Origin of the sequence: Roseibium aggregatum, from assembly GCF_017309185.1 — a bacterium.
GTDB lineage: Bacteria > Pseudomonadota > Alphaproteobacteria > Rhizobiales > Stappiaceae > Roseibium > Roseibium aggregatum_B.
Map to the genome: position 1 here is coordinate 287721 of NZ_JAEKJZ010000004.1, position 56907 is coordinate 344627.

The following is a 56907-nucleotide window of genomic DNA, read 5'->3' on the forward strand; positions in this document are numbered from 1 at the left end:
CTTCCCGAAAGAGTGGAAATAGCCGTCATCGGTGGCGGCATCGTCGGCATCTGCACAGCGCTTTATCTTGCCGAGGCGGGACACTCCGTGGTGGTTTGCGAAAAGGGTGTCGTCGGCGGCGAACAATCCTCGCGCAACTGGGGCTGGATCCGGAAGGCGGGGCGCGACAATCGCGAACTCCAGCTTATGATCGAAAGCGCGCGGCTGTGGCAGGAGATCGTCGATGAGCTCGATGAGGACATAGGTTACGGCAAGCGCGGAACCACATATCTGGCGGTCAATGACGCGGAGCTTCACGAGCACGAGACCTGGCTTGAGAAAAATCGCGATTTCGATCATGGCTCGGTGCTCTTGAATGCCCAGCAGACGGACGACTTTCTACATCGCAACGACCGGAAATTTGTCGGCGCACTGCATACGCCGTCGGATGCCACCGCCGAGCCGAAGCTCGCGGTTCCGGCGATCAGCCGGCTGGCGCAAAAGCGCGGAGCGGTCATTCTGGAGAATTGCGCGGTGCGAAGCATCGAGCGCGAGGCCGGACGTGTCAGCGCCATCGTGACCGAGCATGGCGAGATCCGTTGTCAGAAGGTTGTTCTGGCGGGCGGTGCCTGGTCCCGGACTTTCCTTGAGAACATGGGCATCGCCTTTCCGCAGCTTGCGGTCAAATCCTCCGTCATGCGCACGACGCCCGGACCGGAAGTGGTGGCTGGGGCCGTAGGGGCGACCGATGCGTCCCTGCGCCGGCGCGCGGACGGCGGCTACACCATTGCCAAGAGCGGCGCGGCGGAATTCGAGATCGTGCCCGCTGCGTTCCGCTATTTCGTTGATTTCCTGCCCGTTATCGCCGAACGCTGGCGGATCATGACGCTGAAAGTCGGACCCGGTTTCTTCGGTCCAATGGGCCGCCACCGGTGGTCGGCAAGCGACGTCACCCCGTTCGAGCAGATGCGTGTGATGTCGCCTCAGCCGAACCTGAAGCTTCTCAACAAGGTCCTGGCCAACGCAAAGCGGTTGCACCCGCGTCTCGAAGACGTGCAGATCGCGGAAACCTGGGGCGGTCTCATCGACGTCATGCCGGATGAGATTCCGGTGATCGACGAACCGGCGGGCTGGGACGGGCTCCTGATTGCAAGCGGACTTTCCGGGCACGGCTTCGGCATCGGCCCGGGGGTTGCCCGCCTTGCGGTGCAGACCCTGAAGAACGAGAGACCGCTGGTCGATCCGGTTCCTTTCCGGCTTGGCCGCTTCGGCGGGAGGCGGGCCGCCTGATGGTGAACTCTTCCCCAGCTTCGGATGTCGTCGTTATCGGTGCCGGAATAACCGGCGCCTCGGCGGCTCTGGAGCTGGCGGAACGCGGGGCCAGGGTGACGCTTGTCGACGGGTTCGGTCCCGCCGCCATGGCGTCGGGCTGGACGCTGGCGGGGGTGCGCCAGTCGGGCCGGCATCCTTCGGAACTGCCGCTTGCGCTGCGTGCGGTCGAGCTGTGGCCGGATCTTGCCGAAAAGCTGGGTCACGAGACCGGATACAGGCAAAAGGGCAATCTCCGGCTTGCCAGAACATCCGACGAGGTCCCGGTGATCCGGGAGCTGGTTGCCGATCAGTCCGCGGCGGGGTTGCCGATCACGTTTCTTTCCGACCTTCAGGCCGTCCGGGAGATCGCGCCTGCGCTCTCGGACCGGGTGCTGGCGGCCTCTTTCTGTGCAACCGACGGGCACGCGGATCCGGATCTGACGGTAAAGGCCTATGTGAAAAAGGCCGAAAGCCTCGGCGTTGAGACCCTGTTCGGCGAAAAGGTGACGGGCCTTGAGGTCTCCGGCGGCAGGGTTGTTGCCGTGGCGACCTCGTCCCGGCGGATCGGCTGCGGTGCCGTTCTCCTTGCAACGGGCATTCTCGCCAATGAGCTGCTTTCGCCGCTCGAAGCGGAAATTCCCCTTCGCCGTCCGATCGTGACGGTGCTGCGCAGCGTGGTCTGCGCGCCGATGCTCGAACCGGTCCTGGGTGTCGCCAATGCCGACATGGCCGCCCGGCAGGAGCTTGGCGGCCGGATGCGGGTCACCAGCGGGGCGCAGTTCGGCGACTGGAGCCTGGCGAACCGTCATGGCTGGCCGGTGATCCGGCCGGGCATGAACGCAATTCAGGAAACAATTGAAACGGTGCGGACGGTCCTGCCGGCGTTCGGCTCTCTGGAGCTTGAAAGCGTCTGGGCGGGGGCGCTCGATCTGACACCCGATGCGCTGCCGGTGATCGACCGCGTTCCCGCAGTGGACAATCTGACGGTTGCGGCCGGGTTCTCCGGCCATGGTTTCGGCATCGGCCCGGTAACCGGGCCTCTGGCGGCAAGCATTGCTCTCGGCGCGGAGGTGGAGATGGATGTCTCCGCTTTCCGTTTCAGCCGGTTTTCCGACATCCCCCAGGCGGAGGCTTCGCTTACGCTGCACGGCTAGAAGGAGGTACCAAGTGCTTAGCCCGGACGGACGCGTCATCATGATTTCAGGAGCCAGTCGAGGGATCGGTCTGGCCATTGCCAGAACGCTTCTGGGCAAGGGGTACTGCGTCAGCGCGGGTGCACGGGACGTTGAGAAGCTGAGCGTGGCCCTGTCCGGTCCGTGGCAGGACAGGCTTTTGTGCTGCCGCTACGACGCCGCGGACAGAAGCAGCCATCAGGCGTGGGTCGATCGGACGAACGAGCGTTTTGGCCGCCTGGACGGGCTCGTCAACAACGCGGGCACTTCCAACACCTTCACCATCGAGGAAGGCGAGGAAGAAGAGCTCGACGCACTCTGGGCGACCAACGTCAAGGGACCGCTGTTTCTGACACGCCTCTGCCTACCGTATCTCAAGGAATGCGGTTCCGGGCGGGTGATCAATGTTTCGTCCCTTTCGGGAAAGCGCGTGCGCAACGAGAACATCGCCTACAATATGACGAAGCATGCCGTGATGGCATTGACCCATGGCACGCGCCGGATCGGCTGGGACCATGGCATTCGCGCGACCGCGATCTGTCCGAGCTTCGTCGCAACGGATCTGACGTCCGGCGTCACCAAGGTGAGCCGCGAGGAGATGATCGATCCGGATGATTTTGCAGAAATAACCGCCCTGGCGTTGGCCCTGCCGAATACGGCAGCCATGGCGGAAATGCTGGTGAATTGCCGGCTTGAGGACACGCTTTAGGGAACGGCGTGAACCTCCGGGTCATTCACAACAACCGACCAGAGGAAGTGAAGATGAAATTGAAAATTGGGGTCGCGGTGGCGGCCATGCTGGCGGCGGGCAATGCCCTTGCGGCCGGAACGACGTTGAATGTGGGCATGGGAAGTGCCGACGCCGGCAAGCTCGACCCGCATGTGGCGACGACGACGCCGGACAAGGGTTTGCTTTACTGGATGTTCAACGGTCTGGTGCGCATCAAGCCGGGTGAGGCGAGCCCGGCTTTCATCGAGCCCGACATTGCCAAGAGCTGGACATCGTCGGAGGACGGTCTGACCTGGACGTTCGAGCTGCGCGATGACGTGGAGTGCCACGGCGACTACGGCAAGCTCGACGCCGAGGACGTGGTCTATTCGCTGAAGCGCTCCGCCAACCCGGATATTTCCGCCTTCGCAAAGGACTATTCGGCGATCGAGAGCATCGAGGCTACGGGGCCTTCTCAGGTGACGATCAAGCTTTCGGAAAACGTGCCGAGTCTTCTCGGGCTTCTCGTGCCCTATCACGGTGGCAACATCGTCTGCAAAGATGCCGTAGAGGCATTGGGGGAGGAATATCAGCGCGAACCGATCGGAACGGGTCCGTTCATGTTCGCCGAGTACCAGCCCCAGCAGTATGTCAAGCTGGTCGCCAATCCGGAGTATTTCCGCGGCGAGCCGAAGATCAAGGAAATCTACTACCGCTACATTCCCTCCGACGCATCCCGCGATCTGGCTTTCCAGGCCGGCGAGATCGACATGATCTACGGCAAGCAGGAGCAGAGCTGGGTGGAGCGCATCTCCGAAGTGCCGGGCACCAAGGTGGTCGTGATGAAACCGGGTGAAATGTCTGTCATTCATCTCAACATGACCATGCCGCCGCTCGACAACGTCCTGGTGCGCAAGGCGGTTGCCCATGCGATCAGCCGTGATGCCATGGTCCAGTTCAAGGGCCCGGACGTAACGCTGGCGGCGATCTCGCCGGTCCCCGAGGGACATCTCGGCTATACGGCCGACGTGCCGACCTACGACTATGACGTGGCGAAGGCCAAGGAACTTCTGGCGGAGGCCGGATATCCGGACGGGGTGACGATCAAGGCGATCCACACCACGCTGCCGGGGATGCTGACCACCATGGAAGCGATCCAGGCCCTGCTGCGCGAAGCGGGGATCAACATGGAAATCGAGACGGTCGAGCATGCGACCTTCCACGAGCAGATCCGCAAGGACATGAGCCAGGTGGTTCACTACGCCGCGGCCCGCTTCCCGGTGGCCGATGTTTATCTGACCCAGTTCTTCCACTCCGATTCCATCGTCGGCACGGATACGGCGATCACGAACTTCTCGCACTGCGCCGTCGCCGACGATGAGATCGCGAAGGCAAGGACGGAGACGGACGAGACCAAGCAGCTTGAGCTGTGGGCAACCGCCCAGCAGAAAATCATGGAAGAGGTTTGCGCCGTTCCGGTCGTTCAGAGCATGCAGCTCTGGGCCTGGAAAGATACGCTGGATCTCGGTGTCGAGGTGAACGGTTCCCTGAACCTGAGCCCCCCGGTTACCGAAGCGGCGTCCTTCAGCGAATAAGCCCGTTCCTTGCTGTGACGGTGCGTGCCGGATGGCGGTCATTGTGTCCGCATCCGGTACGCTCTGTTATAATCGAAGGCGCGGCCCCTTTTCCATGAGAGGCTCATGACAGCATTTATCCTGAAGCGGCTGGGGTTTGCCGCAATAACGCTCTTTGCGGTTCTGACCATCGTGTTCTTCATCGTCCGGATCCTGCCCGGCGATCCGGCGATGGCGATCCTGGGAGATCAGGCAAGCGAAGCGGCGCTCAAGGCGCTGCGGGTCCGGCTCGGGCTCGACGTGCCGCTCTACCAGCAATATGTCGAATTCCTCGGCGGTGTTCTTGTCGGCGACTGGGGCGTGTCCATGGTCTCCGGGCGGCCGGTGATCACGGAGATCCTGAAGGTTCTTCCGGCAACTCTGGAGCTGACGGTCGCCTCGCTCATTCTCGGGGCTGTCGTGGGCATTCCGATCGGCGTCTGGTCCGCGGTCAGGCGCAACAAGCTGCCGGACTACGTTGCCCGCATCGGCTCCCTTCTGGGGCTTTCGTTTCCCGCCTTCGTGTCGGCGGTGCTACTGCTCATGTTCTTTTCCATCCAGCTCCGCTGGTTTCCGGTCATCAGTTCAAGCCAGGGCGGCGGACTGGGCGAACATCTGCGCAACCTGGCGCTTCCCGCGATCAATCTCGGGCTGATCATGGCCGCCTACATCACCCGCGTCGCCCGCTCGGCCATGCTGGAAGTGCTCAATCAGGACTATGTGCGCACGGCCAAGGCCAAGGGACTGGCCTTCGCCGTCATCGTCTGGCGGCATTGCCTGCGCAACGCGATGATCCCGGTGGTGACCGTCGTCGGGCTTTACCTTGGTATCCTGATCGGCAACTCGGTGCTGACGGAGATCGTCTTCAACCGACCCGGTCTCGGCAAGCTGATCGTCGGCGCGCTCAACCAGCGCGACTATACGATGCTTCAGGGGATGATGGTGATCTACACGCTGATCGTCGTGCTGGTGAACCTGATCACCGATCTCACCTACGGACTGATCGACCCGAGGATCAAATACTCATGAGCGCCGATATCCAGACAGCGCGGCCGTCGCGCGGGGCCTATTTCCGTATCGCGGCCGTCAACAGCTTCAAAGGCGTCATCAAGGCCTTCAATTCCAACAAGACCTCCTGGGTCGGGCTCGGGGTGTTCGCCGCGGTGTGTCTGTTGGCCATTCTGGCGCCGGTGGTTGCCCCCTACGATCCCATCGACCAGAACATCCTGTTCCGCCTGAAACCGCCGAGCGAGGCACATTGGTTCGGCACCGACTACTACGGACGCGATACCCTGTCGCGAATTCTTTGGGGCGCGCGGATATCGTTGACGATCGGGCTGCTCGCAATCGGATCGGCCATGCTGATCGGCACGCTGATCGGTCTCGTCGCGGGGTATTTCGGCGGCCGCACGGATATCATCATCATGCAGGTGATGGATGTGCTGCTGGCTTTCCCCTCGCTGATCCTCGGTCTGATCGTGGTGGCCATGCTCGGACCGTCGGTGATGAACCTTGTAATCGCAATTTCGCTGACCGCCATCCCCCCCTTCGCGCGCATCGCGCGGGCGCCGACCATTGCCGTGAAGAACCGCGAGTTCATCGAGGCGGGACACGCGCTCGGCTATTCGCATTCGCGGCTGATGTTCGGTCACATCCTGCCGAACATCGCGCCTGAGGTCCTGGTGATGGGCTCCCTCTGGCTTGCGACCGCCATCCGCGTGGAAGCGTCGCTCGCCTTCATCGGACTTGGCGTCAATCCGCCGACACCGACCTGGGGCGGCATGATCCGGGAAGGCTTTGAAAACATTCTCGACAGCTTCTGGCTGGCGTTGTTCCCCTCGCTTGCCATCCTGATTGTCGTCTTTTCCCTGAACCTTCTTGGAGACGGTCTGCGCGATGCCATCGATCCCCGGCTGAAAGGCGAACAATGACACAGCCAGTGCTTAACATAGAGAAGCTGACGACCTCCTTCCGGGTCGACGGAGCCTGGGTACCCGTGGTGCGCGACCTGAGCTTTTCCATCGGCGCGGGAGAAACCGTGGCGGTCGTAGGGGAATCCGGTTCGGGTAAATCCGTGACCGCGCTTTCGGTCATGCGCCTGCTTCAAGAGAGCCAGTCCCGGATCGAGGGCAGGATCGAGCTTGAGGGCAGGGACCTTCTGGCGCTTGAAGAAAAGGCCATGCAGGAGGTGCGCGGCGGCGATATCGGCATGATCTTTCAGGAGCCGATGACCAGCCTCAACCCGGTGCTGAGAATCGGTTTCCAGGTGAGCGAGGCCCTGCGCCGGCACAGGAACATGAGCCCGTCGGAAGCGGAGGCGGAGACGCTGCGTCTCTTCGATCTTGTGCGTATTCCGGATGCCAAGCGCCGCATCGAGGAATATCCGCACAGTTTCTCCGGGGGCATGCGCCAGCGGGCGATGATCGCCATGGCGCTCGCCTGCAAGCCGAAACTCCTGATCGCGGACGAACCGACGACCGCGCTCGACGTCACCATCCAGGCGCAGATCCTGCAGCTCATTGCCGAGTTGCAGAAAGAGATCGGAATGGCGGTCATGTTCATCACCCACGACATGGGGGTGGTCGCCGAGATTTCCGACCGGGTCGTCGTCATGTTGCGCGGAGACAAGGTAGAGGAGGCGCCGGTGGGTGACCTCTTCGCGGCGCCGGAGCATAATTACACGAAGATGCTTCTCGGAGCCGTTCCGAAGCTTGGAGCGCTTCACGAAACCTCCACGCCGCGCCGGTTTCCGACGCTCGACGAGAACGGTGCGGGCCCCGAACCGGACAATGAACCGGACGGCAGGGGCGACACCATCCTGGAAGTGCGCGATCTGACCACGCGCTTCACCGTTCACGGCGGTCTGCTCGGCCGTCCGGTCGGCCAGGTTCATGCCGTCGAAGGGGTTTCTTTCGATATCGCCAAAGGCGAGACACTGGCGCTTGTGGGGGAGTCCGGCTGCGGCAAGTCCACGACCGGCAGATCGATCCTGCAGCTTGTCCAGCCGGCGGGCGGTCAGGTCGTCTTCGAGGGGCAGGATCTGATCAAGGCGACGGGCGGGCAGGTGCGCGCCGCGCGCCGCCGGCTGCAGATGATCTTCCAGGATCCGTACGGGTCTCTCAATCCGCGCAAGACCGTCGGCGCCGCGATCGCCGAGCCGATGAAGGTGCATGGTCTGAAAAGCGGATTCGACGCGGATCTCAGAGTTGGGGAACTTCTGCAACTGGTGGGGCTGAGGCCGGAGCACGCGTTGCGCTTTCCGCACGAGTTTTCCGGCGGCCAGCGCCAGCGTATCTGCATCGCCCGAAGCCTTGCGCTGGAACCGAGCCTGATCGTGGCGGATGAATCCGTCTCCGCGCTCGATGCCTCCATCAAGGCACAGGTGATCAATCTTATGCTGGACCTCCAGAAGGAACTGGATCTCGCCTATCTCTTCATCAGCCATGACATTGCGGTGGTCGAACGGGTCAGCCACCGGATTGCCGTCATGCTGCTCGGTGAGATCGTCGAGATCGGGCCTCGGGACGAGATCCTGCGCAATCCGCAGCATCCCTACACGAAAAAGCTGATCGATGCCGTGCCCATTCCCGAACCTGAAAACCGGCGGGAGCGGTCGGGTCTGGTCGCCGATGAACTGAAGAGCCCGGTGCGGGCGCTGGACTGGGTCCGTCCGGAGCGAAAGCTGCACGAGGTCGGCAGCGGGCACTTTGTGCTGGAATACTGACAGGCCCGTTTTTCAGACGCGTTTTTCGCTCCGGCCGCGGCGGCAGAACAGAACCTGGCTGCCGCGGTCTGCCGTTCGACCGGAATCGGTTGGCGGCCGGGATCAACTGGCGGCCGGTATCCCCCGGATCACGGCGACCTCGTGGAAAAGAGGCGTTTCCGGGTCTTCGTCGATCAGCTTCTGCGCTTCGCAGGCCGAAATCGGCTGTTTGCCTTCCGCATCCTTGAAGAATTTGCAGACGAAGTCCTTTTCCAGACCCGTTCCCGTCAGTGCTTTTTCCAGCATGACGAAGAAGGAGATATCCGTTCCGGCATCCTGACGGACAATCTGGGAATGGAGTTTTTCCGGCCGGAAGCCGTTGGCCTCGAAGAGCTCGAAAATGATCCCGGTTCCGACCCGGCAACCGAAATTCATGATGACTTCCGCTTTCGGGGCATGTTCGCGCAGACGCTGAAGCAGGGCCTCGTTGAGGCCAAGGCCCACGGAGTTGAACGGATAGCTGTCGAAGGCCTCCCACGGATAATAGTGGGCGATATGGTCGTCGGCCTGTTCGTCCGCGCCGTCGGCCAATTCGACCGCTTGGGCTTCCCGAAAAGCGGAAAGGCGTTTGTCGCCCGGATCGCCCACCTGCGGCAGGCAGCCGATCACGACGTCGGTCTGTGCGATCTGAGCCCGGGCTGCGTCGGTGTCTATCAGGCTGACCGCACCCTTGATCGGATGGAACTGGTCAATCTTGTCCGGCGCAAGGCTGCGGACATTGCGTTCGGCAAGTTCGATCAGCCGGGGGTCGAGGTCGCTGCCGGACACCAGCGCGGCATCGCAGAGCTGCAGCAGGAAGGCGGCGTTCGTGCCTGTGCCGATGCCGACTTCGTAGATCCGTTTGCCGGACAGGTTCGCGGCTTCGAGGCCTCTTTGGAATGTTTCGGTCCAGGGGTCCGTCGGGTCGAAAGCGAAGCTGGGGGCTTCCGGGGTCAAGACATAGGGTTCCCCGGAAGAAGAGGCTTCGGGTTCGAAAACAGAAAACATTCTTTGTCCTTTTGCCTTGGCCAATACGCGCGGGGCATGAGGAAGTTAAACCCGCTGCGTTGTGAGACGCGCCTTGCCGAAGGCTCAACCGAGCCCGTTCAAGGCATGCCGTTTCGTCTCTGTTATGGCCTTGTTCAGCAGCCCAGACGACATTGTGCCGGCCTGAAAGGCGCTGACTGGGTAAATGTTTCAAAGGGAGGCAGGGTTACGACGCAGCGCCACCCGTTTACCGGTTTCGCCTGCGTGCGCTGCGGTCGCGGTTTACGCGGGCCGCGCAACCAGGCGAACGCGGTCGGCCAGCTTGCCGAGAGACCGTGCGAGACTGGATGTGTCGCAAGCGGGATCCAGAAGAATGTCCAGGGGATGGGCGTCGCGGGCCCGTCCGGTCAGGGCCTGCTTGATCCGCAGCACAGTCGGCGCCGGTGACAATCCGTTGCAATCGATGGTGTTGGCATTGGAACGTTTCATTTTGAACTCCTCAGCTTTGGACACATTTCGTCTGTTCAACGGAAGCTTGCGACAAGCGCCCGCGCGATCTGGTCACCAGGAACGGACGCCCGCATAAAGGGCCCGAACACACTTTGTCTCCAGCCTGACGTGTGCCGTCGGCTTTTTTGCGCCGGACGATGACGGACCCTGGGCCCACGTCCTTCACCGGCGAGAAACGCGTTGTTTTCAAAACCGATCGCGAGTTGGCGCAACCGGCCGGCCGGGGCGGCAGTCGAGATCTGCCGCAAGCCGCCGCAAACGATGAACGCGGCAGACCCTGCCTTCTTCGGCGAGCAGGCGGATGCTGGATGCATCCGGATTAACCGGACCTGATTTAACGAAAGTGCGGGGACCGCACCTGCTTGCCTGTTGTCCGGTAATTTCAAACTTTCAAAAAAGCTAGGCAGCTCACGCCGCCAAGTCAAGAATGGAAGGGCCTATTTATTGGGCAAGCGTAACAATTCGCCAAAAGCATCGCTTTTTTGCTGTGCAAAATCGCATGCGTGGTCGTACTGTTTCGAAATTCCGAGGAATTTTGTGCGTTTTTCTGGTTTCTCGTGGAAAAATTTTGCGCTGCAAAAGGCTTGGAGAGGACTGGTTTCCAGAGAAATCTAGTCCCGGAAACCCGGATCGAGCCGGTCCGCGATCCGCATCTGGGCGTCCCATTCGAGCACAAGATCGCCGTCGTCGACCGCCATCTTGTCGTATTGCTCGGTGACGTGCCTGGCAAGCTTCTCCTCGACCTCCAGAACCGGCCGGCCCATGGCCAGGGTGGATTCCTGGATCTCGCAGGCCCGGTTCAGATAGAACATGTTGGAGAACATCTGCCCGGCACTTTCGCCGACGGTCAGAAGCCCGTGGTTCCTCAGGATCAGCGCGGGATTGGCGCCGAGGCTTGTTACGATCCGCTCCCGTTCGTCCAGATCCAGCGCAATGCCCTCATAGTCGTGATAACCGGTCCGGCCATAGAACTGCAGGGCGATCTGGTTCAGCGGCAACAAGCCGTCCGCAAGGCTGGCGACCGCGACGCCGGCCCTTGTGTGCGTGTGCATGACCCAGGCCGCATCATGGCGCGTCATGTGGACGGCGCTGTGAATGGTGAAGCCGGCCGGATTCACCCGGTTGGGGCTGTCGTCCACCTTGTTGCCGTCGACGTCGATCTTCACCAGCGAGGACGCGGTGATCTCCTCCCACAGGTAACCGTAAGGGTTGATGAGAAAGCGCCCCGGTTCGCCCGGCACACGTGCCGTGATGTGGGTGTAGATGACATCGGTCATCTTGTAATGAGCGGCGAGGCGGTAACAGGCGGCGAGCTCGACCCGCGTTTCGTATTCGGCCTTGCTCATCGGGGCGGCTGATTTTTTGTCCAGCATGTTCGGTCCTCTCTGGCAGGCGTCCATCCGCCCGGTGGCTTGCGAGCGCCGTTGACCTCGTGTCCCAGACGGTTTCAGGCTCGGTCGGCGGCTTTACTCTCTGATATACGTTTGTATAACTAGGTTGAGCGCGCAAATGCAAACTCAATCCGGGCCATAGGGTTTTCCCTTATGGCGGCGGCAGGTCGCTGTCAGCTGTTTGTGTACCGCCCGAGATGTTTGAACCGGTGACAGTCAGGAGGCCGAAAATGGAACGGACAGGAATAATCAGCGGTGTTCTCTTGAGCAGCACCATGGACCTGAAGTCGTTCTACGGTCTCGACTTCGCAGAACGCGGTGAAAAGGTTCGCCTGCTCAATCCCGATGAGGTGACGGATCATGAAGAGATCCGCTTCGCCGTGTGCTGGCTGCCCGACGGGGACGCTTTTGCGCCCTATCCCAACCTTCAGATGGCGATGTCCATCGGAGCTGGGGTCGATGCGCTTCTCAATCATGAAGGCCTGCATGATGAGGCCATGATCTGCCGGGTGCGCGATCCGCATCAGGCCGATTTGATGGCGGGATACGCCGTTCACGAAACGCTTCACTTCCTGCGCGGCTTCGATCGGATGAAGGCGAGCCAGGAGGCGCGCCAATGGGCGCCTTTGCCCATGCAGCCGCCGAAACACACGCGTATCGCGGTGCTTGGCAACGGAACAATGGGGGCGGCGGTGACACGTGCCCTTGCCGCCGTCGGGTTTTCGCTGGCGGTCGCCTGCCGGAATGAGCCTCGGGAGCCTTTGCCTGGCGTCACGTATTTTGCCGGGGAGAATGCCCCCTTGAGAGCGGCGGAAGGGGCCGCTGTACTGATCAACGTTCTGCCGTTGACCCCGGAGACCGAGAATATTCTCAACGCCGATCTGTTCGATCGTCTTGCCGAAGGCGCCTGGCTCATCCAGATCGGCCGGGGCGAGCATCTGCACGAGGCGGACTTCGTCGAGGCGCTGGAGAGCGGCCGGCTTTCCGGCGCGAGCCTCGATGTCTTCCGCCAGGAGCCTCTACCCGAGGATCACCCGTTCTGGGGCGACGGGCGCCTGCGGATCACACCTCACATCGCCAGCGATTCAACGCCCAGCGTTGTGGCGGACCAGGTTCTGCAGTCTGCCAGGGAGCTTCTGTCTGGAGAACGGCCCAGCCTCGCCATCGACCGGGGCCGAGGCTACTAGGCGAAATATCGCGAGTCTTGCGTTTTTCGAGAAATTATTCAAGTGTATAACAAGGTGGTCTGAAACGAACCGATCGAATGGGTTGAATGAGCAGAAAAACCTTTCAGCGCCTGTCGCTTGACGCGCGCCGCAAAAGCCTGATGGAAGCGACGCTGCGCTGCGTTGCCCGTTACGGTCTGAGCGGTGCGACGGTCCGGCGGATCACGGAAGAAGCCGGGGTGACGGCGGGGCTGGTGCGCCACTATTTCGGCAGCAAGGACGAGCTGATCGGCAACGCCTATGCCTATCTGGCCGGCCAGCTGACGGCGGAGGCCGGCAGCCGTGCCAAACAATCGGAAGGCGATCCGGTGGATCAGCTCAGGCAGTTTCTGCTCGCCAATATGACCACGCCGAACCTGTCGGAAGAAAAGGTCTCCTTGTGGGCGACCTTCATCGGCAGGGTCCGGTATGAAGCGGCTTTCGCCGACATTCACCGGGAAGGCTACCGGGAGTTTCTCGCTCTTCTCGAAGCGCTCATAGAGCCGGTGCTGGCCTTGCACGGTTTGCCTCATGGAGCGAGCGCCTGCCGGCGCCATGCGATTGCGCTGAACGGGCTGATTGACGGGCTCTGGATGGAAGGTTCGCTCAACTCGGGCCTCTACGGTCGCGCCCTGTTGCCGGAACTCATCCTGGAGGCGGGCGAGCGCCTGCTCGGCCTGCCCGCCGGTTCTCTTCAGGATCAAAAGAAAACGCAAGACAGTTAAGGATACCCAATGCGCTATGCCGGAATAACGGACCGACTTGCCAGTCTGGGCGGCGAGAAATGGGCCGTTCACAATGCGGCCCGGAAAAAGGCGGCAGCGGGTGAGGAAATCATCGAGCTGACCATCGGTGAACCGGACATACCGGTCGATCCCGCCCTGATCGACGTAACGACCGAGTCGATGAAGCGTGGCCGCACGCATTATTCCAACGGCCGCGGCGAGGAGGGGTTGCTTGACGCTCTCGTGGAGAAATACCGGCCGCGTCATCCGGAAATCACCACGCGGAATATCCTGTGCTTTCCCGGCACGCAGACGGCGCTTTACGCGGTGATCATGGCGCTTGTCGACGAGGGCGAGGGGGTTCTGGTCGGCGACCCCTATTACGCGACCTATGCAGGCGTCATCCGCTCTCCCGGCGCGGTCCTTCAACCGGTTCCGCTCAGTATCGAAAACGGCTTCGTCATGCGGCCGGAGGATCTTGAGGCGGCGGTCACGCCGGAAAGCCGGGTTCTTATGCTCAACACGCCGCACAATCCGACCGGTTCCCTTCTGGATCTGCAAACCATCGCCGAACTTGGCGAGGTCGCGGTCCGGCACGACCTCTGGATTGTCTGCGATGAGGTCTATGAGGATCTGATTTTCGACGAAGCGCTGACCTTCGCCTCACCGCTCGAAATAGAGCATCTGCGCGAGCGCACGATCGTTACCTCCTCGATTTCTAAAACCTTCGCGGCAACCGGGTTCCGAAGTGGCTGGGCGGTCGGACCGGAGGAATTCTGCAGCAAGCTTTTGCCGATTTCCGAGACGATCCTCTTCGGCAACCAGCCCTTCATCGCCGACATGAGCGAAGCGGCCCTGCGCGGCAGCTTCGATACGGCCGAGCGGATGCGCAAGAGCTACGCTTCGCGGGTAAGGATGATCGAAAGCGAACTTGAAACCTGTCCGGCGCTGGTGCCGGGCAAGGTTTCGGGCGGCATGTTCATCATGATCGACGTTTCCGGAACGGGGCTGAGCGGCGAGGGTTTCGCCTGGAAGCTCCTGGAAGACCAGGGGGTTGCCGTCATGCCCGGCAGCTCCTTCGGCGAAAACGCTCCCGATCTGATCCGGGTGGCGCTGACGGTTCCGGACGAGGAGCTGCGCGAAGCGATGCGGCGGGTCCATGTGTTTGCGGACGGTTTGGTGGTGTCAACGAGTGAGAAGTCGCTCGTTGGCTAGCGACCTCAGGCGTAGTCCAATGATGCCGGGGACCAATTTTGTCCGGCCCAGAGGAGACATTTGCCGACCGCTTCTGTTGAGCGAGGGGTGGCTTTCAAAGGCCCAGCGGCAGCATTGCGCCGCTTGCACGATGCGGCGCATCGCGCTTCGCGACGCGCCTTGCCGAGTGAGCCGTTCAAAGCCACCAAATGGCTCAAGGTGACCGGAAAGGTCTCTGGCTTGCGGATCGATGCGCCTCGAGAATGTCCGAGAGGAATGTGCGCAGGGTTTCCGTCTTGCGATACCCCTTGCGCAGGATCAGGCTGAAGGTGCAGGTATAGGCAATCTGCTCCGGCAGTACGGCTTTCAGCTCACCCGCCTCCACCCAGGGCTTCGTCAGGTGCTCGGGTAAAAAACCCAGGTAGCGGCCCGAGCGGACCAGCATCAATTGGGGTTCGATCTGGTGGACGGTGGATTCAACCGGCCCCAGCAGCAGGCGTTTCTCGTCCGCCGCGCGCCAGTAGCCGCGCCGGGTAAACGCATGGGACTTGAGCTTTTCAAGCGTGATGCCCTCACCTGACGCGAACAGGGGATGGGTTGAGGCGGCATAGAGAAAATGCTGTTCCTCGTAGAGCGGGATGGCTTCCAGACCGGAAATGATGTGCGGAAAGCTGCCGATGCCGCAGTGGTAGTCGCCGTCATAGACCTTTTGCTGCAATTCCTGAGGCCGGTTCTGCATCAGCGTCAGTGAGACCGAGCCGTCCCTTTCGCCAAAGGCGGCGATGGCCTGGGAAATGCGGGATTGCGGGTCCGTGACGATGCTGTCGACCAGACCGATGCGCAATTCGCCTGTCAGCGTGCCCCGGAGCGCGCCGATTTCCGCGTCGAAATCGCTGATCGAGGTGAACAGGCGCCGGGCGGCGTCGAGCACGACTTCGCCCTTTTCCGTCAGGCGAAACCCCATGCGGCCGCGCTGGCAAAGTTTGATGCCGAAGCGCTCCTCCAGGGCTGTCATGTGGTTTGAAATGGTGGAGGCGCTGATATTGAGTTCCGCCTCCGCCGCCGTGAAGCCGCCGTGGCGGGCCACCGCGTCAAACACCTGGAGAAGGCGCAGGTCACTGCCGGAAAGTCGCATCTGTCACTTTGAGTTTTCTAAAACTGAATATTTATAATCGCCCATTTTTTCCAAGTTATCCAGCCGCTATGCTGCACACTCAATTGGCGTGATTAATTAGCAGTCAAGTTGAGGGTGGAATGGCGTTCAATCAGCCGCTCGGCGGCAATGACATGCCGCGTTTCGCGGGACCGGGAACCATGATGCGCCTGCCGGCGCAGGACACGGCGGAAGGACTCGATGCCTGTTTTGTCGGGATTCCGCTCGACATCGGCACCTCCAACCGGTCGGGAACACGGCAGGGACCACGGCACATCCGGATGGAGTCCTGCATGCTCCGGCCCTACAACCTGGGCACCGGCGCCGCGCCTTTCGACAGTCTCCAGATCGCGGATATCGGCGACATAGCCCTGAACACCTTCGATCTGAAGAAATCGGTTGGCCTGATCGAGGTGGCCTACGATGCGATCCTGGCGCATGACTGCATACCGCTCGGACTGGGCGGGGATCACACACTGACCTATCCGATCCTGAAGGCCATGGCGAAGAAGCACGGTCCGGTGGCTTTGATCCACGTCGATGCCCATGCGGACATCAATGACGAGATGTTCGGAGAAAAGATTGCCCATGGCACGCCTTTCCGGCGCGCGCTGGAGGACGGCTGCCTGGCCGCGGACAAGGTGTTTCAGATCGGACTGCGCGGGTCCGGTTACTCCCCGGAGGACTTCAACTGGTCGCGCAAACAGGGTTTCACCGTCATCCCGGCGGAAGAGTGCTGGTACAAGTCGCTCGCACCGCTGATGGACGAGGTTCGGCGGAAGATCGGCGATCATCCGGTCTACCTCTCCTACGATATCGACAGTCTCGACCCGGCCTTCGCGCCCGGCACCGGTACTGTGGAAATCGGCGGTCTGACCATCTGGCAGGCGCTTGAAATCATCCGCGGCTGCCGCGGGCTGAATCTCGTTGGAGGCGATCTGGTCGAAGTGTCGCCCCCCTACGACCCGTCCGGCAATACCGCGCTGGTCGGGGCCAACCTTCTTTATGAAATGCTCTGCGTTCTGCCCGGGGTGAAATACCAGGCAGGCTGACGGGGCCAACAACAAGAACGATCACCGACCAGGCAGAGATGGAGCAGACATGACAGACAGAATTCGGACTTTGAAACTCACGAGCGCGCTGGTGCTTGGAACTTTGGCCATGTCGCAGCAGGCGCTGGCCACCGAAGAGCTGAACGCACTTGTGTGGTGCGATCACACCGATCCGGCCCTGATCGAGCCGTTCGAGAAGAAATTCGACGTCAAGGTCAACCTCAAGGAATACGAAGGCACGGGCGCGGCCCTGGCGATTGTGGAGCAGTCCCAGCCGGGCGACTGGGATGTCTTCGTCATAGACGGCGTCGACGTGCCGCGCGCGATCGAGGCGGACCTTCTGGCGCCGCTGCCGGCGGACGAATTGCCGACCGACGATCTCTTTCCGGCTCTGGTCATGCCGGAAAACCACACCAAGGACGGCGAGGTCTACGCGATCTCCGAGAAATTCGGCTACAACACCATTTCCTTCAACAAGGCCAAGGTCGATCCGGCCGACTTGAACGACATGTCGGTGCTCTGGTCCTCCGACAAATACAAGGGCAAGATCGCCATCTACGACTACTACCTGCCGGTAATGGGCATGGTCGCGGTCGGCCTGGGCAAGGAGACGTCCGGCCTGACATCGGACGATCTTCCGGCCATCAAGGAGACGCTGTTCAAGGTCAAGGACAACGCCAAACTCGTCGGTGAGGTGGTTTCCAGCCAGACGGCGCTCGCGACCGGCGAAGTCGATATTCTCGTCGGTGGCGGCGAGTGGGTAACGGCGGGCCTGAGCGCCGACAATCCGGATCTGGACTGGGTCCTGCCGAAGCAGGGCGGCATGCGCTGGTCGCAGTCCATCGGTGTCTTCAAGGACAGCGGCAAGAAGGAACTGGCGACGGAGTTCGTCAAATACATCCTTTCGCCGGAAGGCCAGGCGAAGCTGGCGACCTCATCGTGCTACTGGGCAATGCCGGCGAACGCGAAGGCCGGAAGCGTCTTGAGCGATCAGCAGAAGACCGCCCTGCGTTGGGACGACCAGGAGGCTTACATCGCCAATTCGCAGCTTTATCCGGCGCCGGACGCGGAGCTGGATGCTGAGATGCAGGATGCCTGGACGGAAATGCTCCAGCACTGATCCTGAAAGCTGACGGGAAGGGGACGGATGAAAATGGCAGGCGGCGCGCAGAGCAGACGGATCGACCTTGGCCCCTGGGCCTTTGTCGCGCCGGCGCTGCTTTGGACCCTGGCCTTTTTCGTCGTTCCCTTCCTCGTCATGGTGGTGGTCAGCCTGTGGGAGCGGGTCGGCACGAAACTTGTCGCCAGCTGGACCTTCGCCAATTACCTGAAATTTTTCGAACGCGGCCATTTCTTCGAGGCGATGATCAATTCGCTGGAAGTCACCGCCATCGTCACGCTGCTCTCGATCCTGCTCGCCTATCCGTTCGCCTGGATCATCGCCGAAAAGGTGCCGCAGCGCTGGCAGAGGATCGCGCTGGTTCTGGCGATCCTGCCGTTCTGGACCTCCTATGTGGTCCGGTCCTATTCCTGGCTTCTGGTGCTGGCCAACAACGGTGTCGTCAACCAGGCGCTGCTCGGGATCGGGCTTGTCGATGAACCGCTCGACCTGGCCAACAGCCGGACGGCGACCGTGATCGGCTTCGTCCATTTCTTCGTCATGCTGCTGACGCTGACGATCTATGCCAACCTCGTGCAGCTCTCGCCGAATTACCGCAAGGCGGCGGCGGATCTCGGGGCCGGGCCGTTCCGCATCTTCTGGCACGTGATCCTGCCGCTCACCCTGCCGGGGATCATGGTCGGCGCGTTTCTCACTTTCGTGCTGTGTATCGGCGATTACATCACGCCACAGGTCCTTGGCGGCAACAACGAGCTGCTGATGCCGCAAGTCATCATGCTGCAGATCGGCCGGCGCGCCGACTTCCCGACGGCCTCGGCCCTGGCCATTCTCCTGATGATCGTGGTGACCGTCGCCTATCTCGGCTTCGCCCGGTGGATCCGGCTGGAAAGGGCCTGAACGGGATGCGTAAAACCTGGCCGATGGTGCTCTCCATCCTCTATGCGTCGGCGATCTACTGTTTCATCTTCCTGCCGGTCGCCGTTCTGGTGCTGTTTTCCTTCCAGGACGGCCGGTTTCCGATCCCGCCGCTGAAAGGCCTGAGCCTCAGGTGGTACGAAGCGGTCTGGAATGACAGCCGTCTTGTTGAGGCTCTCGTCAATTCGGTCACCGTTGCCGTTGGTTCGTCATTGGTGGCAGTGCTGCTCGGCTTTCTCTCGGCCTATGGACTGGCGCGTTTCGCGCTGCCCGCGAAGGGGCTGCAGCGGGCACTGCTCACGGCGCCACTGACCGTCAGCTACCTGATCATCGGCATGGGGTTGCTGATCACCTTCAATACGCTCGGCGTTCCCAAGTCGCTGCTGGCGGCGGGGATCGGCCATGTGGTGATCAACCTGCCGCTCTGTTTCGCCATTATCTACAGCCAGATGAGCGACCATCAGGCCAATATCGAGCGTGCCGCCCGCGACCTCGGAGCGGCGGAATGGCAGGTGGTTACGCTGATCACCGCGCCGATGCTCTGGCCGGCCCTGTTCGCCAGCTTCTTTCTGTCAATGACCTTTTCCTGGGACGAGTTCATCATCTCGTTCCTTCTGACCCGCTTCGACGTGACCCTGCCGGTGGAAATCTGGAGCCTGCTGCGTTCCGGGCTCAACCCGAAGACCAATGCGGTCGGCAGCGTGGTCTTCGCGATTTCCATCGTGCTGGTGTTTCTTCTCGAACTCGTCGTCTTGCGCAACAGGAGGCGCTCTTGACCACTCTTGCCGTCGACGCACGCAACATCACCCACCGCTACAGCGGCTTCACCGCGCTCGACAATGTCTCGCTCACCGTTCCGACCGGGGCCTACACGGTGTTCCTGGGGCCGTCCGGATCGGGCAAGACGACGCTTTTGTCCGTTATCGGCGGCTTTCTGGTGCCGCAATCGGGCGAGGTTCTAATTAACGGCCGGGACATGACGGAGGTCGCACCGGCGAAACGCCCGACAACGACGGTGTTTCAGGACTACGCGCTGTTTCCGCACATGACGATCGGCGCCAATGTCGCCTTCGGCCTGCGCATGCGCGGCGTCGGGTCGGCCGAGCGAAAGAACAAGGCGAAACGCATGCTGGACCTTGTCGGTCTCGGTGGCGCGGACGGAAAAAAGCCACATGAGCTTTCCGGAGGCCAGCGCCAAAGGGTGGCTCTGGCAAGGGCGCTCGCGGTCGACCCGTCGGTCCTGCTGCTCGACGAACCGCTCGGCGCGCTCGATCTCAAGCTGCGCCGGCAGATGCAGGCGGAGCTGAAAAGCATCCAGCGCGAAGTCGGCACGTCCTTCATCCATGTCACTCACGATCAGGAAGAGGCCATGGCGATCGGCGACACCATCGTCGTTATGAACCACGGACGGATCGAGGATTCGGGGTCGCCGGAACGGATCTACCTGAAACCGGCAACCCATTTCGCGGCTGGCTTCATGGGTCAGAGTTCCTTCCTGAAGGGAAAGGTCAGGGACGTGTCCGCTGGCAGCGTGGTTCTGGAGACCCCCTGCGGGGCGTTTGCGCTGCCCTCCGGACCGGCTGCCTACAAACCGGGAGAAGCGGTCGTGGTGTCGGTGCGGCCCGAGCATTTCGTGACCGGCGAGATTGCCGGCGATGGCATGATCGCGTTGGGGGCGGGGCGTCTGCGCACCATGACCTTCGCCGGAACCCATCACCTCGGCGAACTGGATCACGAGGCATGCGCGGCGTTCAGGCCGGTCGTCCAACTCCCCCAGAGCGGCGGTCCCGGCATTGGCGATACGGTCAGGCTGTGGGCCCGGGTGGAGGATGCCGTGGTTCTGAAAGCGGAAGGGTAGCGGGATGGAACGGGCGACGGCGGAGATCTGGTACGAAACGCGGAAAGTGGGCGACGACGTCACCTATATCTGCGAGCCCTTCATCGAGGAGTTCTACCGCTGCAACATCTGGCATGTGCGCGGGCGCGACAAGGACATGCTGGTCGACAGCGGCATGGGGGTGGTCAGCCTGCGCGAACAGGTGCCGCTCGTCACCGAACGTCCGCTCGAGGCGGTGGCCAGCCACACGCACTTCGACCACATCGGCTGCCATCACGAATTCGAGCATCGCACGGTGCACCGATGCGAGGCGGAACTGCTGGCGGAGCCGACTCGGAAGAACACCCTCGCCGATCCCTATGTCACCGACGAGATCTTCACCAAGCTGCCGCCGCTGCCTTACGCATCAACGGAATACGCGGTCAAAAAGGCCCCGGCGACCCGTATCGTCGAGGACGGCGATGTTGTCGATCTCGGCGATCGCCACTTCACGGTCATTCATACGCCGGGCCATTCGCCAGGCGGTATCGCGCTTTATGAAAAAGCGTCCGGCATCCTGTTTTCCGGTGACATTCTTTATGACGGTCCGCTGATCGAAGACACCTATCACTCCGACATCGGCGACTACATCGCCAGCATGACGCGGCTGCTGGACCTGCCGGTGCGGCTTGTTCACGGTGGTCATTTCCCGAGCTTTTCCGGCGAGCGCTACCGGACACTCATCCGTGACTGGCTGACCTCGCACGACAGGTGAGACGTCAGCCGCGCGTCTCTCTGCCGAAGGCAATGTTGCTGCTTTCACCGAGCTGATTGCGCAGACAATAGTAGATCACGGCCAGGCTGGCGGCGAGCCAGAGGCCGCCCCAGAAAATCGTCGGCCCGCCGAACTCCTCGGCCAGCATGTAGGCGTCGGAGCGCAGGCCGGAGCGCCGGATCGTGTCATCGAAAATATCGAACGGGACATAGATCATGCTGGCCAGGCCGATGACGCGCAGGACAAGATCGTTGATCTCGAGGCTCAGGTAGCGGGCAATGGCGAGCATGCCGAGACCGGTCAGGGTGCAGAAGACCAGCGGGAACCAGTCGCGTATGTAAAGCGCCGTCACCAAAAGCGTGAGACCGCCGAAGGCAGCGGTCACCATGCGGTCGAGGTGGGTATGAAGGGCGATCAGGAAAAGCCCGGTACCGATCAGCAACGAGCCAAGATACCCCGCCGAAAGCGTGATGAAGCGGTTGCCGCCCCGCGACAGGACGTGCCCGCCCTGCTGGGCTGACAGCGACAGGTCTTCGACGGAGCCGCCGGTCAGGACGGTGGCGATCGCATGGGAAAGCTCGTGCAGGAATACGATCAGGATCTTCAAGGGAACGACTACGGGCGAATTCCAGAGCAGGAACAACACCAGCGTGATCGCCATCAGTTGCCAGTGACCTTTCAGGATCCCCAACTCAAACCACCTCCGGCCTCTGGTGTGAAAGCGGCCTCGATCCTACCGGTGCGCCGGTCTCGGTTCAATCCGGTGAAGCCCGGAAACAGGAGAGGTGGTGTCCCCATCCTTTCGCGGATGGGGACAGGACCGTGGCGGGGAAGAGGTCCGGTGAAGGAAAGATCTCCGTCGCTCCGCCGAAGCGGGTTATCGAACAGGCATGTCGGTTTCCGTAGTCATGGCATCAGCTTCGGAGCGCCGGTCGACATGTCGATGCCTCGGTAGGGCATTTGAGCGGCTTTCCAGGCCGCGAAGCCGCCCTCCAGATGGGCAATCGGTGTGATGCCCGCCGCAAGGGCGGCCTGGGCGACCTTGCCGGAGCGCACGCCCGACCCGCAATGAAACACGATGCGCTTGCCGATCTGGCTCGGCAGGCATGCGGCATCGAAAAAGGCCATCGGCATCAGGAGAGAGCCATCGATGTGTTCCATCATGTATTCCGGCGGAGTACGGACATCGATGAGCACGATCTCGCCGGCCTTCAAGGCATCGTAGACCTGCTGCGGGTTCCAGTTTTCGACTTCGCTCATGACAGGATCCTTAGATTTTGTTCGCGGAAATTTTGAATTGGCAGTGACCGCCTTCCGGTTCCCGAAGCCGGTCGCCGCACACGTTTATTGCAGTGCAAAAAGCATGCTGTCTGGAAGACTCAGTGTCGCATGCCTCTCTTTCCGCTTCGTCATGGTTTATCGGTCACGGGCAAGAACCCGTCAATCCGGCCGGCCAGATCCGGATCTCAACCGTCATCTCACCGGCGGCAAACCGCTTTACCGGTAATGCGGAAAAACGCTTTTACGGTGGGGCCTGCTGTTCTGCAGGATAGCGGCGAACGGAGACGAGCCCGCGACTCTCACCGCTCCGTCAGCTTCAGCTCGATCCGCCGGTTCTTCGCCAGCGCCTCGGGCGTTTCGCCCTCTTCCAGAGGCTGGAACTCGCCGAAGCCGGCGGCGACCAGCCGTTTGGGGTCGACGCCCTTCTCGATGAGATAGCGGACCACGGAAATGGCGCGGGCGGCTGAGAGTTCCCAGTTGTTACGCAGGCGGCCGGTGCCGGAGAGCGGACGGGCGTCTGTGTGGCCGTCGACCCTGAGAACCCAGTTGATCTCGTCGGGGATCTGCAGGCTCAGTTCCTGGATCGCCTCGGCGAGCTTGTCGAGTTCGGTCTGTCCGGCCGGATTGATGTCTTCCGAGCCGGAATCGAACAGCACTTCCGATTGGAACACGAAGCGGTCGCCGACCACGGAAATGTCGGACCGCTGGGAGAGGATTTCCCGTAAGCGGCCGAAGAAATCGGAGCGATAGCGGGAGAGCTCCTGAACGCGCTGGACGAGCGCGGCGTTGAGCCTTCGACCCAGGCTCGCGATCTTGGCCTGGCTTTGCTCTTCCTTGGCTTCCGCTGCTTCCAGCGCCGCGTTGGCGGCGGCGATCTGGCGTCTCAAGGCGGCGATCTGCTGGTTGAGGAGTTCCACCTGGGCCAGCGCCTCCTGGCTGACCTGACGTTCGTCGTCGAGGAGGTTCTCAAGACGGCTTGCCTGCCCGCCGGCGGCGTCCGCCTCGCTCGAGCTACTTTCCAGGAGGCCGAGAAGGCGTGTCTGTTCGGCCTGCGCGTCGCTGAGGCTGGCCTGCAGACCGAGAATGGTGTCTTCGAGTTCGCCGGAGCTGGCCCGCTCCAGCGCCAACAGTTCGGTCAGCTCGCTGATCTGGGCGTTCAGCCGGTTGAGCACGGTATCTCGGCCGGAAAGCTGCTGGGAGAGAAAGAACTGGGCGATCATGAAGATCGACAGAAGGAAAATGATGACCAGAAGCAGGGTCGCCATGGCATCGACGAAGCCGGGCCAGTAATCCGTCGATTGGCCGCGGCGGCGGGCGCGAAGGCTTGCCATCTAGTCGGCTCCCCACTGGCATCCGGACATGGCGGTCACTCCTTTGCCCGGTCGAACGCGGCCGAAATGGAGGCAAGAAGCCCTTCGATGCGTTTTTGCTGCTCGCTCTGGGACTCGGCCCAGTCGCGCATCATCTGCTGCTCGGAGCGCACGTGCTTGACCAGACCCTGAATGCCTTCGGCCAGATTGGCCATGGCCTGGGAGGCCGTCTTGCTGCCGCCCTCCTCGATGGTCTTTTGCAGCGACTGGATCGAGGCCTGGATCTGTTCGACGCCCGGAGACTCGGTGGCGCCGAACATGCCTTCTTCCGGGTCGATGTCGGTGACCGTGGAAAGCCAGTCTTCCAGCTCGTTGTAGAAGCGGTTCTGAGCCTGGCCCGCCTGAAGATCGAGAAAGCCGAGGACCAGCGATCCGGTCAGGCCGAAAAGGGACGAGGAAAACGCGGTGCCCATGCCGGACAGAGGCGCTTCCAGCCCGGCCTTGAGGTCCTCGAAGATGACATTCGCGTCGCCCGAGCCGACGTCGAGGGACTGGATGGTCGCGCCGACGGAGGAGACGGTCTGAAGCAGGCCCCAGAAGGTGCCGAGAAGGCCGAGGAACACAAGCAGGCCGGTCAGATAGCGCGACATTTCCCGCGATTCTTCCAGGCGCGTGCCGATGGAATCAAGAATGGAGCGGGCGGTGGTCGGTGTCAGCGCCATGTCGCCGGCCTTGTTGGCCAGAAGGGCCGCCATGGGCGCCAGCAGAACCGGCGATCTGGTGTCGAGCGCCGGGTCGCCGATCCGGAAGCTGTTGACCCAGGAAATTTCTGGAAAGAGCCGGATGACCCGGCCGAAGAGCAGCAGGATACCGAAAACACCGACCAAAACGATCAGGCCGTTGAGGCCCGGGTTGCTCATGAAGGCGGTGGATATTTGCGGGAACAGGATGAAGGCAATGAAGGCGACGATCACCAGAAAGATGATCATGAAGGTCAGATACGCCTTCGGACTGGACAGGCTGTAGGGGTCGAATTCACGGGCCATATTGCGCTATCAATCACCTGTTTGAAGGGTAACCGATTGATAGCGTGATTTTTAACGGCTTGGAAACCTCAATTCGCGGCTCATGCCCGAATTAGCGTTGGAAAGCGGGAAATTCGGGAGGAGGCATGGGCTCTCGTTATCTGGTTCCCGGTTTGGAAAATACATGCGTTGGCGACACCTTCCCGATAAAGCGTGTCCCATTTTTGGCGTCCAGGGCTTGTCTTCCACTTGAAATTGAATTCGGAGTGACGATCTTCCCTTAGGTAAGAAGGTGTCGGTCCGTCTCGCGGATCAAGCCTTTCTGCCGGGGCTGTCGCATTTTTTTGGAAGGCGGTCCTGAATTCTCCTTTTTGAATTATGGCGGTACCATCATGACGCGCAAAACTTTTACCTTTGAGACCCCGAGCCTGGCAGCCTTTGTACCGGGTTTAACTCCCTTGAATGGAACCTTGCGACCCGGGCCGACGGAGTTTGACTTTGAAGGCTTCGATGTCCTGCACGTTAAGGACGTCAGCAGCACTGACCTTGGCGGCACGGTTGTCTATGACGAAGTCATTCCCTTTGATGCGGGTCAGTATTCGCCCCCTGACGGGACGAATGGCCCGACCGGGTCCGGAGGCAGAATCAAGGGAGCGCTCCAAAGCCGCGTCGTCCGGTCCGACACGACCAAGACGTTGATTTTTGCCTACAGGTTCCGCGACATGACCTTCTTCCCCGGCACGGGGCCGCAGAATAAAGGCAGTCAACTGGTCAACGTTGAACTGGTGACACTTAAAGGTTTTCCAAAGAGTGCATTTCCCGTCGAAATGTACAGTCTGGACATGAGCCAGAGCCTCGGTGCCGAAACGCTTACGGGATTTTATCGAGGCAATGGGGCCTTTGAGTTCAACACCTTTTTGACAGAACCGGAAGGTACGACCTTTTTCGAAGTTCTGACAAAGGCCACTCAATACACGACTGGAAGTTATCTTTCTCTGGAAGTCGACGCGCGCGGCAACGGAGGGGGGCAATATACCGCCAACCTGTCGCAAATCGCCGTGCCGGCCTGAGTGCCTGCCCTGGGCCGGTTGCCCGTAACGACTGAACGCTTGAGTTTTTCGAGACGGGCGCCGCCTCAGGCCGCCGGAGCCTCGGCTTTCTTCAAGAGCCGGAGGAGGTGCTTGTGGGCGTCCTCATTGCCGACGACGACGTCGCCGCTGTCCAGCATCTTGTTCTTGCCGGCAAGGTCGCTGACGAAGCCGCCGGCTTCCTTCACCATGAGAATGCCTGCCGCGATGTCCCAGGAATTGAGACCGCGCTCCCAGTAGCCGTCCAGGCGGCCCGAGGCGGTCCAGGCCAGGTCGATGGCCGCGGCGCCCGCGCGGCGGATTCCGGCGACTTCCGGCATGATGTGGCGCAATTCGCGCAGGGTCCGCCCGTGATCGCCAACGCCGATGAAAGGCAGGCCGGTGCCGAAGACCATCTCGGGAAGCTCGGAGCGTCCGGCAACCCGGAGGCGCCGGTCGTTCAGGAAGGCGCCCCGGCCCCGTTCGGCGGTGTAGAGTTCGTCCATGACCGGATTGAAAATCACACCGGCGACGATCTCGCCCGCCCGTTCCAGGGCGATCGACGTGGCGAAGATCGGGATGCCGTGCAGAAAGTTGGTGGTTCCGTCAAGCGGGTCGATGTGCCAGCGGTGCTGGCCGTCGGTACCCTCGACCTCGCCGCTTTCCTCCATGACCAGGCCGTAGGTCGGCCGGGCCTTCGTCAGTTCCGCGCGCACGATTTCCTCCGCCTTGCGGTCGGCGGCGGAAACGAAATCACCGGGCCCCTTTCGGGATACCTGCAGGTTTTCCACTTCGCCGAAATCGCGGACCAGACTGCGTCCGGCCTTGATCGCGGCCTGGACCATAACATTGAGGAGAGCTGTGCGCGCCATTGACTGTCACTTGTTGTTGGGCATGCCCGGAAGGGCCGGGCCTGCCGGATTACTGGTGCGTTGCGGGCAGGTCAGTCCGCGCGGCGGACATATTCCAGAGTGCCGGTGTCGACGATGATTTTCTCGCCCGCGGTGATGAACGGGGGCACCATCACGCGCACACCGTTTTCCATGAGCGCCGGCTTGTAGGAGGAGGACTGGGTCTGGCCCTTGACCACCGCGTCGGCTTCACTGATTTCAAGGGTGACGTGCTGAGGCAGGGTGATGCCGATCGGGCGCTCCTCGTGGAGTTCCACGGTCACCATCATGCCGTCCTGGAGAAACGCGGCGCGGTCGCCGACGAAATCGGCCTGAAGCTCGAGCTGCTCGTAGGTTTCCGTGTCCATGAAGATCAGCATGTCGTCCTGGGTGTAAAGGTACTGGAAGTCCTTCTGCTCAAGACGTACGCGCTCGACCTTGTCTTCGGAGCGGAAACGCTCGTTGAGCTTGCGGCCGTCGAGCAGGTTCTTCATTTCGACCTGGGCGAAGGCGCCACCTTTTCCCGGCTTGACGTGCTGGACTTTGACAACGGCCCACAGGGTGTCCTGATGCTGAAGCACGTTGCCGGGCTTGATTTCGTTTCCGTTGATTTTCATGGAACGACCGACTTTTCGATTGTTTGGATCTTGAAACAGTGTGGCCGTCAGCATTGACCGCGGCCAGAATTCGCTCGCGCCTGTCCACCACAAAAGCGGGAGGGTTTCAAGGAAAAAAGGAAATTGTGCTTACGATTGCCGGTCTGGAAAGGCCGTAGAGGCAGGCAAGACTAGGGAGACTCCCGAGCCGGATCCGCAGAAGGCGCCATCAGTGTCGCCGAATAGCGTTCGGCCAGTTTGCGCGCTTCCTCCAAGGTGGTTTCGTCAAGGCTTTCGACCATGCTGTCCAGCGACAGGTCGCTTACACCCAGCGAGCGGGCCATCAGGTGCCAGCCAGCGGCGGCGGCGAAGTCCTGTTCGCGACCCCGGCCGTGGGCGTAGATCCGCGCCAGCCGGTTCATAGCGACGGGATTGCCGGAGGCCGCCGCGCGCTCGAACCAGTCGGCCGCTTCCGCCTCGTTGGGGTCGACGCCTTTGCCCTGGAAGCGCATGATGCCGTAGTAGACCTGCGCGGATGTGTGACCGCGCCGCGCCGCCCGGCCCATCCAGAATGCCCCCTGGCCTGGATCGTTCAGGCCGCTTTGGGATTCGATGTAGGATAGCGCAAGCGCGTATTGCGCCTCCGGGTCGTTCAACTGGGCGGCCTCTTCCAGCAGTTCACGCGCTTTTTCCTCATTGTAGGGCCGGCCGTCGCCCTCCTGGTAAAGCAGCGCAAGATTATAAAGCGCGGACGGGTTTCCGGAGGCGGCCGCCTGTTCGAACAGGTCGGCGGCTTTTTTCTTGTCGGTCTCGACGCCGGTGCCGAGCAGGTAGAGTTGCGCCAATTGCATCGCCGATCCGGTGTCGCCCTTCGCGGCCGCCAGGGAATACCAGTCGGCGGCCTTGGCCTTGTCCTGCTTGATCCCGAGCCCGGCCTCGTGGAGAACCCCGAGAAGCGCCTGAGCGGGCGTGTCGCCCTTTTCGGCCAGCGGTGTCGCAAGGCCGACCGCCGTCAGATACCAGCCGCGCTGGAAAGCGGAATAGGCGGTCTCCGACGTGGCGCTCTGGCCTTCCTCCAGCCTGGGCGGGCCGGCGTCGACGATGCTCGATAGCGTCTTGTCCTTGGTGGTGACATCGATCAGCAGCGGCAGTTGACCGGCCTCTTCCTGTTCGGGCGCCCCGCCGGGGTCCTGTTCGGTCGCGGACAGATCCGTCGGAAGAACCAGCAGGCAGGCCAACGCGAGCGGGATGTGCAGCCAAGCCCGCAGCGGCTGGAAAACGCGAAACGCTCCGCTATACGTCTCGCGGGACGCGTGCGGTTCTTGTCGGTCCGGGGCAGGCCGTTGTCGATGTTTCAAACGCATGACCATCCCTTACCGTTCAGACTTGGCGAATTTTCGGCATCCCGATGAAATTTCTGCAATCCGGATCCTCACCGAACTCTACTCGGCCTCGGCGAACGGGTGAGCCTCCAGAATGCGGTTGGCTTGCGAAACCACAGATGCGATCTCTTCGCCAGATTGCCAAACGGCGTCCTTCAGCGCAACAAAGTCGGCCCCGGTGGCGGCGACGTCTCCAAGGGTTTCGAGCCTGTTCCCGGCTAGGGCGACGCAAGGGGTCTCGAAAAGCTCCGACCACCAGGCGGCCAGGGTCAGGGTCTTGGCGTGCGCGCTTTCCTTTTCCTCAAGGCCGAGGACGCCGAAGAGAATATAGTCGACGCCGGTTTCGGCCCATTCCATGGCGTCGTGCTTCAGTTTCGTGCCGCCGGTGCCGACGATACGCTCCGGCTGAAAGCTCTCCACGGCCAGTTTGACATCTTCCAGGGAGGTGTCGACATGCACGCCGTCGGCACCGCAGCGTCCGGCGGCCTGGCTGTCCCGGTAGACGATGGCGGCCGCGCCTCCGTCCTGAATGATGGGGACGAGGGTTTCAGCGGCGCTTTGCACTTCCTTCGTGCCCGCGCCCGGCATGTAGATCAGCACACATGCGATGTCTCCGCCGGCGAAAGCCTTTTTGAGCTTTTCGGCCATATCCGCGGTGTCGAATTCCGGCGGTGTCACAAGAAAGAGGCGGGGGCGGTTCACTGCGGCGGTCCTGTTCTGGTCTGATAGAACGATAAAGGTGCTCTAAAGACGGAAAAAGAGGGGCGCAAGGCCCCTCTCTCAACAAAGTGAATGAAACGGCAGACCGTCGGCAGGCGATTCAGCCCACCTTCGGGTCCAGGCTGCCGTCTGCATAGCGGGCCGCCATGTCAGCCAGGGTGACGATCTTCTTGATCTTGGAGGCCTGGCCGGCGGTGTTGAAAGCTTCCAGACGCGCGACGCAAAGTTTCTGCATCGCGTCTCGGGCGGGCTTCAGGTATTTGCGCGGGTCGAACTCGGCCGGGTTCTCGCTGAGGATCCTGCGGATCTGGCCGGTCATGGCCATCCGGTTGTCCGTGTCGATGTTGACCTTGCGCACGCCGTTCTTGATGCCGCGCTGGATTTCCTCGACCGGAACACCCCAGGTCTGCGGCATTTCCCCGCCGTACTGGTTGATGATGTCCTGCAGATCCTGCGGCACGGAAGAGGAGCCGTGCATGACGAGGTGGGTGTCCGGCAGACGGCGGTGGATCTCTTCGATCACGCTCATGGCCAGGATCTCGCCGTCCGGCTTGCGGGTGAATTTATAGGCGCCGTGGCTGGTGCCCATGGCGATGGCCAGCGCGTCGACCTTGGTTTCCTGAACGAATTTGACCGCTTCTTCCGGATCGGTCAGGAGCTGGTCGTGGCTGAGCTTGCCTTCGGCGCCGTGGCCGTCCTCCTTGTCGCCCATGCCGGTCTCCAGAGAGCCGAGCACGCCAAGCTCGCCTTCGACGGAAATACCGCCGAGATGGGCCATGTCGGTCACGGTCTTGGTGACGCCGACGTTGTAGTCCCAGTTGGCGGGCGTCTTGCCGTCCGCTTCCAGGGAGCCGTCCATCATCACGGAGGTGAAGCCGGCCTGGATGGCGGTCATGCAGGTCTGCGGTGCGTTGCCGTGGTCCAGGTGAACGCAGACGGGAATATGCGGGTAGATTTCCACGACGGCGTCCATCATGTGCTTGAGCATCACATCGTGGGCATAGGACCGGGCACCGCGGGAGGCCTGGATGATAACGGGAGCGTCGGTCTGGTCGGCGGCGGCCATGATGGCCAGGGCCTGTTCCATGTTGTTGATGTTGAAAGCGGGTACGCCGTAGTCGTGTTCAGCGGCGTGGTCCAACAACTGGCGTAGGGTAATGCGTGCCATCTCAAGTCTCCCAGTTTCTGTTCCGTTTCACGCCTTCAATTCGCGCGGACAAGCGTCACGGGTATTGCAGTGCGTCAGGGTAGGGAGGTTCTAACAAGATTTTCCGGCGATGAAAGAGGGGGGACTCCACCTAAATCAATTTAAATACAGTGCTGTGCCTAAAAAGGCGAAGCTTAGTAAATGTGAATTTCGAACTAAATCCGAGGGTTGGCCCAGAATTACGAACAGGACCTGATCCGGGTGCCCGGCCGAAAAGACCGGGCGCCTCGAGTTTGCGAGGTATTGCACCTGTCAGCTGCGCGCTCAGCCTTCGAGTGCGGTAACCCCGGGCAGGTCCTTGCCTTCCAGCCACTCCAGGAAAGCGCCGCCGGCGGTCGAGACATAGGAGAAAGTCTCCGCGACGCCGGCGTGGTTCAACGCGGCCACCGTGTCGCCGCCCCCGGCAACGGAGTTGAGCTTGCCGGCCCTGGTGTTTTCGGCAGCGTGTCTGGCGGCCGCCACCGTCGCCTTGTCGAAGGGCTCGATTTCGAAGGCGCCAAGCGGGCCGTTCCAGACCAGGGTCTTGGCGGCATCGATCTTGGAGGCGACCGTTGCGATGGAGGCCGGACCGACGTCGAGCATCATGCCGTCCGCCGGAACGGCGTCGAGCGCAACGGTCTCGTTGTCCGCGCCGGCCTTGAATTCCTTTGCCACGACGGCATCGACGGGAAGCACGATTTCACAGCCGGCCCTGTCCGCGGCCGCCATGATCTTCTTCGCGGTGTCCGCCAGGTCGTGCTCGCACAGGGACTTGCCGACGTCGACGCCGTTGGCCGCGAGGAAGGTGTTGGCCATGCCGCCGCCGATCACCAGCATGTCGACCCTTGAGACGAGGTTTTCCAGGAGGTCGATCTTGGAAGAGACCTTCGCGCCGCCGACGACGGCCAGGACCGGGCGGACCGGCTCGCCGAGCGCGGACCCGAGCGCTTCCAGCTCGGCCTGCATGGTGCGTCCGGCATAGGCCGGAAGCAGTTTCGCGATGCCTTCTGTCGAGCCGTGTGCCCGGTGGGCGGCGGAAAAGGCGTCATTGACATAGATGTCGCCGTTTTCGGCAAGCGCCTTGGCGAAGTCCGGATCGTTCTTTTCCTCGCCCTTGTGGTAGCGGGTGTTCTCCAGAAGCAGGACATCGCCGTCGCTCATCGCGGCGACCGCTTTTGCCGCGGCCTCGCCGATGCAGTCATCGCCGAATGCGACAGGCTTGCCGAGGAGGCCGGCGACAGCCGGAGCGACGGGCGCCAAGGACATGTCCGCGACGCGCTCGCCCTTTGGGCGGCCGAAATGGGCCAAAAGAACGACTTTCGCGCCTTTTTCGGAAAGTTCGCGGATCGTCGGCAGCACCCGCTCGATCCGGGTCGTGTCGGACACCTTGCCGCCGTCCATGGGAACGTTCAGATCAACGCGGACCAGAACGCGTTTGCCGGCAATATCAGTCAAGTCGTCGAGAGTCTTGAAAGCCATGGTGGGCACCTCTTGTCAGGAACGGGAAGAATTCGTGGAGACGGCAATACCGATGCCGAAGAGAGTCAGGAGCACGCCGAAAGAACGTTCCAGCCAGAGCTTGGCACGGGTGAAGCGCTGGCGCACGGAGGGAAGCGTGAAAAACATCGTCACAAGCACGAACCAGAGAAAGACACCGCCAGCCATGATGACGCCGTAACCGATCTTGATCCAGAGCGGAGTGGCGTGGGACGTGACCTGAAGGAAGACGCTCAGCGCGAACAGCGTCGCCTTGGGGTTCGTCACATTGGTGAAGAAGCCCCAGCGCAACGCCTTCAGCGGTGGCATGGTCTCGAGGGCCGTGCCGGACGGCATTTCTTTGGACGCGCTCCTGTACATGGTCAGCCCAAGAAACACGAGATAGGCCGCGCCGATCAGCTTCAGTGCGTTGAACACAAAGATGGACTGGGAGACGATCAGGCCGATACCCGCGAGGGCGTAGGTCACATGCACCCCCAGCGCAAGGCCGATGCCGAGCGCGGTCATGATCCCGGCCAGACGTCCTCCGGTCAGGGCGTTGCGCAGGACGACCGCGAAGTCGGGGCCTGGAACGACCGCGCACACGACGGTGAGGGATATGACGGTGAGGAGTTCGATCACGCGGGCCTCCGGCTTCCGACGGGATAAAAAAGGCGGATGCGGCTCTCCGCATCCGCCTTTCGCGCTAGCGTAGGATGTTGTCCGGCCGAGCCATTGCTCAGATCAGTTTGGCCATGGCGACGGCCGTGTCGGCCATACGGTTGGAGAAGCCCCACTCGTTGTCGTACCAGGTCAGGATACGCACGAAAGTGCCGTCCATGACCTTCGTCTGGTCGCAATGGAAGACCGACGAATGACTGTCGTGGTTGAAGTCCATCGAGACCAGCTTGTCGTCGGTATAGCCGAGAATGCCTTTCAGCTTGCCGTTGGCGGCGTCGCGGATGGCGGCATTGATCTCTTCGACCGAGGTCTCGCGCTTGGCGATGAAGTTGAGATCGACCACGGAAACATTCGGCGTCGGAACGCGGATGGCGACACCGTCCAGTTTGCCGTTCAGTTCCGGCAGAACCAGCCCGACGGCCTTGGCGGCGCCGGTGGAGGTCGGGATCATGGACATGGCCGCGGCACGGGCGCGGTAAAGATCCTTGTGCATGGTGTCCAGGGTCGGCTGGTCACCCGTGTAGGAGTGGATCGTCGTCATGAAGCCCTTCTCGATGCCGACGACCTCATTGAGGACATAGGCGACGGGCGACAGGCAGTTGGTGGTGCAGGACGCGTTGGAAACCACAAGGTCGTCCGCCGTCAGAGCGTTGTCGTTCACGCCGTAGACGATGGTCTTGTCGGCACCGGCGCCCGGCGCGGAGACAAGAACGCGTTTCGCGCCGGCTTCAAGATGAAGGGCGGCCTTTTCCTTGGCGGTGAAGATGCCGGTGCATTCCATCGCGACTTCGACGCCGAGTTCGCCCCAGGGCAGGTCCTTCGGATCGCGGATCGCGGTGACCTTGATCGGCTTGCCGCCACCGACGGAGATGGTGTCGCCTTCGACGACGACTTCCGCCGGGAACCGGCCGTGAACGCTGTCGTAGCGCAGCAGATGCGCGTTGGTCTCGACCGGGCCCAGGTCGTTAATGGCCACGACCTCGATGTCGGTGCGCCCGGATTCGACGATGGCGCGCAGGACGTTGCGGCCGATGCGGCCAAACCCGTTGATTGCTACCTTGGTTACCATATTTCACTCCCGCGTTCTTCGACGCTCAGCCGTACTCCGGCGCCGATTGGAAAGCCACACAGGTGGCCGCTGAAATGAGCACGACGTGCTCAGTGATCCCGGCGGCATTTGGGGGACTGATGCTGCCGGGAAACGATCCGAATTATGCTCCGAGCTTTGCCTTCGCCGCGGCCACGACCGCCTCCTTGGTGATGCCGAAATGCTCATAAAGCTCTTTGTAAGGCGCGCTTGCGCCAAAGCCGGTCATGCCGATGAAGGTGCCGTCCGCGCCGATGAAACGGTCCCAACCCATGCGGATACCGGCTTCGACCGCGATTTTCACCGGGCTCGCGCCGATGACAGCCGCCTTGTAGTCGTCGGACTGGGCCTCGAACAACTCGAAGGAGGGGACAGAGACGACGCGCGCCGCGATGCCTTCCGCCGTCAGCTCCTTGTGGGCGTCCACGGCGATCTCGACTTCCGAGCCGGAGGCAAACAGCGTGACGGCGGCGTCTTCCTCGCTGTCGATCAGCACATAGGCGCCCTGGGCGCACAGGTTGGCTTCCTCGAAGGTCTTGCGCTGGGAGGCCAGGTTCTGACGGGTCAGAGCCAGGACCGCCGGTCCGTCCTTGGCTTCGAGTGCGAGCTGCCAGCACTCGAGCGTCTCGGTGATGTCGGCCGGCCGGAAGAATGCGAGGTTCGGAATGGCCCGCAGAGCCGCGAAATGCTCGACCGGCTGGTGTGTCGGTCCGTCTTCGCCAAGACCGATGGAATCGTGGGTCATGACGTGAATGACGCGCTGCCCCATCAGGGCCGCCAGACGGATCGACGGACGGCAATAATCGGAAAAGATCAGGAAGCCACCGGAATAGGGGATCAGGCCGCGGTGCAGCGCCATGCCGTTCATGGCGGCCGCCATGCCGTGCTCGCGAATGCCGTAATGAATGTAGCGGCCGGAGAAGTCGTCCGGGGTGACGGGTTCGGTCTGCGGCGTCTTGGTGTTGTTGGAACCGGTCAGGTCGGCGGAGCCGCCAATGGTTTCCGGCACGACCTCGTTGATGACGGTCAGCACGGCTTCGGAGGCCTTGCGCGTCGCCATGGTCGGCTGTTCGTCGGCGAGCTTCTTCTTGTAGTCCAGTATCGCCTGGGTGAAGCCTGCGGGCAGGTCGCCCCGGTTGCGGCGGTCGAATTCTGCGCGGGTTTCCGCATCGGCGTCGGCAAACCGCTTCTGCCAGTCCTTGTGCGCCTGGGCGGAGCGGAGGCCCGCGATGCGCCAGGCATCCAGGATGTCGCTCGGGACTTCGAAAGGCTCGTGCGGCCAGTTCAGGGCTTCGCGGGTGCCCGCGATTTCCTCTGCGCCGAGCGGCGCGCCGTGGACCTTCGAGGAGCCTGCCTTGGTCGGCGCGCCGAAGCCGATCGTTGTCTTGGCCGCGATCAGCGACGGCTTGTCGCTGGCCTGCGCCTGCCGGATCGCGGCGGCAATCGCCTCCGGATCATGGCCGTCCACGCTGAGCGTGTTCCAGCCGGATGCGGCGAAGCGGGCGAGCTGGTCGGTGGAATCGGTGATTTCGACCCTGCCGTCGATGGAAATGCCGTTATCGTCCCAGATGACGATCAGCTTGTTCAGTTTCAGGTGGCCGGCGAGAGACAGGGCCTCCTGGCTGATGCCTTCCATAAGACAGCCGTCACCGGCCAGAACATAGGTGTAGTGATCGACGAGGTCCGCGCCGAACCGCTCCTCCTGGAGGCGTTCGGCGATCGCCATTCCGACGGCATTGCCGAGGCCTTGTCCCAGCGGGCCGGTGGTGGTTTCGATACCGGCGCCGTGACCGTATTCCGGGTGACCGGCCGTGCGGGCGCCGAGCTGGCGGAAATTCTTCAATTCGTCCAGCGAGAAGTCCTCGTAGCCCAGGAGATAAAGCAGGCTGTAGAGGAGCATGGAGCCGTGGCCGGCGGACAGGACAAAGCGGTCGCGGTCCGACCAGTCCGGAGTGGTCGGGTCGAACTTCAGGAACTCGGTGAACAGGACAGTCGCGATGTCGGCAGCGCCCATGGGCAATCCGGGATGGCCGGATTTGGCTTTCTCCACGGCATCGATGGCAAGAAAGCGGATCGCGTTCGCCATGCGCTGGTGTTTTTCAAGATCGGTCATCGTCTTCCTGTCGCTTGCTTTGGAGCCCCTTCACCAGAGCGGACCGCCCGGTTCGGAATTTTGTGGGGTGGATTTCTCAAAAACCACTGTTGCCGTTTGGGTTCGGGCGCCAGACAAATATCAGGAACCGCCAGCGAGTCAACAAATCTGGCGGCAACCCAAACGAGATGCAAAGCGGCAAAGGATCGCGGACGAAAATCCCGCCTTCAGGGTTATAGAACTGAGGATTCTGACGATGGCGCATTGACTGCGAGATTATGCGATGCCTAAGCTCATCGCTCCAAGAATGATTTTCAAACTCGCCATAAACTTTGATTGAACGCGAGACGCCGGGTGGGGGCACCTTTATACGGAACGCGTGCGGGAATTCGGCAAGCGCGCCTGGGAACGCGCAGAGATTCGTCCGACGATGTGACGTAATGCAGGTCACAGGTAACGACGGTGCCGCCACGAAAAGACCTGGGGGACAAGCTGACGTAATGGCGGAAACTGATTGCGTGGAAAAGACGAGTCTTGCCGATGCCGTCAAACGCCTGGAAGCGGCGGTGGGTCATCTGGAAACGGCGGTGCAGCGGCGCATGGACGCTGACAGATCCCTGAACTCCCTTCAGGACGATTTGCAAAGGCTCGGAGAGGACCGGTCGCAACTGGCCGCTTCCCTGGACGAGAGCGAGGCGAGGGCGTCCCGTCTGGAGGAAGCCAACAAGGACGTCTCACGCCGGCTCGTTTCGGCGATGGAGACCATTCGCAGCGTTCTGGACGCGCATGGAGGCTGATCCCCGATGGCGCAAATCTCGGTCACGATAAACGGAAAATCCTTTCGCATGGCCTGCGACGACGGCGAAGAGGAGCGGCTGATGGGCCTTGCAAGCCGCTTCGATGGCTGGATCGGAGACCTCAAGGGAGCCTTCGGAGAGATTGGCGACCAGCGGCTGACCGTGATGGCGGGTATCATGGCGACCGACCAGCTGTCGGAGCTGGAGCGCAAGGTTGCCCGGCTCGAAGAAGAGCTGGCGGAGGCCAAGAAGCAGCAGCTCACCGCGCTCGACAACCTGAGCCAGAACGAACAGGAGCTGTCGCGCGCCATTCACACGGCGGCCGCCCGCATCGAAAGTCTGGCGGACGGGGTGGCGAAGAGCCTGCGCTCCTCCGATGTGTCCTGACAGGCGCCGGTTCAGGTACGTTCCAGAACGATCCCCGTTAGAATTCGTTTGTGATGAAATGCATGCCGCTCTGGTATTTGCGCCGGTGCGGAGCTATATGCGGTAATTGCGGCTGCCCGATACGTCAGGAACATTTTCCCCGGGGCCTTACGCATTCCCTTGGGAGCTGTCCCTGCGCTGGGCCGTGGTCCGTTGCATACGGCGCCCACCTACATTGTAGGTTTCCCGGGATCGCAATTCCAACGGTCGGTCGGCTGCACGTTCCCGCTTCTTTCCGGCGGGAGTGGGCCGCGAAACGTCATTGAAGAGGGCCCATGAACGATCCTTCCAGTCTCGCTTTGGAAAAAGACCGGCTCAGAAAAGAGGCGCTGTCCCGCCGCAAGGCGATGGCAACGGTGGAGCGGATCGAAAAAAGCCTGGCCCTTGCCGATCACGCTCGGTCCCTTCCCATTCCCGATGGCGCGGTTGTCTCCGGGTTCTGGCCGATCCGGGACGAGATCGACCCGAGACCGCTTTTGGATCTCCTGCGCCAAAAGGGACATGCGCTTTGCCTGCCGGCGATCGCCGAGCCGCATCTGGTCTTCCGGAAACTGGAGCGGGGCGGAGACCTGGTTTCGGCAGGCTTCGGCACGATGGAACCGGTGGAAGGGACGGAGGAACTGATCCCGGACGTTCTTCTGATGCCGCTTGCCGCCTACGACAAGGCCGGCAACCGGATCGGATACGGCAAGGGGCACTATGACAAGGCGATCGCGGCGCTTGAAAAAAGTCGGCCGCTTCTTTGCATCGGACTTGCTTTTGCCCTTCAGGAGGTTGACCGCGTGCCTGCGGAAGCGCATGACAAACCGTTGGATGGGATTCTAACCGAACAGGGATACCGGGCTTTCGGCTGAGACCGTGCCAGGTCGACGCTAAAGGGGCCGTAACGACGCATGCGCATTCTGTTTTTGGGCGACCTCGTAGGCCGGGTGGGCCGTAACGCCGTGATCGAGAAGCTGCCGGAACTCGTGGAGGCGAACCGGCTCGATTTCGTGATCGTCAACGGCGAGAACGCCGCATCCGGCTTCGGTATCACCGAAACCATTCTTCAGGATGTGCTCGACGCGGGCGCCGATGTCGTCACGACCGGCAACCACGTCTGGGATCAGCGCGACACGCTTGTCTATATCGAACGCCAGGACCGTCTGCTTCGCCCGGTGAACTATCCTCAAGGCACGCCCGGTCGGGGCGCTCATCTCTTCACGGCACGCAACGGGGCCCAGGTAATGGTCGCCAACGTCATGGGCCGGGTCTATATGGACGCCCTCGACGATCCGTTCCAGGCGATCGAAAGGGTGGTCGACGACTGTCCTCTTGGCCAGGTGGCCGACGCCATCATCGTCGACGTTCACGCGGAGGCGACCAGCGAGAAACAGGCCATGGGGCATTTCCTGGACGGAAGGGTCAGTCTTGTGGTCGGCACGCATACCCATGTACCCACCGCCGATCACCAGATCCTGGAAAACGGCACCGCCTATCTGTCGGACGCGGGCATGTGCGGCGCCTATGACAGCGTGCTCGGCATGGACAAGGAAGAACCGGTGAACCGGTTTCAGCGCAAGATCCCGGGCAGCCGGTTCACGCCTGCCTCCGGCGATGCCACCATCTGCGGCGTTGCGATCGAGACCAGCGACAGCACCGGCCTTGCGGAACGGATCGCCCCGGTCCGGATCGGCGGGCGGCTCGAGCCGGTTCTGCCGTCCTTCTGGCCGGCGGCCGGCTGAAACTTTTCACGGTGAAGTTCTGCGATCTGGATTTTCACCGCCAACTTGCCTATAAGCGGCGCAGTTTTCACGAAAGTTCATCCGCAAAGAGCTGAGAAGAGCCATGGCAGGCCATTCAAAATTCAAGAACATCATGCACCGCAAGGGACGTCAGGATGCCGTCCGCTCGAAGATGTTCTCCAAACTGTCCAAGGAAATCACCGTTGCCGCCAAGATGGGCGACCCGGATCCGGACAGCAATCCGCGCCTGCGTCTTGCCGTGCAGAACGCCAAGGCGCAGTCCATGCCCAAGGACAACATCCAGCGCGCCATCAACAAGTCCCAGACAGGCGATAGCGAGAACTACGAGGAAGTTCGTTACGAGGGCTACGGCCCGGCCGGCGTTGCCGTGGTCGTCGAGGCGCTGACGGATAATCGCAACCGGTCCGCGTCGAACATCCGCTCGTATTTCACCAAATGCGGCGGGTCGCTCGGTGAAACCGGCTCGGTCTCCTTCATGTTCGACCGGGTCGGCGAGATCGTCTACAAGCCGGAAGCCGGTGAGGCGGACGCCGTTCTGGAAGCCGCCATCGAGGCGGGTGCCGAGGATGTCCAGTCCGATGAGAACGGCCACACGATCTACACCGCCTTCGAGGATCTCAACGATGTCGCCAGCGGCCTGGAAGGTGCGCTCGGCGAAGCCGACAGCACCAAGATCATCTGGAAACCGCAGAACCTGACACCCGTCGATGCGGACAAGGCCCAGACGCTGATGAAGCTGATCGACATGCTGGAAGACGATGACGACGTGCAGAACGTCTACTCGAATTTCGACGTCGATGAGGAAACCATGGCGGCGCTGGCCTCCTGAGCGGTTCCTTGAGATCTGATTGGAAACCCCGGTTCTGCCGGGGTTTTGTTTTTGTGGGGTAATCGGTCTTCAAAGGCAGGATATCATGTTCAACATTTACGAACTCACGCAGCAGGATCCGAAGACACTGCAGGAGCGGGCGCTGAAGCTGACCGAGGAGGCCGGTGAACTGGCGCAGGCCATTCTGACCGTAACCAGGGCACCGGGCTCCACCTACAAACCGCACACGATTGAGGACGTTCGCGAGGAGGCCGTGGATGCGGCGATCTGCGCCTTGAGCGTGCTCGCGCAGGCGTGCGCAAGCCGCGAGGAGTTCGAGGCGGAGCTCGACCGGCTGATGACGGTCAAATGCGCCAAGTGGCGGGAGAAACTGGAAAGCGGTCCCGCACCGGAGTGAGACGGGGAGGCCGCTTACCGGAACAGCGGATCCAGCGCCGGCATGCTGGAGATAGCCGCGATCGCGATCAGGACATAGGCGACGACCCGGTAAAGGCTTGGGTCGGCCTTCCTGAAGCCGTTTGAGCCAAGGTAGATCGCGGCGGCGTAGACCGGGATCGCCATGATGAGGAGGTGAAACACCTCGATCGTGAAAAAGCCGCGCAGGATATAGGCGACGAAGGTGCCGACGCTGGACAGGGCGAAGAAGACGATCAGATTGGCCCTGACGATCGCCGGTTCCTTGGCGCTGGACAGCCAGAAGGCGACCACGGGCGGACCTGAGACCTGGGAAATGCCGCCAAGCACGCCGGCGACCGCGCCGACGCCGAGCGAGACCGGGGCGCTCGGTTTCCTGTGGTATCGCCAACCGGAGATCAGCAGCAGCAGCAGGCCGGCGACAATGGCAAAGATGATCCAGCGCAAGAGAAGGACGTCCGTCGTCGCCAGCAGCCAGGCCCCCAGTTGAACGAAGACCACGGCGCCGATGACAGCCGGCAGAACGGTCGGCCAGTCGCAGGTCCTCACCGCGCGGATGACCAGCGGCAGGGCGACGATCCCGTCGATGAACAGGAACGCCGCCGCCGCGGTCGAGGGCAGCATCACGCTGGTGGCGACCGGCATGAAGATCATGCCCGCGCCGAAGCCTGCGAACCCGCGCACGCAGCCCGCGATGAACAGAACCGCCGCAAGAAACGCAAGCAACGTCGGCGAAAAGGAACTGAAAATTTCGAGCATGAGGTACCGGCGGTGTTTTCTGAAAACGGGCGGGATGGCGTAAGCAGGGCTGAAACGCCGGAAGGAGTCGTTCACGGTTGAGGCGAGGCGGACTTTCCGGTGGTAAGCGCAGCTATTGCTGGCGTCAACGAGGAAGTTTTGTTACCGATTTGTTCCATGACACACGCGATTCGATTGCTGGGCATCGATCCCGGGCTCAGGCGCACGGGGTGGGGCATGATTGAGGCTAACGGCAACAGGCTGTCCTTCATTGCCTCCGGCACGGTCACATCCGACAACAGGAAGTCTCTGGCAGAACGTCTGGTCGAGCTGCATCACGGCCTGCAGGAGGTCGTGCGCCAGCACGAACCCGAGGAGGCCGCGGTCGAGCACACCTTCGTCAACAAGGACGCGGGCGCGACCCTGAAACTCGGCCAGGCCCGGGGTATCGCCCTTCTGGTGCCGTCGCTCGCGGGACTGAGCGTTGCCGAATATGCGCCGAACCTGGTGAAAAAGACCGTGGTCGGTACGGGACACGCGGAAAAGGACCAGATCCGGGCCATGGTGAAGGTGCTAATGCCGCGCGCCGTCTTCAATTCCGACGACGCTGCGGATGCTCTTGCGATTGCCATCTGCCATGCCCAGCACCGGGCGAGCGGCGCGGCCCGGCTCGCCGCCCAGACCGCCTCCAGGGGAGCCGCATGATCGGAAAACTCAAGGGCACCGTCGACAGCTACGGCGAGGATCATGTGATCCTGGACGTGCACGGGGTCGGCTATCAGGTGCATTGCCCTTCGCGCATTCTTCAGGGCCTGCCGCGTCCGGGCGAGGCGGCGGTCCTCTTCATCGAGACCATCGTCCGGGAGGACATGATCCGGCTTTACGGCTTCGGACAGGAAGCGGAGCGGGAGTGGTTCCGCATTCTCATGACCGTTCAGGGCGTCGGCGCCAAGGTCGCGCTTGGGATCCTGGGCATCCTCAAGGCCAGTGAAGTGGCCAATGCAATTGCCCTTGGCGACAAGGCGACGATCTCGCGCGCGCCGGGGGTCGGCAAGAGGGTCGCGGAACGGCTGGTGACGGAACTGAAGGACAAGGCGCCGGGGCTGGCCAGCGTCGACCAGGCGACGATCGCCGTCTCCCAGACCGTTTCGGAAAACGTGGCGGCCCGGCCGGTCGCCGAGGCGGTTTCCGCGCTGACCAATCTGGGCTATCAACAGGCACAGGCGAGTGCCGCCGTCGCCAAAGCCATGCAGTCCGCGGGCGAAGAGGCAACGACGGAAACGCTGATCCGGCTCGGCCTGAAGGAACTGGCCGGATGATTGCGGTCGCCTACGCCGTTATCGCGGTGACCTTCGTTGTCCTGGGGATCGGGGGGATCATGTATCTCGACCACCGCTTTTCGCAGTCCGTCGGTGACCGGCCCTTCGCCATGAAAGGGCGCCGTATCGATTCGGACGACCCTTTCGTCCTCAAGCAGTTCCGGAAATTCCAGGCGATTCGTGTTGCTTATTCGCTGCTTCTCGTTGCTCTTCTGATCGCGGTGGTCAGTCATGTCGGATGACAAGCGTCTGGTTACGCCGGAAATCCGCGGCGACGAGATCGACAGCACCATGCGCCCGCAGGCGTTGGACGATTTTGTCGGTCAGGCGCAGGCACGGGCGAACCTCAAGGTGTTCATCGGCGCGGCAAAGGCGCGGGGCGAAGCGCTTGACCATGTGCTTTTCGTGGGGCCGCCCGGTCTCGGCAAGACGACCCTGGCGCAGATCATGGCTCGGGAGCTCGGGGTCAATTTCCGCGCCACCTCCGGTCCGGTGATCGCCAAGGCGGGCGATCTGGCCGCGCTTCTGACCAACCTGGAAGAGCGCGACGTGCTCTTTATCGACGAGATCCACCGACTCAACCCGGCGGTTGAGGAAGTGCTCTATCCGGCAATGGAAGACTATCAGCTCGATCTGATCATCGGCGAGGGGCCGGCCGCGCGCTCGGTGAAGATCGACCTGGCCAAATTCACGCTCGTCGCCGCCACTACCCGTCTCGGCCTTCTGACGACGCCGCTGCGCGACCGTTTCGGCATTCCGGTCCGGCTGCAGTTCTACACGGTCGCGGAGCTTGAACATATCGTCAAGCGCGGTGCATCGATCCTGGGGCTCGGCATGGCCGAGGACGGGGCTCACGAGATTGCCAAACGCTCGCGCGGAACGCCGCGCATCGCCGGCCGTCTGCTGCGCCGGGTGCGTGATTTCGCGGTGTTCGAGGGCGTGGAACGGGTTGACCGCGCGCTGGCGGACAAGGCGCTCCTGCAGCTTGAAGTCGACGGTGCCGGTCTCGACAGCCTCGACAGGCGCTATCTCAACCAGATCGCGGTCAATTTCGGCGGAGGGCCGGTCGGCATCGAGACAATCGCGGCCGCGCTTTCGGAGCCGAGGGACGCGATCGAGGAAATCGTCGAGCCTTACCTCATTCAGAACGGCTTCCTGCAGCGCACCCCGCGCGGCCGGATTCTCACGCCCATGGCCTTCAGCCATCTTGGCCTGGCGGCCCCCGCGCGACCCGAGGCTCCTCAGATGGGACTGTTCGCGGATCCGGAGTAACCGACCTCCGTCGAGGCCGGTCGCGGACAGGGTGTTAACGATGGTATCCCAACGTCATTAAAACTTTTTTGTCTATTCTGGACATATCCTTGCCCCCAACTTTCAAGGGGGGATTATGCGAAAGCGGCTTTCATCAAAACTGGTGCTGATGTTTCTGGCCGGCGCTCTGACCATGAGCGTCGCGATCGTGACAGTTACGTCGATCCAGTCTCGCAATGTGGCCAACGGTCAGGCGGATAACGGGCTCAAGAGCGCAACGCGCGCAAAGCAGAAGATTATCGAACTGGCGCTTGATCAGGTGACTTACGGCACCAGGCAGTTCATCGGCAGCACGGAGGCGAAAGACAGCCTCATGAAAATGCTGGTCGGCTGGAAAAACCTGAAGGAAGGCCAGACCGAAACGCTCCGCCGGATCTTTGTCTCCGATAATCCGCATCCCGCTCACGAACGGCACCTGCTGATCGAGCCGGAGGAAACGAACTACTATGTGAACAATCACAAGGTCGTGCAGCCGATATATGCGGACATTATCGCGCAGGGACTGTTTTCCGACGCGGCTCTGGCAACTCCGGAAGGACAGATCACCTACACCTATCGGAAAGGGCCGGAATTCGGCCATGCCGTCAATGCACCCGACATTGCCGGGAGCGCGGTTCAGGCCGCCCTGGGACCGTTGTTCGCGGCGGCATCGAACGAGACCCTGGCGGCCGGTCAGGTCTTTTCCTCGGGATTCGTGACCGGCGAAGACGGAACCGTCTCCCTGGTCGTGGCCGCTCCGGTATTCTATCTCGACCGCTTTTTCGGCGCGGTGGCCCTGTCGGCCGACATGGCCCGGGTGGCGAAATATCTCAACGAGTCCGCGAAGAGTGCCGACACCGAGAAGATCTTTCTCATGGATACGGCGGGAAAGCTGGTCAACCTCGATGACGCGGGGCGGGCGAAATCGGTTTATTCGCTCGGTGACATCGGCGCCGGCGACAGGCTCATCCGGCTGGGAGACAGCGATTTCCGGTATGCGGAGGCGAGCAGTACGTTCGAGGGCATGCCCTATGGGGTCGTCGAAGCCGTGCGCCAGACCGAACTCTCGGCGGCGGCCGACAGCATCACCTACGGCGCCGTCGTATCCGGGTTCCTTTGCCTGGTGCCTGTCGTCGGCCTCATCTGGTGGATCACCCGCAGCATGTTCGCGCCGCTGGAGCGTCTTTCCGTCGCCGCACGCAAGATTGCCGACGGCGATCTCGATGTACCGGTCGAAGCGACCGGTCGGGTGGATGAAATCGGCCGCATGGCGCGCTGCGTGGAGGTGTTCAAGGAAAATTCCGTCGAGCGGGAACGCTTGTCGGAGGAGCGCAAGGTCGGGCACATCGCGCGGGAGACCCGTGAAAAGCGGATCGATGCGTTGATTGCCGGCTTCCGCGCGGAATCCCAGGCCGTTCTGGAGCTGGTGGAAACCAATATCTCACGTGTCGAGGCGGTTTCCGCGTCGCTCAGCGAGCGCTCGGCGTCGGCTGCCGAGCAGGGCCGGATGGCGGCCGAGGGCTCCGAAAACGCGTCCTCCAACGTTCAGGCCGTCGCCTCGGCCACGGAGGAACTCAACGCATCGATCTCGGAGATTTCGCGTCAGGTCGAGACCACCGCCGCCATCGTTTCAAAGACCACGGCGTCGGCACAGAGTTCCAATGCCAAGATCTCGGGCCTGGAGGAGGCGGCCACCCGGATCGGCGATGTCGTGTCGCTGATTTCCGAAATCGCCGAACAGACCAACCTGCTGGCCCTGAATGCCACGATCGAGGCCGCACGCGCCGGGGATGCCGGCAAGGGCTTCGCCGTGGTGGCCTCGGAGGTGAAATCGCTTGCCGGACAAACCGCAAAGGCAACGGAGGAGATATCCTCCCAGATCGCCGCGATCCAGGCCTCGACGAGTGCCGCGGTCGACGAGATTGCGCGCGTCTCGCAATCCGTCGAAGAGGTGAATTCCTATACCGCGACCATTTCCGATGCCGTGCAGCAGCAGGGTGCGGCCACCGGCGAGATTTCGCGCAATGTCGCGGAAGCTGCCGAGGGAACGCGTAACGTTGCCTCGACCGTCGCGGGCCTGAACGATGGTGTTTCGGAAAATTCCGAGGCCGTCGCGGATGTGCAGACGGCGACGATCGAGATGAAGCAGCAGGCGGAGCGCCTGCGGGGCTCGGTCGAGAAATTCCTCTCCGAGGTTGCGGCGGCCTGAGTGCGAACCTAGGTTAGCGATGGGACCTGGGCCTTCCGGACAGCTTGCCGGAAGGCTCAATCTTGCGGTCCATACCCTGGTCGTTCTGTAATCAAGGAGAGTGCTGTGACTGACTGGCCGGATTTGGCGGGGCGTCTGGAAGAGGGCGGTCATGTGCTTCCTGTGCGTGTCTATTACGAGGACACGGACTTCACGGGCATCGTCTACCACGGCACGTACGTGCGCTACTTCGAACGCGCGCGGTCCGATTTTTTCAGGCTGGCGGGCATCCATCACCGGGAAATGGCGAGCGAGGCCAATGGCGGCCTGGCCTTTGCGGTGCGCGGCATGACACTCGATTTCGAACGCCCGGCCCGGATCGACGATGTTCTGGAGGTCCATACCAGCCTGTCGGAAGCCAAGGGCGCCAGGATCAAGCTCGACCAGCTCATCTACCGGGACGAAGAGCTCCTCGTTTCCGCCGCCGTCACTGTCGCAGTGATTACCTGCGAGGGCCGGGCGACGCGTCTGCCGGAGCATCTGGCCCGTCTGATACAGCCACATCTGCCCGCAGAAACGTCAAGTGGATGAGGAAACCGGACGCCCGCGGTACCCGCGGGCTTCTTTATTTTCGCAATTTATGTCGCTGTATAAAGCCGCGTTAATCTTGCGGTAACCTTAATTGATTCCTTTAGAAAGGGGCTGCTTTGGCGGGCAAGTCCCAGTTTTGACAAAATCGAACGTCAGAGAGGCGACTGGTCGGGAAGGCCGGAGCGCCGAATCCAGTTCCTTGCTGGCGCGGCCGGATAGGCGTTGCACAAAGCAGCATCAGACCACCTAGGGGTCACAAGATTTAATGGAAGCACACGCACAATCTATTGCTGAAGCGGCCCTGGTGGCGCAGCAGGGGGACATTTCGTTTTTCTCGCTGTTCTGGCAGGCCCATATCGTCGTCAAGATCGTGATGATCGGCCTGCTGGCCGCCTCCGTCTGGTGCTGGGCGATCATCGTCGACAAGTTCATGCTGATGGGCCGGACCAAGCGGCAGATGAACCGGTTCGAGACCGTGTTCTGGTCGGGCCAATCTCTGGAAGAGCTTTACGGCACTCTTCATAATCGGGTGAACCATTCCATGGCCGCACTGTTCGTTGCCGCCATGCGGGAGTGGAAGCGCAGCCACGAAGGCGCCAAGCCGGCCATCGCCAGTCTGCAGCAGCGGATCGACCGGGTGATGGACGTGACCATCCAGAGGGAATCCGAACGGCTGGAAAACCGCCTTCTGGTGCTTGCGACCGTTGGCGCGTCTGCCCCCTTCATCGGCCTGTTCGGCACCGTCTGGGGCATCATGACCGCGTTTCAGGCCATCGCAGCGTCCGAAAGCACGAATCTCGCCGTTGTCGCGCCCGGGATCGCGGAAGCGCTGTTTGCCACGGCGCTCGGCCTCCTGGCCGCCATTCCCGCGGTGATTGCCTACAACAAGTTCAACTCCGATGTCGGCAAGGCCATCGCCCGGATGGAAGGCTTCGCGGACGAATTCTCCGCAATCCTGTCGCGTCAGATCGACGAGAGGGGCTGAACCATGGCCATGCAGGTCGGTTCGGGACAAGCCGGAGGCAGGCGGGGACGGCGCCGGCGGCGTCATGCCCCGATGAGCGAGATCAATGTGACGCCCTTCGTGGACGTCATGCTCGTGCTTTTGATCATCTTCATGGTTGCCGCGCCGCTGCTGACTGTCGGCGTGCCGATCGACTTGCCGGAAACCCGCGCCAAGGCGCTGGAAGGCGATACGGAGCCGATCACGATTTCGGTCAATTCCGCCGGCGAGATCTACATTCAGGACACGCCGATCGCGCTTGACGAGGTCGTGCCCAAACTCGAAGCCATTGCCGCCAACGGCTACGACGAACGCATTTATGTGCGTGGCGATCAGGATGCCGACTACGGCACCATGATGAAGCTCATGGGGCGGATCAACGCGGCCGGGTTCAAGCGCCTCGGTCTGGTCACTCTGGAAGAACGGGACTCGTAAAGCGTCATGCGCGCCGGTCTCATCGCGTCTCTGGCCGGTCACACGGCCGTATTGCTCTGGGGCATTGTCGCCTTTCCGGACGCGGAGAGTTTTTCGGTGCCGCAGGTGGAATCGCTTCCCGTCGACCTGATCCCCGTGGAGGAATTCACCCAGCTGCGTTTGGGCGAGAGGACCGCGGAAATCCGGGACGTCGCGGCGCTGCAGCCCACCGAGACACCGACGGAGGAGCCGCCGCAGCCGGCCGACAAGCCCGGCGAGAGCCAGGTGCAGCAGCCGACGCCGCCGACGCCGAGCCCGGCCCCGACGCCACCGCCCGCGCCGGAACCGGATCCGCAACCCGTTGCCGAACCCGAGCCAGAGCCGGCGCCTGCGCCCGCTCCGTCCCCGGAACCGGAACAGGCTGCCGAACCGGAACCTGCCCCGGAGCCTGAGCCTGTCCCGCAGCAGGAAGCCGCGCCCGCGCCGCAACCGATCCTCACCAGCGTCGCGCCACGGTCGAAGCCGACACCACCCCAGCGGACGCCGGAACCGCCACAGGACGATTTCAGCGCGACGAACATCGCAGCGCTTCTGAACAAGGTGGAGCCGGCCCAACAGAGCGGCAACGCCTCCGAGCAACCGGCGTCGCTCGGGTCCCGGCAGGGAGCGCAGAATGTGCGGATGACCCAGTCGGAACTCGACGCCCTCAGAGGCCAGGTGGCCCAGTGCTGGAACCCGCCGGTCGGGGCCGTCGGTGCGGAAAACCTCAACGTCCGGGTGCGGTTCAGCCTGTCCCAGAACGGCGATGTGTCCAGCAGTCCGGAAGTGTTGAACTCGAACGGAAATCCGGCATTCCGGGCTGCGGCAAGCAGCGCGGTTCGTGCAATAATGCGCTGCCAGCCATATTCTCTTCCCATTGCCAAGTATGAAGCTTGGCAGGAAGTGATCATTAATTTCGACCCGAGGGAAATGCTCGGGGGATAGTCCGGGGAGCCGGATCGATTGTCGATAAGGGAGCGGTCGTGCTCATGCATGGAATTTCGAAGACAGTTTCTGTTTTCCCGAACCTGACAGGTTGGGGACGGAAGGCATTGGCTGCCGCCGGCCTGTTGGCGCTTCTGTCGGCGGTCGTGCCGCACCCGGCAATGGCGCTGGTGGAAATCGACATCACCCAGGGCAACATCGAACCCCTGCCGATCGCGCTGCCGCCGTTTTCCGCCGAAGGCGGCGACAGCAAGGTGGCCGGGGACATGACCGGCGTCATCGCTGCGGATCTGAAGCGTTCGGGACTGTTCAACCCGCTCGATCCGGCCAGCTTCATCCAGAAGAACATGAGCGTGAATTCCACGCCGCGTTTTGGCGACTGGCGCCAGATCAGCGCGCAGGCCCTTGTGACCGGCACGGTGATCAAGCAGCCGGACGGACGGCTCCGGGCCGAGTTCCGGCTGTGGGACGTCTTCGCCCAGGAGCAGATGCTCGGCCAGCAATTCTATACGACGCCGGAAAACTGGCGCCGTCTGGCGCATATCATCGCCGACGCGATCTATGAGCGGCTGACCGGTGAAAAGGGCTATTTCGACACCCGTATTGTTTATGTCGACGAGACCGGGCCGAAGGACAAACGGGTCAAGCGCCTGGCGATCATGGATCAGGATGGCGCCAATGTGCGCTATCTGACCAAGGGCGACGACCTTGTCCTGACGCCGCGCTTTTCGCCCAGCCGGCAGGAAATCACCTATATGTCCTACGGCGGGGCGGATCCCAGTGTCTATCTCCTGAACATCGAGACGGGGCAGCGCGAGATCGTCGGAAACTTTCCGGGCATGACCTTCGCGCCGCGGTTTTCCCCGGACGGCCAGAGCGTGGTCATGAGCCTGCAACAGGGCGGCAACGCCAATATCTTCCAGATGGATCTGAGGTCCCGGCGGACCACACGGCTGACCAATACGGCGGCGATCGACACCAGCCCGTCCTTTTCGCCCGACAGCCGCCAGATTGTCTTCGAATCCGACCGGGGCGGAACGCAGCAGCTTTACGTGATGAATGCCGACGGCAGCAACGCGCAGCGCATTTCCTTCGGGCCGGGGCGCTATTCCACGCCCGTTTGGTCGCCGCGCGGCGACCTGATCGCCTTCACCAAGCAGCATCAGGGCCGGTTCATGATTGGGGTCATGCGCCCGGACGGGAAGGGGGAGCGTATCCTAACGGAAGGATATCATAACGAAGGGCCTGCCTGGTCGCCGAATGGCCGTGTTCTCGTGTTCTTCCGCGATACGCCGGGAGCCAACGGCGGTCCCCAGGTCTGGACGGTCGATCTGACGGGGTACAACGAGCAGCGCCTGGAGACACCGGCCTTTGCGTCGGACCCGTCCTGGTCGCCGCTGATCAACTGACGGGAACGAAGTTTTCCGGCCCAAGGGGCGAATGTTAAGGTTTTGCTAACCAAGTTTGCAAAGACGCTTTTAACCAGCTTTGGCTAGAAAGCGTTTACCAAGAGCGTAGGGCGATTGAACCGGACGTTTCGATGGTCAGGTTGGCGGGCTGGGGATGTAGGAGACAGGAATGTTGGAACAAATAAATGCCGCCAGGAGCGCGCGCTGGGTCGCGATCCTGTTCACGGTCCTTTTCGCGGCGGCATGTGCTCAGACAAAGCCGGACGGTCTTTCCAGCAATGTGAAACCGGGTACCGGTCAGGATTTCGTCGTCAATGTCGGCGATCGGGTGTTCTTCGAGGAAGACCAGTCGGTGCTGAACGGGCAGGGCCAGGCAACGCTCGCCAATCAGGCGAAGTGGCTGAGCCGCTATTCGCAATACACGATCACCGTCGAAGGCCATGCGGACGAGCGCGGAACGCGTCAATACAACATCGCGCTTGGCGCGCGCCGGGCTCAGGCCGCCCGCGATTACCTGGTTTCCCAGGGCGTGAGCGCGTCGCGTATCAAGACGATTTCCTACGGCAAGGAACGTCCGGTGGCCGTCTGTAACGACAACAGCTGCTGGTCCCAGAACCGCCGCGCGGTGACGGTGCTGAACAACGCCACGAACTGATTTGGGCGAAATTCGAAAGACTGGCCGGACACTGCGTCCGGCCTTTTTCGTTTCTGCCGGAAACACCAGCTGTTTCCCGGGAGAAAATGCCTGAAATCGTCAAAATTTAGCCGAAGTCGGAGCGCTCTGTGCACTTGAGTGAGAAGCCGGGCATGGCAATACCAAGGACCATTGATTATAACTTATCCGACCGGTTTTTCAGGCTTTTCGGTCAGGAGCGTGTCGCAGGGCGATGCGGGGTATCGTCCAAGACACGAGACGCTGTCCGAAAAGCCTGAAAAACCGGCCTCCGGTGGTCGAAAGACGGCCGCCGGACGTCGTTGCGTCGCTTGCTCGGCCAACTAGGCCGCGCTGTACGACGCGCCTTGCCGGCAGACGCCTTTCGCCCATCAGATGGGTGATAATCAATGGTCCTTGGTATAGGACATCATGCAGGAAGGGCTGCCGCGCCGTTCGCGCCGATTGCGAACGGAACATGAAGACGGCGGGCCAAACCGGAGGAGTGAATGCGACAGTTCAAGAGGCTTACTGGCCTTTTCATGGCGTTGGTTGTCATTGCCGCCGCCACGCCGTCCGAAGCGCAGCTTTTCGGTCGGCGCAACGACGAATCGGCGGTCCGGATCAACCAGCTGGAACAGCAGGTCCGCACGCTGACCGGGCAGATCGAGCAGATGTCCTATCAGATGCGCGAACTGCAGGATCAATTGCGCCGCTTGCAGGAAGACAACGAGTATCGATTCCAGCAGCTGGAAGGCGGCACCCCCGGAAAACGCTCCGATGCAACGGGGGCCGTACCGGGAAGCGCGGCGCCGGGGCTTGCGGCGGACGGGACGCCGCTCTCCGAACCCCTGGTGGCGCCGGGGGGCGGATTCGCCACGGTTCCCGCCGACGGCTCCGGAGACGGCAACTGGTCTGACACCGGAGGATACGAAACGGGCGGTGGCCTGCCTTCGGACGGTCCCATCGATTTGTCCAAACTCGCAAACGGCCTGGAAGACATCCCGGCGACCGGTGACAATCTTGCGCCCGACGCTAGTCTCTCCACCGAGGAGGATTCCATTGCTGCCATCATCGGCAGCGGCGATCCCCGCACCGATTACGATGCCGCCTATTCGCACGCGGTCAACGGCGACTATTCAGCGGCCGAAAACGGTTTCCGCGCCTTCCTGGAAAGCTATCCGGACGACCAGCTCAGCGCGAATGCCCAATACTGGCTGGGCGAAAGCCTTCTGGCGCAGCAGAACTACCGGGAAGCGGCAGATGCCTTCCTGAAGACCTACACCGACCATCCCGGGAGTACCAAGAGCCCCGACAGCCTGTTGAAACTGGGCGTCTCCCTGCGCGGTCTGGGAGAAGCCGATGCCGCCTGCGCGACTTTTTCCGAATTGCTCAACAAATATCCGAACGCCGCTCCGGCGGTGCTGAGCCAGGCGCGGGACGAACGCCGCCGTGCGCAATGTTCCTGAGACGCCGGTCGGGCCCGATGGGCTTCAGGCCTCTGAAGCGGACCTGCTTTTTCAACCGCTGACCCCTTTTTCAAATCTTGCTCTGGCCGTTTCGGGCGGTGCGGATTCCCTTTCCCTTCTCGTCCTCTTCAACGACTGGCGACAGCGGACCGGCTGGGGTGGCGCGGTTGAAGTCGTGACGGTCGATCACGGATTGCGACCGGAAAGCGCTGACGAGGCAGCCTTAGTCGCGCAATGCGCCGAGGCACGCGACCTGCCCCATACGATCCTGTGCTGGCAGGGCGAAAAGCCTTCAAGAAACCTTCAGGAAGACGCGCGCCTGGCCCGGTACCGGCTGATCGCCGAGCATATGCGGCACTCGGGCGCGGAAGCGCTGGTGCTCGGGCATCACCTCTACGATCAGGCGGAAACCTTTCTCGACCGGCTGACGCGCGGCAGCGGCCTTGCGGGCTTGAGCGCAATGGCGCCGGACGAACCGGACGGGCCCGAGGGGCTGCGGTTGCTGCGTCCCCTTCTGAGTGTGCCCAGGGAGCGTCTTGAAGCCAGCCTGGCGGTGCGGGGGCTTGACTGGTGCCGGGACCCCTCCAACGACGATCCGAAATACAAGCGGGGCCGACTGCGGCGGATCCTGCCGCTGCTTGCCGCGGAGGGGCTGTCGAGCGAACGCATCGCCCAGACCGCGCGTCAGCTCCGGCGGGCCCGCGAGGCGCTGGATACAGTTGTTGGGCAGACGGCGGCTGCCGAAATCGAGGACCATCCCGCAGGAGCTCTCAGACTGACGCGTGACGCCTATTGCGGGCTTGCGGAGGAACTGCGCCTGAGGTTGCTTACCCACATGGTCTTGCGGACCGCCGGTGTCCGCCCGAGGCTGCGGCTGCAGAAGCTGGAAACGCTCGACCGCCAGCTGATGTCCGGCAAATCCGGACGGCACACGCTTGCCGGTGTTCTTTTCGAAACCGGAGAATCCTGGCTCTGGGCCGCCAGGGAGCCGGGGCGCAGTCCGCCCGAAACCCTTCGAAATCCGAGAGGACGGGGTATCTGGGACCGCCGTTACCGCTACCGTTTTCCCGAGAACGAGACCGGAGGAATGCCGGACCGGGACCTGTTTCTGGGGCCGCTTTGTTCGGCGCCGGTGGCGCCACCGGACATTCTTTGGCCATCCGGTTGGCCTAAAAGCGCATTCGGCTGCTCTCCAGTTGTCTGGGACGCGGACGGGATGGCGATATCCGGTCCCCTGCTAGCCGGGAGGGCCGGCGCTGACAGCGGCGTCGGGATGCCTTTCGACCTGGAACGGTTGCCAATTCAAGGTAGATTGACGGTTAACTATGTGGAGGAAGGGGCTGCGGACGGGGAAAACTAGAGTTTTCCTTGTGTCAAACATCTGATAGTGGTCCAAACTTAACAAATTGGTCAGTGCATATGCGCAACTATGGCGCACCGCCTTGGCAGCGGGCTTAGGGCGACCTATCTTCGCTCTAAAGAAAACGTAACCGCGCACAGTTTGTCGCGTCGGGCGGTTAAGGAAACGAAATGAACGCACATTTTCGCAACTTCGCTCTCTGGGTCATCATCGCCCTGTTGTTGATCGCTTTGTTCCAGCTGTTCCAAAGTCCCGCACAGCATGGCGCGACCAACGACGTCGCCTATTCCGACTTCATGAAGCAGGTCGACAACGGCGAAGTCAGATCGGTGACCATCCAGGAGCAGAAAATCACCGGCAGCTACAACAGCGGCGGCGCCTTCCAGACCTATGCTCCCGACGGGGCGCAGTATGTCGACGAGTTGCGCAAAAACGGCGTTCTGATCAATGCCCGTCCGCCGGCGGAAAGCTCGCCCCTGATCAGCGCCCTGTTCTCCTGGCTGCCGATGCTGATCATTCTCGGCATCTGGATCTTCGTGATGCGCCAGATGCAGGGCTCCGGCGGCAAGGCCATGGGCTTCGGCAAATCCAAGGCGAAACTTCTGACCGAAGCGCACGGCCGGGTGACATTCGAGGACGTGGCCGGCATCGACGAGGCCAAGGAAGACCTGCAGGAGATCGTCGAGTTCCTGCGCGACCCGCAAAAGTTCCAGCGGCTGGGTGGCCGTATTCCGCGTGGCGTGCTGCTTGTCGGCCCTCCGGGCACCGGTAAGACACTGACCGCGCGCGCGGTGGCCGGTGAGGCGAATGTGCCGTTCTTCACCATTTCCGGCTCTGACTTCGTGGAAATGTTCGTTGGCGTCGGCGCCTCGCGCGTCCGCGACATGTTCGAGCAGGCCAAGAAAAACGCACCCTGCATCATCTTTATCGACGAAATCGATGCGGTGGGCCGTCACCGCGGCGCCGGTCTCGGCGGCGGCAACGACGAACGCGAACAGACCTTGAACCAGCTCCTGGTCGAGATGGACGGGTTCGAGCCCAACGAAGGCATCATCATCATTGCCGCGACCAACCGTCCGGACGTTCTCGATCCGGCGCTGCTGCGCCCGGGCCGCTTCGACCGGCAGATCGTCGTGCCGAACCCGGATATCACCGGTCGCGAGAAGATCCTCAAGGTTCACATGCGCAAGGTTCCGCTGGCGCCGGATGTCGACGTCAAGACGCTGGCACGCGGAACGCCGGGCTTTTCCGGTGCCGACCTGATGAACCTCGTCAACGAGGCGGCTCTGCTGGCGGCCCGCCGGTCCAAGCGGCTGGTGACCATGGCCGAGTTCGAGGACGCCAAGGACAAGGTCATGATGGGCGCGGAACGACGCACCCTGGTCATGACCGAGGAAGAAAAGAAGCTGACCGCCTATCACGAAGCAGGCCACGCCCTGGTCGCGCTCCATCAGGAAGCGTCAGACCCGATCCACAAGGCGACCATCATTCCGCGCGGCCGTGCGCTCGGCATGGTCATGCGTCTTCCGGAAAAGGACCAGGTCTCGCTGACACGGGCGAAGTGCAAGGCGGACCTTGCCGTCGCCATGGGCGGGCGCGTCGCCGAGGAGATGATCTTCGGCTACGAGAAGGTGACCTCCGGCGCTTCCGGGGACATTCAGATGGCGACCAAGCTGGCCCGGGCCATGGCGACCCAGTTCGGCATGTCCGACAAGCTGGGGCCGCTGCTCTACGGCGAAAACCAGGAAGAGGTGTTCCTGGGCCATTCGGTGGCCAAGAACCAGCATGTCTCCGACGAAACCCAGAAAATCGTCGACGCGGAAATCAAGTCCTTCGTCAATCGCGGCTATGAGACCGCCAAGAAGATCCTGACCGATCACGAGGACCAGCTTCACACGATCGCCAAGGGCCTTCTGGAATACGAAACCCTTTCGGGCGACGAGATCCGCGGTCTTCTGGACGGCAAGCCGCCGGTCCGGGACACGGACGACGACCAGCCGATCGGGCGCTCTTCCGCCGTGCCGACCGCCGGCGCCAAGCGGGGCGGCGACGAGGCCAGCGGCGGCATGGAGCCGCAGCCGTCCTGATCGCGGCAGCATGCACGGAACAATTCGAATGCCCGGCTCCTGCCGGGCATTTTCGATTTGGGCGGCCTTTGGCGCGAAGCTGAAGGATCGTTAGTGAATAGTAACATTTGCTCACATATTTTTATTCGCGGCAGACCCCTGACTTGCGCAATATGCGCGCAGCGAACACTCAGACAGGCATGACATATGCGTAAGTTTTTCGGCACCGACGGCATTCGCGGCGAGGCCAATTCCTATCCGATGACCGCCGAACTGGCCCTGAAGGTCGGGATGGCCGCCGGATTGGTGTTCAAGAATGGCGGTCACCGTCACCGCGTGGTCATCGGCAAGGACACGCGTCTGTCCGGTTACATGCTGGAGACGGCGCTGGTGGCGGGTTTTACGTCCGTGGGAATGGATGTGTTTCTGCTCGGTCCGCTGCCGACCCCGGCGGTCGCCATGCTGACCCGGTCGCTCAGAACCGATCTCGGGGTGATGATCTCCGCTTCTCACAACCCGTTTCAGGACAATGGCATCAAGTTCTTCGGTCCGGACGGCTTCAAACTGAGCGACGAGATCGAGGAGACCATCGAGAAACTGGTTCTTGGCGACATGACGTCCGGTCTGGCCGACGCACGCGAACTTGGCCGGGCTAAACGGATCGACGGCGCTCAGCAGCGCTATATCGAGTTCGCCAAGCGCACCCTGCCCAGGGAAATGAGTCTGGAAGGCCTGCGCGTGGTCATCGACTGCGCCAACGGCGCGGCCTACAAGGTGGCACCGGAGGCCCTTTGGGAACTCGGCGCGGAAGTGATTTCCATGGGCGTTTCTCCGGACGGCTTCAACATCAACAAGGAATGCGGTTCGACTTCGACGGACGCCCTGTCCCGGAAGGTGCATGAGGTGCGCGCGGATATCGGCATCGCGCTCGACGGCGATGCCGACCGGGTGATCATCGTGGACGAGAACGGCGAGGAGGTCGACGGCGACCAGCTCATGGCGGTCGTCGCGCAGTCCTGGCAGGCCTCGGACCGCTTGTCTGGACCGGGAA

General features: G+C 62.1%; 56 protein-coding genes and 1 other RNA gene (2 of these 57 running past the window's edge). 39 read left to right on the top strand and 18 right to left on the bottom strand.

What is annotated here, in order from left to right; translation table 11 throughout:
* The 7 genes from JF539_RS18990 to JF539_RS19020 all read left to right on the top strand — a co-directional run.
* Positions 1-1269: the 3' portion of an NAD(P)/FAD-dependent oxidoreductase gene (locus JF539_RS18990; protein ID WP_207142286.1), read on the top strand. The gene continues 21 nt to the left of window position 1, outside the view; 1269 of the gene's 1290 nt are visible here — the last part of the coding sequence; its start codon lies beyond the left edge, outside the window; the stop codon is at positions 1267-1269.
* Positions 1269-2444 (top strand): NAD(P)/FAD-dependent oxidoreductase, encoded by a 1176-nt coding sequence (locus tag JF539_RS18995; RefSeq protein ID WP_207142287.1) that lies wholly within the window; start codon positions 1269-1271, stop codon positions 2442-2444. The genes JF539_RS18990 and JF539_RS18995 overlap by 1 nt, the downstream gene beginning before the upstream one ends.
* A gap of 13 nt (positions 2445-2457) precedes the next feature.
* Positions 2458-3171, top strand: a complete 714-nt coding sequence (locus JF539_RS19000; RefSeq protein ID WP_328809270.1) for an SDR family NAD(P)-dependent oxidoreductase — start codon at positions 2458-2460, stop codon at positions 3169-3171.
* Positions 3172-3224: 53 nt separating this feature from the next.
* Positions 3225-4766, top strand: coding sequence for an ABC transporter substrate-binding protein (locus JF539_RS19005; RefSeq protein WP_209017423.1), 1542 nt, complete (start codon positions 3225-3227; stop codon positions 4764-4766).
* 105 nt (positions 4767-4871) lie between these two features.
* A complete protein-coding gene (locus JF539_RS19010; RefSeq protein ID WP_207142289.1) occupies positions 4872-5813 on the top strand; it encodes an ABC transporter permease in 942 nt (313 codons plus the stop codon).
* Positions 5810-6715 carry an ABC transporter permease gene (locus JF539_RS19015; protein ID WP_207142290.1) on the top strand — a complete coding sequence of 302 codons (906 nt, stop codon included), beginning with the start codon at positions 5810-5812 and terminating at the stop codon, positions 6713-6715. Before JF539_RS19010 ends, JF539_RS19015 begins: the two co-directional genes overlap by 4 nt.
* On the top strand, positions 6712-8508 hold the full coding sequence (locus JF539_RS19020; protein ID WP_207142291.1) for an ABC transporter ATP-binding protein: 1797 nt from the start codon (positions 6712-6714) through the stop codon (positions 8506-8508). The genes JF539_RS19015 and JF539_RS19020 overlap by 4 nt, the downstream gene beginning before the upstream one ends.
* A gap of 102 nt (positions 8509-8610) precedes the next feature.
* Here JF539_RS19020 and JF539_RS19025 read toward each other — a convergent pair whose 3' ends face one another.
* From JF539_RS19025 to JF539_RS19035, 3 genes are all read right to left on the bottom strand, one after another.
* Complete coding sequence (locus tag JF539_RS19025) at positions 8611-9534, bottom strand: hypothetical protein (RefSeq protein ID WP_207142292.1); 924 nt, start codon at positions 9532-9534, stop codon at positions 8611-8613.
* A gap of 261 nt (positions 9535-9795) precedes the next feature.
* On the bottom strand, positions 9796-10002 hold the full coding sequence (locus tag JF539_RS19030; protein WP_207142293.1) for a hypothetical protein: 207 nt from the start codon (positions 10000-10002) through the stop codon (positions 9796-9798).
* Positions 10003-10634: 632 nt separating this feature from the next.
* Positions 10635-11396: a class II aldolase/adducin family protein gene (locus JF539_RS19035; protein WP_268957574.1), complete on the bottom strand. Its 762-nt coding sequence runs from the start codon at positions 11394-11396 to the stop codon at positions 10635-10637.
* Between the two features lie 248 nt (positions 11397-11644).
* Here JF539_RS19035 and JF539_RS19040 point away from each other — a divergent pair, with 248 nt between their 5' ends.
* The 3 genes from JF539_RS19040 to JF539_RS19050 all read left to right on the top strand — a co-directional run bounded on the left by JF539_RS19040 (position 11645) and on the right by JF539_RS19050 (position 14559).
* Positions 11645-12601, top strand: a complete 957-nt coding sequence (locus tag JF539_RS19040; RefSeq protein ID WP_207142294.1) for an NAD(P)-dependent oxidoreductase — start codon at positions 11645-11647, stop codon at positions 12599-12601.
* Between the two features lie 86 nt (positions 12602-12687).
* Entirely contained in the window at positions 12688-13344 is a 657-nt protein-coding gene (locus JF539_RS19045) for a TetR family transcriptional regulator C-terminal domain-containing protein (RefSeq protein WP_207142295.1), read from the top strand.
* A gap of 9 nt (positions 13345-13353) precedes the next feature.
* Complete coding sequence (locus JF539_RS19050) at positions 13354-14559, top strand: pyridoxal phosphate-dependent aminotransferase (protein ID WP_207142296.1); 1206 nt, start codon at positions 13354-13356, stop codon at positions 14557-14559.
* Positions 14560-14752: 193 nt separating this feature from the next.
* Here the strand turns inward: JF539_RS19050 and JF539_RS19055 are convergent, their stop codons facing one another.
* Positions 14753-15673 (bottom strand): LysR family transcriptional regulator, encoded by a 921-nt coding sequence (locus tag JF539_RS19055; RefSeq protein WP_207142297.1) that lies wholly within the window; start codon positions 15671-15673, stop codon positions 14753-14755.
* 119 nt (positions 15674-15792) lie between these two features.
* On the opposite strand from JF539_RS19055, the gene speB reads away from it, so the two are divergent.
* Genes speB through JF539_RS19085 form a run of 6 tightly spaced genes read left to right on the top strand, consistent with a single transcriptional unit; the run spans position 15793 to position 21369 of the window.
* Entirely contained in the window at positions 15793-16743 is a 951-nt protein-coding gene (gene speB, locus JF539_RS19060) for an agmatinase (protein ID WP_207142298.1), read from the top strand.
* Between the two features lie 49 nt (positions 16744-16792).
* Complete coding sequence (locus JF539_RS19065) at positions 16793-17863, top strand: polyamine ABC transporter substrate-binding protein (protein ID WP_207142299.1); 1071 nt, start codon at positions 16793-16795, stop codon at positions 17861-17863.
* Positions 17864-17896: 33 nt separating this feature from the next.
* Positions 17897-18760, top strand: a complete 864-nt coding sequence (locus JF539_RS19070; RefSeq protein ID WP_207142460.1) for an ABC transporter permease — start codon at positions 17897-17899, stop codon at positions 18758-18760.
* A gap of 5 nt (positions 18761-18765) precedes the next feature.
* Positions 18766-19554, top strand: coding sequence for an ABC transporter permease (locus tag JF539_RS19075; RefSeq protein WP_209017424.1), 789 nt, complete (start codon positions 18766-18768; stop codon positions 19552-19554).
* Positions 19551-20636: an ABC transporter ATP-binding protein gene (locus JF539_RS19080; RefSeq protein WP_207142300.1), complete on the top strand. Its 1086-nt coding sequence runs from the start codon at positions 19551-19553 to the stop codon at positions 20634-20636. The genes JF539_RS19075 and JF539_RS19080 overlap by 4 nt, the downstream gene beginning before the upstream one ends.
* A gap of 4 nt (positions 20637-20640) precedes the next feature.
* Positions 20641-21369 carry an MBL fold metallo-hydrolase gene (locus tag JF539_RS19085; RefSeq protein WP_207142301.1) on the top strand — a complete coding sequence of 243 codons (729 nt, stop codon included), beginning with the start codon at positions 20641-20643 and terminating at the stop codon, positions 21367-21369.
* 4 nt (positions 21370-21373) lie between these two features.
* On the opposite strand, the gene JF539_RS19090 is transcribed toward JF539_RS19085, so the two are convergent.
* The 4 genes from JF539_RS19090 to JF539_RS19105 all read right to left on the bottom strand — a co-directional run bounded on the left by JF539_RS19090 (position 21374) and on the right by JF539_RS19105 (position 25006).
* Positions 21374-22060 carry a M50 family metallopeptidase gene (locus JF539_RS19090; protein WP_209017425.1) on the bottom strand — a complete coding sequence of 229 codons (687 nt, stop codon included), beginning with the start codon at positions 22058-22060 and terminating at the stop codon, positions 21374-21376.
* A gap of 215 nt (positions 22061-22275) precedes the next feature.
* Positions 22276-22629 carry a rhodanese-like domain-containing protein gene (locus JF539_RS19095; protein ID WP_207142302.1) on the bottom strand — a complete coding sequence of 118 codons (354 nt, stop codon included), beginning with the start codon at positions 22627-22629 and terminating at the stop codon, positions 22276-22278.
* 320 nt (positions 22630-22949) lie between these two features.
* Positions 22950-23981 (bottom strand): peptidoglycan -binding protein, encoded by a 1032-nt coding sequence (locus JF539_RS19100; protein WP_207142303.1) that lies wholly within the window; start codon positions 23979-23981, stop codon positions 22950-22952.
* Positions 23982-24016: 35 nt separating this feature from the next.
* Positions 24017-25006, bottom strand: a complete 990-nt coding sequence (locus JF539_RS19105) for a flagellar motor protein MotA (RefSeq protein ID WP_207142304.1) — start codon at positions 25004-25006, stop codon at positions 24017-24019.
* A gap of 371 nt (positions 25007-25377) precedes the next feature.
* Between JF539_RS19105 and JF539_RS19110 the strand changes: the two genes are divergently transcribed.
* Positions 25378-26055, top strand: a complete 678-nt coding sequence (locus tag JF539_RS19110; RefSeq protein ID WP_207142305.1) for a hypothetical protein — start codon at positions 25378-25380, stop codon at positions 26053-26055.
* 65 nt (positions 26056-26120) lie between these two features.
* Here JF539_RS19110 and JF539_RS19115 read toward each other — a convergent pair whose 3' ends face one another.
* From JF539_RS19115 to tkt, 9 genes are all read right to left on the bottom strand, one after another.
* Positions 26121-26924: an inositol monophosphatase family protein gene (locus tag JF539_RS19115; protein ID WP_207142306.1), complete on the bottom strand. Its 804-nt coding sequence runs from the start codon at positions 26922-26924 to the stop codon at positions 26121-26123.
* 71 nt (positions 26925-26995) lie between these two features.
* Positions 26996-27559, bottom strand: a complete 564-nt coding sequence (gene efp, locus JF539_RS19120; protein WP_207142307.1) for an elongation factor P — start codon at positions 27557-27559, stop codon at positions 26996-26998.
* A gap of 170 nt (positions 27560-27729) precedes the next feature.
* Positions 27730-28902 (bottom strand): tetratricopeptide repeat protein, encoded by a 1173-nt coding sequence (locus JF539_RS19125; protein WP_209017426.1) that lies wholly within the window; start codon positions 28900-28902, stop codon positions 27730-27732.
* 78 nt (positions 28903-28980) lie between these two features.
* A complete protein-coding gene (locus JF539_RS19130; protein ID WP_207142464.1) occupies positions 28981-29655 on the bottom strand; it encodes a thiamine phosphate synthase in 675 nt (224 codons plus the stop codon).
* Positions 29656-29740: 85 nt separating this feature from the next.
* A complete protein-coding gene (gene fba, locus JF539_RS19135; protein ID WP_207142308.1) occupies positions 29741-30808 on the bottom strand; it encodes a class II fructose-bisphosphate aldolase in 1068 nt (355 codons plus the stop codon).
* Positions 30809-31111: 303 nt separating this feature from the next.
* Complete coding sequence (locus JF539_RS19140) at positions 31112-32305, bottom strand: phosphoglycerate kinase (protein WP_207142309.1); 1194 nt, start codon at positions 32303-32305, stop codon at positions 31112-31114.
* Between the two features lie 15 nt (positions 32306-32320).
* Entirely contained in the window at positions 32321-32944 is a 624-nt protein-coding gene (locus tag JF539_RS19145; protein ID WP_207142310.1) for a LysE family translocator, read from the bottom strand.
* A 97-nt stretch (positions 32945-33041) separates the two neighbouring features.
* Complete coding sequence (gene gap / locus JF539_RS19150; RefSeq protein ID WP_207142311.1) at positions 33042-34052, bottom strand: type I glyceraldehyde-3-phosphate dehydrogenase; 1011 nt, start codon at positions 34050-34052, stop codon at positions 33042-33044.
* A 142-nt stretch (positions 34053-34194) separates the two neighbouring features.
* Entirely contained in the window at positions 34195-36183 is a 1989-nt protein-coding gene (gene tkt, locus JF539_RS19155; RefSeq protein WP_207142312.1) for a transketolase, read from the bottom strand.
* Positions 36184-36662: 479 nt separating this feature from the next.
* Between tkt and JF539_RS19160 the strand changes: the two genes are divergently transcribed.
* The 7 genes from JF539_RS19160 to JF539_RS19190 all read left to right on the top strand — a co-directional run bounded on the left by JF539_RS19160 (position 36663) and on the right by JF539_RS19190 (position 40356).
* Positions 36663-36959 carry a DUF4164 domain-containing protein gene (locus JF539_RS19160; RefSeq protein ID WP_207142313.1) on the top strand — a complete coding sequence of 99 codons (297 nt, stop codon included), beginning with the start codon at positions 36663-36665 and terminating at the stop codon, positions 36957-36959.
* 6 nt (positions 36960-36965) lie between these two features.
* Positions 36966-37346: a cell division protein ZapA gene (locus JF539_RS19165; RefSeq protein WP_207142314.1), complete on the top strand. Its 381-nt coding sequence runs from the start codon at positions 36966-36968 to the stop codon at positions 37344-37346.
* Between the two features lie 106 nt (positions 37347-37452).
* A non-coding RNA gene (ssrS, locus tag JF539_RS19170) (6S RNA) lies at positions 37453-37607 on the top strand.
* A 53-nt stretch (positions 37608-37660) separates the two neighbouring features.
* On the top strand, positions 37661-38239 hold the full coding sequence (locus JF539_RS19175) for a 5-formyltetrahydrofolate cyclo-ligase (protein ID WP_207142315.1): 579 nt from the start codon (positions 37661-37663) through the stop codon (positions 38237-38239).
* A 39-nt stretch (positions 38240-38278) separates the two neighbouring features.
* Positions 38279-39109, top strand: a complete 831-nt coding sequence (locus JF539_RS19180; protein ID WP_207142316.1) for a TIGR00282 family metallophosphoesterase — start codon at positions 38279-38281, stop codon at positions 39107-39109.
* 103 nt (positions 39110-39212) lie between these two features.
* Complete coding sequence (locus JF539_RS19185; protein WP_207142317.1) at positions 39213-39959, top strand: YebC/PmpR family DNA-binding transcriptional regulator; 747 nt, start codon at positions 39213-39215, stop codon at positions 39957-39959.
* A gap of 85 nt (positions 39960-40044) precedes the next feature.
* Positions 40045-40356: a MazG-like family protein gene (locus JF539_RS19190; RefSeq protein WP_207142318.1), complete on the top strand. Its 312-nt coding sequence runs from the start codon at positions 40045-40047 to the stop codon at positions 40354-40356.
* A gap of 14 nt (positions 40357-40370) precedes the next feature.
* Here JF539_RS19190 and JF539_RS19195 read toward each other — a convergent pair whose 3' ends face one another.
* On the bottom strand, positions 40371-41132 hold the full coding sequence (locus JF539_RS19195; protein WP_207142319.1) for a sulfite exporter TauE/SafE family protein: 762 nt from the start codon (positions 41130-41132) through the stop codon (positions 40371-40373).
* A gap of 156 nt (positions 41133-41288) precedes the next feature.
* Between JF539_RS19195 and ruvC the strand changes: the two genes are divergently transcribed.
* From ruvC to glmM, 15 genes are all read left to right on the top strand, one after another.
* The gene (gene ruvC / locus JF539_RS19200) at positions 41289-41816 is read left to right on the top strand and encodes a crossover junction endodeoxyribonuclease RuvC (RefSeq protein ID WP_207142320.1); all 528 of its coding nucleotides are present in this window, start codon (positions 41289-41291) and stop codon (positions 41814-41816) included.
* Positions 41813-42430: a Holliday junction branch migration protein RuvA gene (gene ruvA / locus JF539_RS19205; protein ID WP_207142321.1), complete on the top strand. Its 618-nt coding sequence runs from the start codon at positions 41813-41815 to the stop codon at positions 42428-42430. The genes ruvC and ruvA overlap by 4 nt, the downstream gene beginning before the upstream one ends.
* On the top strand, positions 42427-42672 hold the full coding sequence (locus JF539_RS19210) for an endonuclease (RefSeq protein ID WP_207142322.1): 246 nt from the start codon (positions 42427-42429) through the stop codon (positions 42670-42672). The genes ruvA and JF539_RS19210 overlap by 4 nt, the downstream gene beginning before the upstream one ends.
* Positions 42662-43702, top strand: coding sequence for a Holliday junction branch migration DNA helicase RuvB (gene ruvB, locus JF539_RS19215; RefSeq protein ID WP_207142323.1), 1041 nt, complete (start codon positions 42662-42664; stop codon positions 43700-43702). The genes JF539_RS19210 and ruvB overlap by 11 nt, the downstream gene beginning before the upstream one ends.
* A gap of 115 nt (positions 43703-43817) precedes the next feature.
* Positions 43818-45929, top strand: coding sequence for a methyl-accepting chemotaxis protein (locus JF539_RS19220; protein ID WP_209017427.1), 2112 nt, complete (start codon positions 43818-43820; stop codon positions 45927-45929).
* 105 nt (positions 45930-46034) lie between these two features.
* Entirely contained in the window at positions 46035-46499 is a 465-nt protein-coding gene (gene ybgC / locus JF539_RS19225; RefSeq protein WP_207142324.1) for a tol-pal system-associated acyl-CoA thioesterase, read from the top strand.
* 265 nt (positions 46500-46764) lie between these two features.
* The gene (tolQ, locus tag JF539_RS19230) at positions 46765-47484 is read left to right on the top strand and encodes a protein TolQ (RefSeq protein ID WP_207142325.1); all 720 of its coding nucleotides are present in this window, start codon (positions 46765-46767) and stop codon (positions 47482-47484) included.
* Positions 47485-47487: 3 nt separating this feature from the next.
* On the top strand, positions 47488-47937 hold the full coding sequence (gene tolR / locus JF539_RS19235; protein ID WP_207142326.1) for a protein TolR: 450 nt from the start codon (positions 47488-47490) through the stop codon (positions 47935-47937).
* Between the two features lie 6 nt (positions 47938-47943).
* Positions 47944-48900 carry a TonB C-terminal domain-containing protein gene (locus tag JF539_RS19240; RefSeq protein WP_207142327.1) on the top strand — a complete coding sequence of 319 codons (957 nt, stop codon included), beginning with the start codon at positions 47944-47946 and terminating at the stop codon, positions 48898-48900.
* Between the two features lie 44 nt (positions 48901-48944).
* Positions 48945-50309: a Tol-Pal system beta propeller repeat protein TolB gene (gene tolB, locus JF539_RS19245; protein WP_209017428.1), complete on the top strand. Its 1365-nt coding sequence runs from the start codon at positions 48945-48947 to the stop codon at positions 50307-50309.
* Between the two features lie 169 nt (positions 50310-50478).
* The gene (gene pal, locus JF539_RS19250; RefSeq protein WP_207142328.1) at positions 50479-50964 is read left to right on the top strand and encodes a peptidoglycan-associated lipoprotein Pal; all 486 of its coding nucleotides are present in this window, start codon (positions 50479-50481) and stop codon (positions 50962-50964) included.
* A gap of 506 nt (positions 50965-51470) precedes the next feature.
* Positions 51471-52430 carry a tol-pal system protein YbgF gene (gene ybgF, locus JF539_RS19255; protein WP_207142329.1) on the top strand — a complete coding sequence of 320 codons (960 nt, stop codon included), beginning with the start codon at positions 51471-51473 and terminating at the stop codon, positions 52428-52430.
* Positions 52414-53790 (top strand): tRNA lysidine(34) synthetase TilS, encoded by a 1377-nt coding sequence (gene tilS, locus JF539_RS19260; protein WP_207142330.1) that lies wholly within the window; start codon positions 52414-52416, stop codon positions 53788-53790. Before ybgF ends, tilS begins: the two co-directional genes overlap by 17 nt.
* Positions 53791-53960: 170 nt before the next feature.
* Entirely contained in the window at positions 53961-55877 is a 1917-nt protein-coding gene (gene ftsH, locus JF539_RS19265) for an ATP-dependent zinc metalloprotease FtsH (protein ID WP_207142331.1), read from the top strand.
* Positions 55878-56063: 186 nt separating this feature from the next.
* Positions 56064-56907, top strand: the 5' portion of a protein-coding gene (gene glmM / locus JF539_RS19270) for a phosphoglucosamine mutase (protein WP_207142332.1). Its footprint extends 500 nt past the window's final position; 844 of the gene's 1344 nt are visible here — the first part of the coding sequence; its start codon is at positions 56064-56066; its stop codon lies beyond the right edge, outside the window.

Bases quoted from the DNA above. Each gene is read 5' to 3' on its own strand.
- JF539_RS18995 (WP_207142287.1), top strand. From the start codon at position 1,269: ATGGTGAACTCTTCCCCAGCTTCGGATGTCGTCGTTATCGGTGCCGGA.
- JF539_RS19005 (WP_209017423.1), top strand. From the start codon at position 3,225: ATGAAATTGAAAATTGGGGTCGCGGTGGCGGCCATGCTGGCGGCGGGC.
- JF539_RS19010 (WP_207142289.1), top strand. From the start codon at position 4,872: ATGACAGCATTTATCCTGAAGCGGCTGGGGTTTGCCGCAATAACGCTC.
- JF539_RS19015 (WP_207142290.1), top strand. From the start codon at position 5,810: ATGAGCGCCGATATCCAGACAGCGCGGCCGTCGCGCGGGGCCTATTTC.
- JF539_RS19020 (WP_207142291.1), top strand. From the start codon at position 6,712: ATGACACAGCCAGTGCTTAACATAGAGAAGCTGACGACCTCCTTCCGG.
- JF539_RS19025 (WP_207142292.1), bottom strand. From the start codon at position 9,534: ATGTTTTCTGTTTTCGAACCCGAAGCCTCTTCTTCCGGGGAACCCTAT.
- JF539_RS19030 (WP_207142293.1), bottom strand. From the start codon at position 10,002: ATGAAACGTTCCAATGCCAACACCATCGATTGCAACGGATTGTCACCG.
- JF539_RS19035 (WP_268957574.1), bottom strand. From the start codon at position 11,396: ATGCTGGACAAAAAATCAGCCGCCCCGATGAGCAAGGCCGAATACGAA.
- JF539_RS19040 (WP_207142294.1), top strand. From the start codon at position 11,645: ATGGAACGGACAGGAATAATCAGCGGTGTTCTCTTGAGCAGCACCATG.
- JF539_RS19045 (WP_207142295.1), top strand. From the start codon at position 12,688: ATGAGCAGAAAAACCTTTCAGCGCCTGTCGCTTGACGCGCGCCGCAAA.
- JF539_RS19050 (WP_207142296.1), top strand. From the start codon at position 13,354: ATGCGCTATGCCGGAATAACGGACCGACTTGCCAGTCTGGGCGGCGAG.
- JF539_RS19055 (WP_207142297.1), bottom strand. From the start codon at position 15,673: ATGCGACTTTCCGGCAGTGACCTGCGCCTTCTCCAGGTGTTTGACGCG.
- speB (WP_207142298.1), top strand. From the start codon at position 15,793: ATGGCGTTCAATCAGCCGCTCGGCGGCAATGACATGCCGCGTTTCGCG.
- JF539_RS19065 (WP_207142299.1), top strand. From the start codon at position 16,793: ATGACAGACAGAATTCGGACTTTGAAACTCACGAGCGCGCTGGTGCTT.
- JF539_RS19070 (WP_207142460.1), top strand. From the start codon at position 17,897: ATGGCAGGCGGCGCGCAGAGCAGACGGATCGACCTTGGCCCCTGGGCC.
- JF539_RS19075 (WP_209017424.1), top strand. From the start codon at position 18,766: ATGCGTAAAACCTGGCCGATGGTGCTCTCCATCCTCTATGCGTCGGCG.
- JF539_RS19085 (WP_207142301.1), top strand. From the start codon at position 20,641: ATGGAACGGGCGACGGCGGAGATCTGGTACGAAACGCGGAAAGTGGGC.
- JF539_RS19095 (WP_207142302.1), bottom strand. From the start codon at position 22,629: ATGAGCGAAGTCGAAAACTGGAACCCGCAGCAGGTCTACGATGCCTTG.
- JF539_RS19100 (WP_207142303.1), bottom strand. From the start codon at position 23,981: ATGGCAAGCCTTCGCGCCCGCCGCCGCGGCCAATCGACGGATTACTGG.
- JF539_RS19105 (WP_207142304.1), bottom strand. From the start codon at position 25,006: ATGGCCCGTGAATTCGACCCCTACAGCCTGTCCAGTCCGAAGGCGTAT.
- JF539_RS19110 (WP_207142305.1), top strand. From the start codon at position 25,378: ATGACGCGCAAAACTTTTACCTTTGAGACCCCGAGCCTGGCAGCCTTT.
- JF539_RS19115 (WP_207142306.1), bottom strand. From the start codon at position 26,924: ATGGCGCGCACAGCTCTCCTCAATGTTATGGTCCAGGCCGCGATCAAG.
- efp (WP_207142307.1), bottom strand. From the start codon at position 27,559: ATGAAAATCAACGGAAACGAAATCAAGCCCGGCAACGTGCTTCAGCAT.
- JF539_RS19125 (WP_209017426.1), bottom strand. From the start codon at position 28,902: ATGCGTTTGAAACATCGACAACGGCCTGCCCCGGACCGACAAGAACCG.
- fba (WP_207142308.1), bottom strand. From the start codon at position 30,808: ATGGCACGCATTACCCTACGCCAGTTGTTGGACCACGCCGCTGAACAC.
- JF539_RS19140 (WP_207142309.1), bottom strand. From the start codon at position 32,305: ATGGCTTTCAAGACTCTCGACGACTTGACTGATATTGCCGGCAAACGC.
- gap (WP_207142311.1), bottom strand. From the start codon at position 34,052: ATGGTAACCAAGGTAGCAATCAACGGGTTTGGCCGCATCGGCCGCAAC.
- tkt (WP_207142312.1), bottom strand. From the start codon at position 36,183: ATGACCGATCTTGAAAAACACCAGCGCATGGCGAACGCGATCCGCTTT.
- JF539_RS19160 (WP_207142313.1), top strand. From the start codon at position 36,663: ATGGCGGAAACTGATTGCGTGGAAAAGACGAGTCTTGCCGATGCCGTC.
- JF539_RS19165 (WP_207142314.1), top strand. From the start codon at position 36,966: ATGGCGCAAATCTCGGTCACGATAAACGGAAAATCCTTTCGCATGGCC.
- JF539_RS19175 (WP_207142315.1), top strand. From the start codon at position 37,661: ATGAACGATCCTTCCAGTCTCGCTTTGGAAAAAGACCGGCTCAGAAAA.
- JF539_RS19180 (WP_207142316.1), top strand. From the start codon at position 38,279: ATGCGCATTCTGTTTTTGGGCGACCTCGTAGGCCGGGTGGGCCGTAAC.
- JF539_RS19185 (WP_207142317.1), top strand. From the start codon at position 39,213: ATGGCAGGCCATTCAAAATTCAAGAACATCATGCACCGCAAGGGACGT.
- JF539_RS19190 (WP_207142318.1), top strand. From the start codon at position 40,045: ATGTTCAACATTTACGAACTCACGCAGCAGGATCCGAAGACACTGCAG.
- JF539_RS19195 (WP_207142319.1), bottom strand. From the start codon at position 41,132: ATGCTCGAAATTTTCAGTTCCTTTTCGCCGACGTTGCTTGCGTTTCTT.
- ruvC (WP_207142320.1), top strand. From the start codon at position 41,289: ATGACACACGCGATTCGATTGCTGGGCATCGATCCCGGGCTCAGGCGC.
- ruvA (WP_207142321.1), top strand. From the start codon at position 41,813: ATGATCGGAAAACTCAAGGGCACCGTCGACAGCTACGGCGAGGATCAT.
- JF539_RS19210 (WP_207142322.1), top strand. From the start codon at position 42,427: ATGATTGCGGTCGCCTACGCCGTTATCGCGGTGACCTTCGTTGTCCTG.
- ruvB (WP_207142323.1), top strand. From the start codon at position 42,662: ATGTCGGATGACAAGCGTCTGGTTACGCCGGAAATCCGCGGCGACGAG.
- JF539_RS19220 (WP_209017427.1), top strand. From the start codon at position 43,818: ATGCGAAAGCGGCTTTCATCAAAACTGGTGCTGATGTTTCTGGCCGGC.
- tolQ (WP_207142325.1), top strand. From the start codon at position 46,765: ATGGAAGCACACGCACAATCTATTGCTGAAGCGGCCCTGGTGGCGCAG.
- tolR (WP_207142326.1), top strand. From the start codon at position 47,488: ATGGCCATGCAGGTCGGTTCGGGACAAGCCGGAGGCAGGCGGGGACGG.
- JF539_RS19240 (WP_207142327.1), top strand. From the start codon at position 47,944: ATGCGCGCCGGTCTCATCGCGTCTCTGGCCGGTCACACGGCCGTATTG.
- tolB (WP_209017428.1), top strand. From the start codon at position 48,945: ATGCATGGAATTTCGAAGACAGTTTCTGTTTTCCCGAACCTGACAGGT.
- pal (WP_207142328.1), top strand. From the start codon at position 50,479: ATGTTGGAACAAATAAATGCCGCCAGGAGCGCGCGCTGGGTCGCGATC.
- ybgF (WP_207142329.1), top strand. From the start codon at position 51,471: ATGCGACAGTTCAAGAGGCTTACTGGCCTTTTCATGGCGTTGGTTGTC.
- ftsH (WP_207142331.1), top strand. From the start codon at position 53,961: ATGAACGCACATTTTCGCAACTTCGCTCTCTGGGTCATCATCGCCCTG.